At 58.4% G+C, this 57,671-nt stretch carries 55 protein-coding genes (1 of these 55 running past the window's edge); 26 read left to right on the forward strand and 29 right to left on the reverse strand.

Features of this window, described 5'->3' with window-relative positions:
• Positions 1 to 66: 66 nt before the first annotated feature.
• Both IE087_RS22590 and IE087_RS22595 read right to left on the reverse strand, forming a co-directional pair.
• A complete protein-coding gene (locus IE087_RS22590) occupies positions 67 to 1,056 on the reverse strand; it encodes a ParB/RepB/Spo0J family partition protein (RefSeq protein WP_189371849.1) in 990 nt (329 codons plus the stop codon).
• Positions 1,053 to 2,255 (reverse strand): AAA family ATPase, encoded by a 1,203-nt coding sequence (locus IE087_RS22595; protein WP_189371850.1) that lies wholly within the window; start codon positions 2,253 to 2,255, stop codon positions 1,053 to 1,055. Before IE087_RS22595 ends, IE087_RS22590 begins: the two co-directional genes overlap by 4 nt.
• A 620-nt stretch (positions 2,256 to 2,875) precedes the next feature.
• Between IE087_RS22595 and IE087_RS22600 the strand changes: the two genes are divergently transcribed.
• From IE087_RS22600 to IE087_RS22675, 16 genes are all read left to right on the forward strand, one after another.
• On the forward strand, positions 2,876 to 3,892 hold the full coding sequence (locus IE087_RS22600; RefSeq protein WP_189371851.1) for a replication initiation protein: 1,017 nt from the start codon (positions 2,876 to 2,878) through the stop codon (positions 3,890 to 3,892).
• Between the two features lie 9 nt (positions 3,893 to 3,901).
• Positions 3,902 to 5,842, forward strand: coding sequence for a sensor histidine kinase (locus tag IE087_RS22605; protein WP_189371852.1), 1,941 nt, complete (start codon positions 3,902 to 3,904; stop codon positions 5,840 to 5,842).
• Between the two features lie 367 nt (positions 5,843 to 6,209).
• Complete coding sequence (gene acs / locus IE087_RS22610; protein WP_189371853.1) at positions 6,210 to 8,183, forward strand: acetate--CoA ligase; 1,974 nt, start codon at positions 6,210 to 6,212, stop codon at positions 8,181 to 8,183.
• Positions 8,184 to 8,218: 35 nt separating this feature from the next.
• Complete coding sequence (locus tag IE087_RS22615; protein ID WP_189371909.1) at positions 8,219 to 8,806, forward strand: adenylate kinase; 588 nt, start codon at positions 8,219 to 8,221, stop codon at positions 8,804 to 8,806.
• A gap of 249 nt (positions 8,807 to 9,055) precedes the next feature.
• Complete coding sequence (locus tag IE087_RS22620) at positions 9,056 to 9,340, forward strand: DUF4212 domain-containing protein (protein ID WP_189371854.1); 285 nt, start codon at positions 9,056 to 9,058, stop codon at positions 9,338 to 9,340.
• Positions 9,341 to 9,345: 5 nt separating this feature from the next.
• Positions 9,346 to 11,130: a sodium:solute symporter family protein gene (locus IE087_RS22625; RefSeq protein WP_189371855.1), complete on the forward strand. Its 1,785-nt coding sequence runs from the start codon at positions 9,346 to 9,348 to the stop codon at positions 11,128 to 11,130.
• Between the two features lie 107 nt (positions 11,131 to 11,237).
• Positions 11,238 to 13,058 (forward strand): DUF294 nucleotidyltransferase-like domain-containing protein, encoded by a 1,821-nt coding sequence (locus IE087_RS22630; protein ID WP_189371856.1) that lies wholly within the window; start codon positions 11,238 to 11,240, stop codon positions 13,056 to 13,058.
• Positions 13,059 to 13,061: 3 nt separating this feature from the next.
• A complete protein-coding gene (locus tag IE087_RS22635) occupies positions 13,062 to 13,580 on the forward strand; it encodes a hypothetical protein (RefSeq protein ID WP_189371857.1) in 519 nt (172 codons plus the stop codon).
• A 1-nt stretch (position 13,581) separates the two neighbouring features.
• Positions 13,582 to 14,991 carry a 3'-5' exonuclease gene (locus tag IE087_RS22640; RefSeq protein ID WP_189371858.1) on the forward strand — a complete coding sequence of 470 codons (1,410 nt, stop codon included), beginning with the start codon at positions 13,582 to 13,584 and terminating at the stop codon, positions 14,989 to 14,991.
• A 63-nt stretch (positions 14,992 to 15,054) separates the two neighbouring features.
• Complete coding sequence (locus tag IE087_RS22645) at positions 15,055 to 15,324, forward strand: ribbon-helix-helix domain-containing protein (RefSeq protein ID WP_189371859.1); 270 nt, start codon at positions 15,055 to 15,057, stop codon at positions 15,322 to 15,324.
• Complete coding sequence (locus IE087_RS22650) at positions 15,308 to 15,667, forward strand: type II toxin-antitoxin system RelE/ParE family toxin (protein ID WP_189371860.1); 360 nt, start codon at positions 15,308 to 15,310, stop codon at positions 15,665 to 15,667. Before IE087_RS22645 ends, IE087_RS22650 begins: the two co-directional genes overlap by 17 nt.
• The gene (locus IE087_RS22655; RefSeq protein WP_189371861.1) at positions 15,657 to 16,367 is read left to right on the forward strand and encodes an EF-hand domain-containing protein; all 711 of its coding nucleotides are present in this window, start codon (positions 15,657 to 15,659) and stop codon (positions 16,365 to 16,367) included. The genes IE087_RS22650 and IE087_RS22655 overlap by 11 nt, the downstream gene beginning before the upstream one ends.
• A 166-nt stretch (positions 16,368 to 16,533) precedes the next feature.
• Positions 16,534 to 17,598, forward strand: a complete 1,065-nt coding sequence (locus IE087_RS22660) for a P-loop NTPase family protein (RefSeq protein ID WP_189371862.1) — start codon at positions 16,534 to 16,536, stop codon at positions 17,596 to 17,598.
• On the forward strand, positions 17,595 to 19,106 hold the full coding sequence (locus IE087_RS22665) for an ABC transporter transmembrane domain-containing protein (protein ID WP_189371863.1): 1,512 nt from the start codon (positions 17,595 to 17,597) through the stop codon (positions 19,104 to 19,106). The genes IE087_RS22660 and IE087_RS22665 overlap by 4 nt, the downstream gene beginning before the upstream one ends.
• A 12-nt stretch (positions 19,107 to 19,118) precedes the next feature.
• A complete protein-coding gene (locus tag IE087_RS22670) occupies positions 19,119 to 20,702 on the forward strand; it encodes a sensor histidine kinase (RefSeq protein WP_189371864.1) in 1,584 nt (527 codons plus the stop codon).
• A gap of 99 nt (positions 20,703 to 20,801) precedes the next feature.
• Positions 20,802 to 21,473, forward strand: a complete 672-nt coding sequence (locus tag IE087_RS22675; RefSeq protein WP_189371865.1) for a response regulator transcription factor — start codon at positions 20,802 to 20,804, stop codon at positions 21,471 to 21,473.
• Between the two features lie 57 nt (positions 21,474 to 21,530).
• Here IE087_RS22675 and IE087_RS22680 read toward each other — a convergent pair whose 3' ends face one another.
• The 6 genes from IE087_RS22680 to IE087_RS22705 form a co-directional block, all read right to left on the reverse strand.
• Positions 21,531 to 21,875, reverse strand: a complete 345-nt coding sequence (locus tag IE087_RS22680) for a RidA family protein (RefSeq protein ID WP_189371866.1) — start codon at positions 21,873 to 21,875, stop codon at positions 21,531 to 21,533.
• 164 nt (positions 21,876 to 22,039) lie between these two features.
• Entirely contained in the window at positions 22,040 to 22,783 is a 744-nt protein-coding gene (locus tag IE087_RS22685) for an SDR family NAD(P)-dependent oxidoreductase (RefSeq protein ID WP_189371867.1), read from the reverse strand.
• Positions 22,784 to 23,044: 261 nt separating this feature from the next.
• On the reverse strand, positions 23,045 to 25,243 hold the full coding sequence (locus tag IE087_RS22690) for a hybrid sensor histidine kinase/response regulator (protein ID WP_189371868.1): 2,199 nt from the start codon (positions 25,241 to 25,243) through the stop codon (positions 23,045 to 23,047).
• Positions 25,243 to 26,439: an FIST N-terminal domain-containing protein gene (locus IE087_RS22695; RefSeq protein ID WP_189371869.1), complete on the reverse strand. Its 1,197-nt coding sequence runs from the start codon at positions 26,437 to 26,439 to the stop codon at positions 25,243 to 25,245. The genes IE087_RS22690 and IE087_RS22695 overlap by 1 nt, the downstream gene beginning before the upstream one ends.
• A 33-nt stretch (positions 26,440 to 26,472) precedes the next feature.
• Positions 26,473 to 27,174 (reverse strand): response regulator, encoded by a 702-nt coding sequence (locus tag IE087_RS22700; RefSeq protein ID WP_189371870.1) that lies wholly within the window; start codon positions 27,172 to 27,174, stop codon positions 26,473 to 26,475.
• A gap of 110 nt (positions 27,175 to 27,284) precedes the next feature.
• A complete protein-coding gene (locus IE087_RS22705; RefSeq protein ID WP_189371871.1) occupies positions 27,285 to 29,051 on the reverse strand; it encodes a PQQ-dependent methanol/ethanol family dehydrogenase in 1,767 nt (588 codons plus the stop codon).
• A 217-nt stretch (positions 29,052 to 29,268) separates the two neighbouring features.
• Here IE087_RS22705 and IE087_RS22710 point away from each other — a divergent pair, with 217 nt between their 5' ends.
• From IE087_RS22710 to IE087_RS22720, 3 genes are all read left to right on the forward strand, one after another.
• Positions 29,269 to 29,790, forward strand: coding sequence for a hypothetical protein (locus IE087_RS22710; protein ID WP_189371872.1), 522 nt, complete (start codon positions 29,269 to 29,271; stop codon positions 29,788 to 29,790).
• A gap of 71 nt (positions 29,791 to 29,861) precedes the next feature.
• Positions 29,862 to 30,830 carry an ABC transporter substrate-binding protein gene (locus IE087_RS22715; protein ID WP_189371873.1) on the forward strand — a complete coding sequence of 323 codons (969 nt, stop codon included), beginning with the start codon at positions 29,862 to 29,864 and terminating at the stop codon, positions 30,828 to 30,830.
• On the forward strand, positions 30,831 to 31,496 hold the full coding sequence (locus IE087_RS22720; RefSeq protein ID WP_229801549.1) for an ABC transporter ATP-binding protein: 666 nt from the start codon (positions 30,831 to 30,833) through the stop codon (positions 31,494 to 31,496). It begins immediately after the preceding gene.
• Here the strand turns inward: IE087_RS22720 and IE087_RS22725 are convergent.
• The 6 genes from IE087_RS22725 to pedA1 are packed head-to-tail and all read right to left on the reverse strand — an operon-like array spanning position 31,436 to position 36,138.
• A complete protein-coding gene (locus tag IE087_RS22725) occupies positions 31,436 to 31,969 on the reverse strand; it encodes a tetratricopeptide repeat protein (protein ID WP_189371874.1) in 534 nt (177 codons plus the stop codon). The two genes, IE087_RS22720 and IE087_RS22725, sit on opposite strands and share 61 nt — an antisense overlap.
• A gap of 50 nt (positions 31,970 to 32,019) precedes the next feature.
• Positions 32,020 to 32,811 (reverse strand): lanthanide ABC transporter permease protein PedC, encoded by a 792-nt coding sequence (gene pedC / locus IE087_RS22730; protein ID WP_189371875.1) that lies wholly within the window; start codon positions 32,809 to 32,811, stop codon positions 32,020 to 32,022.
• Entirely contained in the window at positions 32,808 to 33,524 is a 717-nt protein-coding gene (pedB, locus tag IE087_RS22735; protein WP_189371876.1) for a lanthanide ABC transporter ATP-binding protein PedB/LutE, read from the reverse strand. The genes pedC and pedB overlap by 4 nt, the downstream gene beginning before the upstream one ends.
• On the reverse strand, positions 33,521 to 33,976 hold the full coding sequence (locus IE087_RS22740) for a hypothetical protein (protein WP_189371877.1): 456 nt from the start codon (positions 33,974 to 33,976) through the stop codon (positions 33,521 to 33,523). The genes pedB and IE087_RS22740 overlap by 4 nt, the downstream gene beginning before the upstream one ends.
• A 24-nt stretch (positions 33,977 to 34,000) precedes the next feature.
• The gene (locus IE087_RS22745; protein ID WP_189371878.1) at positions 34,001 to 34,963 is read right to left on the reverse strand and encodes a YVTN family beta-propeller repeat protein; all 963 of its coding nucleotides are present in this window, start codon (positions 34,961 to 34,963) and stop codon (positions 34,001 to 34,003) included.
• On the reverse strand, positions 34,960 to 36,138 hold the full coding sequence (gene pedA1, locus IE087_RS22750) for a lanthanide ABC transporter ABC transporter substrate-binding protein PedA1 (protein ID WP_189371879.1): 1,179 nt from the start codon (positions 36,136 to 36,138) through the stop codon (positions 34,960 to 34,962). Before pedA1 ends, IE087_RS22745 begins: the two co-directional genes overlap by 4 nt.
• 148 nt (positions 36,139 to 36,286) lie before the next feature.
• Here pedA1 and pedF point away from each other — a divergent pair, with 148 nt between their 5' ends.
• From pedF to IE087_RS22780, 6 genes are all read left to right on the forward strand, one after another.
• Positions 36,287 to 36,985, forward strand: coding sequence for a cytochrome c-550 PedF (pedF, locus tag IE087_RS22755; RefSeq protein WP_189371880.1), 699 nt, complete (start codon positions 36,287 to 36,289; stop codon positions 36,983 to 36,985).
• Between the two features lie 4 nt (positions 36,986 to 36,989).
• A complete protein-coding gene (locus tag IE087_RS22760) occupies positions 36,990 to 37,889 on the forward strand; it encodes a substrate-binding periplasmic protein (RefSeq protein ID WP_189371881.1) in 900 nt (299 codons plus the stop codon).
• Between the two features lie 87 nt (positions 37,890 to 37,976).
• Positions 37,977 to 38,492 (forward strand): SRPBCC family protein, encoded by a 516-nt coding sequence (locus IE087_RS22765; RefSeq protein WP_189371882.1) that lies wholly within the window; start codon positions 37,977 to 37,979, stop codon positions 38,490 to 38,492.
• 39 nt (positions 38,493 to 38,531) lie between these two features.
• Positions 38,532 to 39,017, forward strand: coding sequence for a (2Fe-2S)-binding protein (locus IE087_RS22770; protein ID WP_189371883.1), 486 nt, complete (start codon positions 38,532 to 38,534; stop codon positions 39,015 to 39,017).
• 15 nt (positions 39,018 to 39,032) lie between these two features.
• A complete protein-coding gene (locus tag IE087_RS22775; RefSeq protein ID WP_189371884.1) occupies positions 39,033 to 41,396 on the forward strand; it encodes a xanthine dehydrogenase family protein molybdopterin-binding subunit in 2,364 nt (787 codons plus the stop codon).
• Between the two features lie 100 nt (positions 41,397 to 41,496).
• Entirely contained in the window at positions 41,497 to 42,279 is a 783-nt protein-coding gene (locus IE087_RS22780) for an FAD binding domain-containing protein (protein WP_189371885.1), read from the forward strand.
• A gap of 59 nt (positions 42,280 to 42,338) precedes the next feature.
• Here IE087_RS22780 and IE087_RS22785 read toward each other — a convergent pair whose 3' ends face one another.
• Together IE087_RS22785 and IE087_RS22790 are read right to left on the reverse strand one after the other, a co-directional pair.
• The gene (locus IE087_RS22785; protein WP_189371886.1) at positions 42,339 to 43,208 is read right to left on the reverse strand and encodes an FAD:protein FMN transferase; all 870 of its coding nucleotides are present in this window, start codon (positions 43,206 to 43,208) and stop codon (positions 42,339 to 42,341) included.
• Positions 43,205 to 45,313 (reverse strand): 4Fe-4S binding protein, encoded by a 2,109-nt coding sequence (locus IE087_RS22790; RefSeq protein ID WP_189371887.1) that lies wholly within the window; start codon positions 45,311 to 45,313, stop codon positions 43,205 to 43,207. The genes IE087_RS22785 and IE087_RS22790 overlap by 4 nt, the downstream gene beginning before the upstream one ends.
• Before the next feature lie 103 nt (positions 45,314 to 45,416).
• On the opposite strand from IE087_RS22790, the gene IE087_RS22795 reads away from it, so the two are divergent.
• A complete protein-coding gene (locus tag IE087_RS22795; RefSeq protein WP_189371888.1) occupies positions 45,417 to 46,184 on the forward strand; it encodes an ABC transporter permease in 768 nt (255 codons plus the stop codon).
• Here IE087_RS22795 and IE087_RS22800 read toward each other — a convergent pair.
• From IE087_RS22800 to IE087_RS22855, 13 genes are all read right to left on the reverse strand, one after another.
• A complete protein-coding gene (locus IE087_RS22800) occupies positions 46,181 to 46,882 on the reverse strand; it encodes a vWA domain-containing protein (RefSeq protein WP_229801550.1) in 702 nt (233 codons plus the stop codon). The genes IE087_RS22795 and IE087_RS22800 overlap by 4 nt on opposite strands.
• Before the next feature lie 9 nt (positions 46,883 to 46,891).
• The gene (gene pqqE / locus IE087_RS22805; protein ID WP_373296548.1) at positions 46,892 to 47,971 is read right to left on the reverse strand and encodes a pyrroloquinoline quinone biosynthesis protein PqqE; all 1,080 of its coding nucleotides are present in this window, start codon (positions 47,969 to 47,971) and stop codon (positions 46,892 to 46,894) included.
• Entirely contained in the window at positions 47,961 to 48,239 is a 279-nt protein-coding gene (gene pqqD / locus IE087_RS22810) for a pyrroloquinoline quinone biosynthesis peptide chaperone PqqD (RefSeq protein ID WP_189371890.1), read from the reverse strand. Before pqqD ends, pqqE begins: the two co-directional genes overlap by 11 nt.
• Positions 48,236 to 48,982 carry a pyrroloquinoline-quinone synthase PqqC gene (pqqC, locus tag IE087_RS22815; RefSeq protein WP_189371891.1) on the reverse strand — a complete coding sequence of 249 codons (747 nt, stop codon included), beginning with the start codon at positions 48,980 to 48,982 and terminating at the stop codon, positions 48,236 to 48,238. The genes pqqD and pqqC overlap by 4 nt, the downstream gene beginning before the upstream one ends.
• Positions 48,979 to 49,866: a pyrroloquinoline quinone biosynthesis protein PqqB gene (gene pqqB / locus IE087_RS22820; RefSeq protein WP_189371892.1), complete on the reverse strand. Its 888-nt coding sequence runs from the start codon at positions 49,864 to 49,866 to the stop codon at positions 48,979 to 48,981. The genes pqqC and pqqB overlap by 4 nt, the downstream gene beginning before the upstream one ends.
• Before the next feature lie 14 nt (positions 49,867 to 49,880).
• Positions 49,881 to 49,988, reverse strand: a complete 108-nt coding sequence (pqqA, locus tag IE087_RS22825; protein ID WP_076630733.1) for a pyrroloquinoline quinone precursor peptide PqqA — start codon at positions 49,986 to 49,988, stop codon at positions 49,881 to 49,883.
• Positions 49,989 to 50,096: 108 nt separating this feature from the next.
• Positions 50,097 to 51,446 carry a sigma-54-dependent transcriptional regulator gene (locus IE087_RS22830; protein WP_189371893.1) on the reverse strand — a complete coding sequence of 450 codons (1,350 nt, stop codon included), beginning with the start codon at positions 51,444 to 51,446 and terminating at the stop codon, positions 50,097 to 50,099.
• Positions 51,447 to 51,450: 4 nt separating this feature from the next.
• Complete coding sequence (locus tag IE087_RS23695) at positions 51,451 to 51,576, reverse strand: hypothetical protein (RefSeq protein WP_268244668.1); 126 nt, start codon at positions 51,574 to 51,576, stop codon at positions 51,451 to 51,453.
• Positions 51,577 to 51,579: 3 nt separating this feature from the next.
• A complete protein-coding gene (locus IE087_RS22835) occupies positions 51,580 to 52,854 on the reverse strand; it encodes a c-type cytochrome (RefSeq protein ID WP_189371894.1) in 1,275 nt (424 codons plus the stop codon).
• Positions 52,835 to 54,034: a formate dehydrogenase subunit gamma gene (locus tag IE087_RS22840; RefSeq protein WP_189371895.1), complete on the reverse strand. Its 1,200-nt coding sequence runs from the start codon at positions 54,032 to 54,034 to the stop codon at positions 52,835 to 52,837. Before IE087_RS22840 ends, IE087_RS22835 begins: the two co-directional genes overlap by 20 nt.
• Before the next feature lie 36 nt (positions 54,035 to 54,070).
• Positions 54,071 to 54,751 carry a BamJ family beta-barrel-assembly machinery protein gene (gene bamJ, locus IE087_RS23700; RefSeq protein ID WP_189371896.1) on the reverse strand — a complete coding sequence of 227 codons (681 nt, stop codon included), beginning with the start codon at positions 54,749 to 54,751 and terminating at the stop codon, positions 54,071 to 54,073.
• A gap of 199 nt (positions 54,752 to 54,950) precedes the next feature.
• Positions 54,951 to 55,559, reverse strand: a complete 609-nt coding sequence (gene fdh3B / locus IE087_RS22850) for a formate dehydrogenase FDH3 subunit beta (RefSeq protein ID WP_039689579.1) — start codon at positions 55,557 to 55,559, stop codon at positions 54,951 to 54,953.
• A 12-nt stretch (positions 55,560 to 55,571) separates the two neighbouring features.
• Positions 55,572 to 57,671, reverse strand: partial view of a formate dehydrogenase subunit alpha gene (locus tag IE087_RS22855; RefSeq protein WP_189371897.1) — the 3' portion only. It continues 798 nt past the right edge of the window; only the last 2,100 of its 2,898 coding nucleotides appear in the window; the start codon falls outside the window, past its right edge — the gene reads right to left on this strand; the stop codon is at positions 55,572 to 55,574.

The raw sequence follows: 57,671 nt of genomic DNA on the forward strand, positions 1-57,671 counted from the left end.
AAAAAAAATTGCCCATGGGCAATTTCCGCGGGCGGGGTCAGAATTGCCCGTGGGCAATTTTCCAGATCAGGCGTCGAATTCGGCTTTGAGATACGCGGAAAATGCGCCTTCAAGCTGGGCGCGGGACATGCCTGCGTCGAACTCAATCTGTATCTTGCGCCCTTTCTGTGCCACCTCAATCCCCTTGTCATGGGCACTGCGGCGATAGATACGGCCCGTCGGTTCGGGCTTGGGTTGCGCGGGTTTGCCTGCACGGTTCAGGCGGCGCATGACCGTAGCGGAATCCACAAATGAACCGCGTCCGGCCCGGGCTTGCGCTTGTTCCCGGCCGATGGCACCAGCCTCTTCCAACACCGGGCGGGAGGTTTCGGGCTGTGCCAGAAGCGGTTTCAATTCGCGTGCATTCCGCTCACGAATTTCGCGGATGTTCGGAAACGCATCGACGATGGATTGCGGCAGCTTCGCCAATTGCAGGTAGCGCGACAGCCACGGCTGGCTGACCTCTAGCCGCTCAGCCATCGCCTTTTGCCTACCACCGTAGTAGCGCGCGACCGCATCAGCGTAGTCGAGTGCACGCTCGTAGTCTGAAATATCCTCTCGGTCGCGGTTTTCGATATCAGCAAGACGGAACGCTTCCTCGTCTGAAAGCTGCCGCGCCTCAACCAGATATTTGAACTGCGTGTAGTTGTTGGCGCGAAGCCATGAGACGGCAAAGTGACGGCGCGCGCCGCAGATCACTTCGAAGTCGTAGCCTTCATCATCTACGGGCCGCACGATGGCTGGGAATTCCTGCTGACCCTGAGAGCGAATGCCGTCGATCAGGTCGCGGCAGTTGTCCTCGGTCAGCAGCGCGTAGTCGCGGTTGTGCCGTTCCCACATCCGGCAACGGGCGGGATCGACCCAGCGCAGGGTCTTTTCCTCGACCTCTCCGGCCAGACGATCACTGATCGCAGTGGTGCGTTTCAGGAAGCGGGCACCAGCGCGGTCGGACGCATCGGGCGCCGCCTCCAAATCGCTCAGAACATCATCAAAAATGGCATCGTGCTTGCGGGTCATAGCAGTCCCTCCTTGCGCAGTTGCGCGTGATGGCTTGGCCAAGTCTTGCGGATCAGCACCTCGATCTCGCGGCAGACGGCATCCAGATAGGCGCGGCAGCGTTTGTGCGTCTCGGTCCGGGTCGCCGGTCCGGTCAGCTCATAGACGGTGGACAGGTTCGCCGCGGCATTGTCGATCTCGGCGCTGTCCTTGAGCACCGATTGCAACATGTCCATGGGGAAGACCGCGTCCATCATCCGTTTGATCGCCATATGCGCCGATTTCGAGTCATTCATCTTGGTTGCGAGAATCTTAACGAAGGCATAATCGCGCGTACCCCCGTGGCGAGCGAGTTCGTTAAGTGTTGCGCCCAGCATCTTGAGGAAATGCGCGGTCGAGCCGAAATCGATGTTGTTGGGCGGGGCAGGAATCACCAGCGCATCCGCCGCCCGCAGCACCGACAGGGACAACATCCCAAGGGCAGGGGGTGGGTCCAGCAGGATAACATCGAACCGGTCCTTGATCGTCTCTAACCCGTTGCGAAGACGGTCCAACACGAACACCTGCTCCCGCGCCATACGGGCGGCGAATTCGTATTCCGCGTCATAGAGGCCGAGGTTGGCTGGGATCAGCGCGATATTGGGCCAGTACGTGGCGCGCAGCGCATAGGACAGATCCTGCGGACCACCGTGGCGGAAAAAGGGGTAGAGCGTGTCTTCCTCCTCATCCACGTCAACATCGGGGTTGAGGCCAAAGACCGACGTCGTGCTGGCTTGGCTGTCGCAATCCACCACGCAGACGCGGTAGCCTTGCAGGGCGAGGTGTTGAGCGAAATGACAGACCATCGTTGACTTGCCGACGCCGCCCTTGAAGTTCTGAATGGCGAGGACCATCGCCGGGTCGCTATCAGCACGGTGGGGCAGGGTACCGAACACCTGCCGCATCCGATTGACGTCGGCCAGTGAATATCCCGTGCGGCGGCCCGTGTTCGGGTCTTTTTCAGGCATGGGAAGACGGCCATCCGCTTCGGCGTCGCGGATCAGTTTGTCGCTGCGGCCCACCATATCGGCGGCCCGTTTCACGTTGAATCGCAGGTCGAGCGTTTTTTGCGCGCCCGGCGCATACAACCGGTCACGCAGTCTGTCGATCACCGTGGATGCGCGGGTGGCAAGTTTGTCTAACTCATCGAGCGAGACAGGGGGTAGGGCGGACTGCTCCATTTCGGACCTCTTTCGGGGGCGTTGGTCCGAATCATGACGGGTGTCGGCGATTGCCTCAAGTGCAAACTTTTTGAGGGAAGGCTAAAAAAGCGGAACTTGATGGTTGAGACTTCAAAAGTCGGAAAACTGACAACGTCTCGCATGTTATTGGAAGTCTAGAGGATAGTAAGCGTGATAGAACCCACAATGTATGTGCTTGCTGGTTTTGCGCCCACGGTTGCCACCAGACACCCAGAAAATTCCAAACAAAAAGCACCCTTCTATTCTAATTTCATAGTGTTCTTTGTTCCGGGCAGATAAAGCTCTGAAATTACAGGGAAAAGAAGCGTCAGCCCTTACATCATGGGATTGATTGGCTTACGTCTTGGGACGCTAAAACCTACATCATGGGGTCATAAAACTTACGTATCGGGTGCGCTCCAATCCTTACGTTTTGGGTGAGCCCTGTGGCTGACTCAGCCCTTTGATTTTTGGGTGTATTTCGAATCACTTGGCGGACCCGTTGATTCGCTCCTGCTCGTTTAACCTTACAAATTGGGTGCCTTCGTTTTCGTGGACGCACCGGGTGCAGACTGTTATTCTTACGTCGCACTACCCGTCAGAGGTAAGAGAAGAGCAGCATGGCGGATCGCCCAACCCAATCCTACCGGACCATTGACGCCCGGCCAAATGCGCAAAGCCTGGTGAAGCCGGGCGAGCTGGTGGACCTGGTGGAGGTCACGCCGCTGACGCTGGCTGACAGGCGCATCTACAACCAGCTTCTGGAGAATGCGTGGGATGCGATTGAAAAGCCGGTCACACATGTAATTTCCAAGTCCGATTTGCGTGGGTCGCACAATTCCAACGACAGGGTAGGGGAGTCGGTCGAGCGATTGATGTCTGCCATCGTCAAGGTGAAGGTCACGCATGAGGGCGAAGATGCCATCGAGCGGGTGCAGCTTTTGGGTGGAAACATCGAGACGACGCGGCGCGACGGGGTGCTCGAATATGAGATCCCGCAGCGGCTGCGGAAGATCATCAAGGACTCGACCGTTTTTGCCCGGCTTCAGCGTGAAGTGATGTTTGCGCTCAGTTCCAAATACGCGCTGACACTCTACGAGATGATCCAGAAGCGGGGGAACCTTCGCTATCGGTCGTCGGAGAAATTTGCGCTGGATGACCTGCGTGGGGTGCTGGGCGTGCCCAAGGGCAAGCTGACCTCGTGGTCGAACCTGAAGCTGCGGGCGATTGAACCGGCCGTGGCCGAGGTGAATATGTTGTCGGACTACGTGGTTGAGATTGAGCCCGTGAAGACCGGGCGACGGGTCACCCATATCGAGCTCAAATGGTGGCGCAAGGATGGGGCAGGGACGGCAGAGATGGAGCGCGAGCTGTCCTTTTCCAAGATTGGGCGAAAGGCCCGGATGACCAATACGGCCGAGGATCTGAAGCCCCGGCCTGCATGGCTTGAGGCCGCAGGTCCGGCGCTACGCACCGAAACTTATGAGACAGCGCGCCTGCGCTATCCGGGTTACGACATCTACCACGTGGAAAAGGAGTGGCGGTCCTGGTCCGCAGGGAAAGAGCCGCCGCGTGACGCGGACCGTGCCTACCTCGCCTTTTTCCGGAGCTTTGCGGAAAACAACCCGCTGCGCTAGCGTGGACCCATGAACTCCGTTCGTTTCCGTCTGTTGATCCTGGCCCTTGCGCCGATGGTCGTGCTGATGCCGCTTCTGCTGTTCCTTGGCATGACGCGGTGGACGGCGGATTATGACGAGGTGCTGATCGCCAATGTGGAAAGTGATCTGCGGATTGCGGAGCAGTACCTGTCACGCTTGATGGTTCAGACAGGGGACGAGTTGCAGGCGGTCGCCGGGTCGGTGGAGTTTGCGCAGACGCCGCCATCGGGGCGTGATGCGTTCTTTGATGAAAAGCGCGCGACGCTTGAACTGGATTTCCTCTACTTCCTGCCGCGCGCGACCATCACCGAGACATGGCCGGTCATCCAGAGTGCGGCGGAAGGGCAGGGGCGGACCGAGATTGACATCTTTTCCGCAGAAGAATTGGCGGCGATTTCGCCTGATCTGGCAGAGCAGGCGCGCCTGCCGTTGATCGACACCGAAGCGGCGGTGCCCACAGACCGCACGGTTGAGGATCGGGGGATGGTTATCCACTCGGCAACGCCAGTGACCTTGCGCGGGCGCGATGGCGTGCTCGTCGGGGGTATCTTGCTGAACCGGAACCTGAGCTTCATCGATACGATCAACGCACTGGTCTATCAGGACGGTACTGCGGACGGTTTGAGGCAAGGGACCGCGACGCTGTTCCTGGAGGATGTCCGGGTCTCCACCAATGTCCGTCTGTTTGAAGATGTGCGCGCCCTCGGGACGCGCGTGTCGGCCGCCGTGCGGGGCAAGGTGCTGGGCGAGGGGCGCACATGGCTCGACCGGGCGTTCGTGGTGAACGACTGGTACATCTCGGGCTATCTGCCGCTGACCGACAGCTTTGGGCACTACGTGGGTATGTTGTATGTCGGTGTGCTTGAGGAGCCATTTACCATTGCCAAGCGCAATGCGTTCCTAGTTATTCTTGCAGCCTTTGTCGCCGTTCTGTTGTTGTCCGCGCCTGTGTTCCTGCGGCTGGCCAAGGGCATCTTTACGCCGTTGGAACGGATGACGCATACGATGTCTCTTGTGCAGCGCGGCAACATGTCCGCACGCAACGGTGCTGAAGGGGGCACAGGTGAGATTGGAGCGGTTGCCGGCCACCTCGATGACCTGTTGGACCAGGTGCAGGAGCGGGACGAAGAGTTGAACGTGCGTGTGGCCAAGCGCACGGAGGAATTGCAGCGCGCCAATGAGAAGCTGGAAGAGACGTTCCGGCAATTGGTGATGAGCGAAAAGCTTGCTTCGATTGGTGAGATCACTGCAGGTGTCGCGCATGAGATCAACAACCCGGTGGCTGTTATCCAGGGCAACATGGATGTGATCCGAGAGAGCCTTGGGGAAGACGGTGTCGCCATCCGGACCGAGCTGGGGCTGGTCGATCGCCAGATTGCCCGCATCCAGACCATCGTTGGCAAGCTACTGCAATTCGCACGGCCGGGGGAGTTTGCTGATCTGGAGCAGACAGTGCCGCTGGAGCCGGTGATCACGGATTGTCTGGTGCTGGTCAATCACGTGATCTCGCAGTCCGATATCAAGGTCGAGACACGGTTCGATGCTGTGAATGATGTGCGTATTGATCCCGGCGAATTGCAGCAGGTGCTGATCAACCTGATTATGAACGCGGTACAGGCGATGGGGTCGGAAGGGGTACTGACCTTGCAGACGATGGACGTTGAGCGCGATGGCAGATCCGGCGTTTGCATGACCGTGTCAGATACCGGGCCAGGAATAGCAACTGACAAGGTTGATGACGTTTTTGCGCCGTTCTATACGACCAAGCAGGCCGAGGGCACAGGACTAGGCCTGTCGATCTCGCAGACATTGATCCAGCGGGCCGGGGGGCTGATCAGTGCGCACAACCGCCAGGACGGTGGTGCCTGTTTCGAGATTTGGTTGCCGACAGCCGAGCAGGAAACCGACGCTTTGTCTGCCAGCGCGTAGCACCGAGTCGGGCCTCTGTGGCCTCCGTGATTCTGGGTATGCCTCTGTACGTCAGCGTTGGTTGACAATTTGTCACAGGCCCCGGTGTAAACTTGTCTTACGCTAACAGTATACAAACGGATACCGTTCTATTTTGACGGGAAAATGCTATCCCGCAGAAAAACATGGGAAAATCGGCCTTGGTTTAAAATAATTTACAAATTGCGTTCGGTGTCAGAACATTCCTTTACAAAAAAACTGTTCAAGACCAGTGCACAACGCACGATTTTACAAAACCGTGTATGGTCAACCTCAACAGGCGAGTGATGCACGCCCCGGGTGAAGAAGCCGATGCAAAGCGGATCTGATCCCAAACCGGAGGAGACCCATGAATATTCAAAACACGCCGAATTCGGCCGTTTTTCCGCCGTCCGATGAGACGAAGGCCCGCGCCCATCTGGACGCCGAAGGCTATGCCAAGATGTATGCCGCGTCCGTTGCCGACCCTGATGCGTTCTGGGGTGAGCAAGGCAAGCGGCTGGACTGGATCAAACCGTACACCAAGGTCAAGAATACTTCGTTCGCTCCGGGCAACATCGACATTCGCTGGTTCGAGGATGGCACGCTGAACGTGGCGGCCAACTGCATCGACCGGCATCTTGAGACGCGTGGCGATCAGACGGCCATCATCTGGGAACCGGATGATACGTCCAAGGTCGAACCGAAACATATCACTTATCGCGACCTGCACCGCTCTGTTTGCAAGATGGCAAACATCCTCGAAGAGCTTGGGGTTCGCAAAGGCGACCGGGTTGTCATTTACCTCCCCATGATCCCGGAAGCCGCTTATGCGATGCTGGCCTGTGCCCGCATCGGTGCCATCCATTCCATCGTGTTTGCCGGATTCTCCCCGGACGCCCTCGGGGCGCGGATCAACGGCTGTGACGCCAAGGTTGTCATCACCGCCGATTACGCGCCCCGAGGCGGACGGGAGACGCCTTTGAAGTCAAACACCGACGCGGCGCTGTTGCATTGCAAGGACAGCGTGAAGTGTCTGGTGGTGAAGCGGACGGGCGGTCAGACGACCTGGACCGACCGCGACTATGACTACAACGAGATGGCGCTTGAAGCGTCTGACTATTCCGCGCCTGCCGAGATGGGGGCCGAGGATCCGTTGTTCATTCTGTACACCTCTGGCTCGACCGGTCAGCCGAAGGGCGTTGTTCACACCACCGGTGGCTATCTGACCTATGCGGCGATGACCCATCAGTACACATTCGACTATCACGAAGGTGACGTGTTCTGGTGTACGGCCGATGTGGGCTGGGTCACGGGCCACAGCTATATTGTTTATGGACCGCTCGCCAATGGCGCGACCACCATCATGTTCGAAGGCGTGCCCACCTTCCCCGATGCGGGGCGTTTCTGGGATGTGTGCGAACGCCACAAGGTCACGCAATTCTACACGGCACCCACTGCCATTCGCGCCTTGATGGGTGCCGGGAATGAGTGGGTTGAGAAGTACGATCTGTCGTCCTTGCGCTTGCTTGGCTCGGTTGGTGAGCCGATCAACCCCGAAGCCTGGACCTGGTATCACGAGGTTATCGGCAAGGGCGCGTGCCCGATTGTCGATACGTTCTGGCAGACCGAAACCGGCGGTCACATGCTAACACCGCTGCCGGGTGCGACCGACCTGAAGCCCGGATCGGCACAGCAGCCATTCTTTGGTGTGCAGCCTGTGGTTCTCGATCCGCAAAGTGGGGTCGAGCTGGATGGCAATGGGATCGAAGGGGTCCTCTGTATCAAGGACAGCTGGCCCGGTCAGATGCGCACCGTCTGGGGTGATCATGAGCGGTTCGAGAAGACCTATTTCGGGGACTACAAGGGGTACTATTTCTCAGGTGACGGCTGTCGTCGGGACGCGGATGGCGATTATTGGATCACGGGTCGTGTCGATGACGTGATCAACGTGTCCGGTCACCGGATGGGCACGGCTGAAGTTGAGAGCGCGCTGGTAGCACATGCCAAAGTCGCTGAAAGCGCTGTCGTTGGCTATCCGCACGAGGTGAAAGGGCAGGGCATCTATGCCTATGTTACCCTGATGAACGGCGAAGAACCCAGCGACGCGCTGCGCAAGGAGCTGGAAACCTGGGTGCGGACCGAGATTGGTCCGATTGCCAAGCCCGACCTGATCCAGTGGGCGCCGGGTCTGCCTAAGACACGCTCAGGCAAGATCATGCGCCGCATCCTGCGCAAGATTGCCGAGGATGACTTTGGCTCGCTTGGCGACACCTCGACCCTGGCCGATCCGTCGGTTGTGGATGACCTGATCGAGAACCGCATGAACCGGAGCGACACATGATGGACGGTGCAACCGTAGACGCGCAGATCCGTCCCGTGAACGTGATCCTTCTTGGACCTCCGGGTGCGGGCAAGGGAACGCAGGCGCAGCGGTTGGTCGACACGCACGGCATGGTGCAGCTGTCGACCGGCGACATGCTACGTGCGGCCAAATCCTCAGGGTCCGAGATGGGCAATCGTGTCGCCGAAGTTATGGCGCGCGGAGAGCTTGTGACCGATGAGATCGTTATCGGCCTGATCGAAGAGAAGTTGACCGGCAGCGATGCCGCCGGGTTTATCTTTGATGGTTTCCCCCGGACCTTAGCACAGGCCGATGCGCTTGGTGCGCTGCTGGACAGAACTGGGCACACGCTGGATGCGGTGATCGAGTTGCAGGTTGATGACGAGATCCTTGTGGACAGGATTGTTGGTCGAGCGGAGCAAGCGCGCGCAGCCGGGCAGCCGGTTCGGGCGGATGACAATGCCGAAAGCCTGAAGCTGCGGCTGATGGAATATTACAAAAAGACCTCGCCGCTCATTGGCTATTTCCATGCCAAGGGCGTGCTGCAATCCCTCGACGCGATGGGAGAGATCGACGCGATTGCGGCGACCCTGTCGGGGATGGTGAAGGACGCCGCCACCTGACGACCGGCGTGTCCTGACAAATCTATCACGCGGCACCTGTTTGGCCGCGCCTGTTCCCCGTGTGCGTGGGGGATGGGGTGGTCCCGGCTTGTCCGGGACCGTGTTGCACCGCCTATGACCTGTATCAAAGCACGGACAGTGAACGGTGCGCAGAGTGGAGGAAACATGCGGTGCTCAGGCAGCTTGAGCACATGCACCGACCGACGGGGCCACGCGCGGTCCCGCACTGAAACCAAAGGAGGAGCCGCCATGGCGGAAGAAACCACAAACATTGCCCGAGCGTCCGAAGCGGACAAGGGCTACTGGGCGGCCAACGTCCGCATGATTTTGATCTCACTGGTCATTTGGGCACTCGTGTCCTTTGGCTTTGGCATCATCTTGCGCCCCGCGCTGAGCGGGATTTCCGTGGGTGGCACCGACCTGGGCTTTTGGTTCGCGCAGCAGGGAGCGATTCTGGTCTTTCTTGCGCTGATCTTTTTCTACGCCTGGCGGATGAACAAGCTCGATAAGCAATATGGCGTGGACGAGGAGTAAGAGAGATGGACCAGTTTACCCTTAACCTGCTGTTTGTGGGCGCGTCCTTTGCGCTCTACATCGGCATCGCTGTCTGGGCCCGCGCGGGTTCGACCAGCGAATTCTACGCTGCCGGTCGCGGCGTGCACCCTGTCACCAACGGTATGGCGACTGCGGCCGACTGGATGTCGGCGGCCTCTTTCATCTCGATGGCGGGCCTGATCGCTTTCACCGGCTATGACAACTCATCCTTCCTGATGGGCTGGACCGGTGGTTACGTGCTGTTGGCGCTGCTTCTCGCACCTTACTTGCGCAAGTTCGGAAAGTTCACGGTGTCCGAGTTCATCGGCGACCGCTTCTATTCCGGGACAGCGCGCATGGTGGCCGTGATCTGCCTGCTAGTGGCGTCGATCACCTATGTGATCGGTCAGATGCAGGGCGTGGGCATCGCCTTTGGTCGCTTCCTTGAGATTGATGCGACGTGGGGACTGCTGTTGGGATCCTGTGTTGTGTTTGCCTATGCCGTGTTTGGCGGCATGAAGGGTGTGACGTACACGCAGGTGGCACAGTACTGCGTGCTGATCACTGCCTATACCATTCCGGCGGTCTTTATCTCGCTGCAACTGACGGGCAACCCGATCCCGGCACTGGGTTTGTTTGGTTCGACCGAAAGCGGTGAGCCACTGCTGGCCAAGCTGGACCAGATCGTGACGGACCTTGGCTTTGCCGAATACACGGCGGCCCATGGATCGACCCTGAACATGGTGTTGTTCACCCTTTCGCTGATGATCGGTACTGCTGGCCTGCCCCACGTGATCATGCGCTTCTTTACGGTGCCCAAGGTATCGGATGCCCGTTGGTCTGCTGGTTGGACGCTGGTGTTCATTGCTTTGCTCTATCTGACGGCGCCTGCTGTGGGTGCCATGGCACGCCTGAACATCTCGGAACTGATGTGGCCGAATGGGATCGATAGTGCTGCGGTAAGTGTCGAGCAAATCGACAACGATCCGGAATATGCCTGGATGGAAACGTGGCAGCAGACCGGTCTTCTGGATTGGGAAGACAAGAACGGCGACGGCATGATCCAGTACTACAACGATGCCAATGCTGATCTGCAGGCCAAGGCGGCCGAGAATGGGTGGGTCGGAAACGAGTTGACCAAGTTCAACCGCGACATCCTTGTTCTCGCCAATCCCGAGATCGCGTCCCTTCCGGGCTGGGTGATCGGCCTAGTGGCGGCGGGTGGCCTTGCGGCGGCCTTGTCCACGGCGGCGGGCCTGCTTCTGGCGATCTCGTCGGCGGTGTCCCACGACTTGCTGAAAGGTCAGCTGACCCCGAACATGTCAGAGAAATCCGAGCTGCTTGCGGCCCGTATTTCGATGGCGGCAGCGATTGTGGTGGCTGTGATCCTGGGTCTGAACCCGCCGGGCTTTGCGGCCCAGACGGTGGCGCTGGCCTTTGGTCTGGCGGCGGCCTCGATCTTCCCTGCGCTGATGATGGGCATCTTCTCGACCCGCATCAACAACGTGGGCGCGGTTGCGGGCATGTTGGCCGGTCTGGTTGTGACCTTGCTGTACATCTTCCTACACAAGGGCTGGTTCTTTATCCCGGATACCAACAGCTTCACGGATGCTGATCCGCTTCTGGGGCCGATCAAGTCGACGTCATTCGGCGCGATTGGGGCCATGGTCAACTTCGCCACAGCTTACGTGGTGTCCGGCATGACCAAGGAAACCCCGCAAGAGATCAAGGACCTGGTGGAAAGCGTGCGCATCCCGCGTGGAGCGGGTGCCGCAGCGGCGGACCACTAAGGGCGGCCAGAGCGCATCGCAGTCTCTCTTCCCTGCGATGCGCCTTTTGATCCTGAACCTGCCCGCGATCCTCGTGGGCAGGTTTTTATCCTTCACAGGGTGATGTGATGCCGCTTGAGACTGAACACGCGCAATTCCTGGCTTCGGTCCATCCGTATGACGCGCTGTGCGTGGATGATCTGGAAGCACTGGTCGGTCAGTGCACAACCGAAGCATTTGGCGATGGTGCACCCGTGTTTCGTGTCGGGGACGACATCCAATACCTCTATGTCATCGTCTCGGGCGAGGTTGAGGTCACGGACGAAACGGACGTGCAGCTGTCCCTTCTGGGTCCGCGCAATTCGTTTGGAGAACGCGCGTTGCTGCGGGGTGGCCCATCACAGCGCACGGCTGTCGCGGTTGATCAGACAACGTTGATCCTTGTTCCAGCACAGGTGTTGCACGAATTGATCCGTGAGCATCCCAAGGTGGCACGCTTCTTTGATCGTCGTCACCCGGCGCTGGTGGATGCCAAGGATTTGACCGTATTGCCTGTAAACCAGCTGATGACCCGTGATCCGGTCACATGCTTGCCCAGCGATACGATCCGCACAGCAGCCGAACAGATGGCGCAGCACCATATCTCATCCATCTGTGTTACCGGGCCGGAATGTTTTCAGGGGATTGTCACGGTGCGCGACATGAATGCCAAGGTTGTTGCCGGCGGTGCGGATCCGGGTCAGTCCGTGTCAACGATCATGACGCCTGATCCCTTGGCCCTGCCGCCAAGCGCGTTGGGTATGGATGTGCTGCATATGATGATGGAGCGTCGCATTGGTCACGTGCCTATTGTCGAGGACGGACAGCTGTTGGGTATTGTGACCCAAACGGACCTGACCCGCTTTCAGGCGCTGTCATCCGCCGATCTGGTGCGCCGTGTGGCCGAGGCAGATGATGCGCTGGCCATGGCGAGAGTCACGGCAGAGATTCCGGCCCTGTTGGCGCAGTTGGTGGGGATGGGGACACGGCATGATGTCGTGACTCGTCTGATCACAGATATCGCTGATACCGCGACCCGCCGTTTGCTGTCTTTGGCTGAGGCAGAGCTGGGTGCGTCGCCTGTTCCGTATCTCTGGTTGGCCTGCGGGTCACAAGGGCGGCGGGAGCAGACCGGCGTGTCGGATCAGGACAATTGTCTGATCCTGTCGGATGACGCGACCGATGCGGATCTGCCTTACTTTGCGAAGCTGGCGCAGTTTGTCAGCGATGGCCTGAATACTTGCGGTTACATCTACTGCCCCGGTGATATGATGGCGACCAACCCGCGCTGGTGTCAGCCGCTGTCGGTTTGGCGTGCCTATTTCAACGGGTGGATTGCCAAGCCCAACCCGGAGGCGCAGATGCTGGCCTCGGTCATGTTTGATCTGCGACCGATTGGTGGCGACGAAAGCCTGTTTGCTGATCTTCAGGCCGAGACTTTGGAGAGGGCGTCGCGCAACTCGATCTTCGTCGCGCATCTGGTGGTCAATTCGCTGAAACATCACCCGCCCTTGGGGATGCTGCGCGGGCTTGCAACCATACGTTCAGGCGAACATCGCAATCAGTTGGACCTGAAGCACAATGGGGTGGTGCCAGTGGTTGATCTGGGCCGCGTCTACGCTTTGCAGGGGCAGTTGACGACAGTGAACACCCGGGCGAGGCTCGAAGCGGCGGTAGCAGCGGGTGGCTTGTCTGCCACTGGTGGCGCTGACCTGTTGGATGCCTACGATCTGATTGCAACCACGCGGTTGGAGCATCAGGCCGCGCAGGTGAAAGCGGGGCAGGGGCCGGACAACTACTTGTCGCCGGCCACTCTATCAGATTTCGAGCGTAGCCACTTAAGGGATGCTTTCGTAGTCGTGAAAACCATGCAATCGGCTGCTGGTTCAGGCAAAGGGACGTTGGGATAAGCCATGTTTGTAGAACTGATCGCAACCCTATTTGCCGGGATCGGATGCGCCGGCATTGTCATGGTGCTCAATATGGTGACAGGCAAGCGCCTGCCAAAGTGGCTTATGCCTGTCGCGGCAGGTGCTGGGATGATCGGCATGACCATTTCCAACGAATACACGTGGTTTGGGCGCACGGCAGAGCGGCTGCCCGAGGGTGTAGAGATCGCGATGACGGTGGATGAACAGAGCTGGCTGCGACCCTGGACGCAAGTTTATCCCTACACCAAGCGGTTTGTGGCGGTGGACGTGGCGAACCTGCGCCGGAACGACGCGCAGCCGGATCAGCGGTTGGTGGATTTGTACTTCTTTGGCCGCTGGTCGCCTGTGAACCAGACGCCCCTTCTCCTGGACTGCGCGGGTGCGCGGTCTGCGGTGCTGATTGACGGGGCAGAGTTTGCGGCGGACGGTTCGGTTGCCGATGCCGACTGGCATGCGATGCCTGGTGACGACCCGGTTCTGGCGATGGTGTGCGAGACCTGACGTGCTGACCCGCCTTTCCCTGCGCTTGCGGATTTTCCTGTTTTTCTGCGCTTTGGCAGCGGGTGGGGTCGGGCTCGCAGCGGGGGCGCTATATTTTGGTTGGGCACGGGCGGAGCCCGCTTTGCCAACCGGGCCATTTGTAACAGCCTTTATCGTTTTTTCATTTCTCAACACTGGAATGGCTGTCGTGGTCTGGCTGTTGTTCGATGAGAATGTTGCCAAGCCGATCAACACGCTTGCAGCCAACTTGCGGCTGCGGGCGCATTCCGGTGTGGAGTCAGAGTTGGATTTGGATGCGGCCCGCTACCTTGGGGATCTTGCCCCTGCTGCACAGGCCGTGTCGCATACGCTCAGTTCGAGCGTCATGGACACTGCATCTGCCGTGGCCAGCGAGACTGCGCGACTGCAGGCAGAGGCCGAACGTCTGACCGCTCTTTTAACCGAGATTCCCGTTGCCACGATCATGGTGAATGAGCGTATGGGCATTGTCCTGTATGACGGGCAGGCGGCGGACATCTTGTCTGGTATAGCGCCGCCGCGACTCAAGGCGCCCCTGGTCGACTACTTCTATGCGGCTGATCTGGGGCGGGCGAAGTCCACGCTGAACCAGACGGGTGCCGAGGTGGCGTTTGATCTGCGGGACAAGGATGCAACAACGACATACGAGGCGAAGCTGAAGCCGCTGGATGGGGCAGGGTACATGCTGCTGATCGATATGCCAAAGGCGCCGTTGAAGCCCGAGGCGGCGCGCCCGCTGGTTTATGACTTTGACCTGTTGAATGCCGGTGATGTTACAGACATGCAGGACACGGCGTTGTCCGAACTGTGTTTTGTTGCGTTTGATTCCGAAACAACCGGTCTTTCCACTGAAAAGGACGACGTTGTGCAGTTGGGGGCGGTCCGCGTTTTGAACGGACGGATTGTCGAAGGCGAGGTGTTGGACAGCTACGTCGATCCTGGCCGTCCTATCCCGCCTGCATCAACAGCGGTGCACCATGTTTCGGACGCGCATGTCGCGGGAGCACCTGATTTTGCAACGGCAGGCCGCGCGTTGCACGGGTTCTGTCAGGACGCCGTTCTGGTCGCTCACAACGCGCCGTTTGATCTGGCGTTTTTGCGACGTGCCCAGGCGCAGATGAGTGTGATTTGGGATCATCCTGTGCTTGATACCGTTCTTTTGTCGGCGATTGTCTTTGGCACAACCGAAGAACACAGCTTGGATGCGTTGTGTGCGCGGCTTGAAATTATCATACCGTCCGATCTGCGGCATACCGCCCTGGGTGACGCAAAGGTCACTGCAGAAGCACTGGTCAAGTTGATCCCGCTTCTGGAGGGCAAAGGGTTGCGCACGCTGTCGGATGTGATCGCGGAAAGCAAGAAACACGGGCGACTGTTGCAGGATTTGAATTGATCTACGTCTTGTGTCAGATCAATTCGCCCCTTTATACTACTGAGTAGTAGCGGGAGATGTAAGATGTCTGTCAAAGCGTCCGTGTCGATCACGGACCAACAGGATGAATTTACCCGTCAGTTGGTGGCGGATGGGCAATATGCCAGTGTCAGCGCGGTCGTGCAGCGTGGTCTTGAGCTTGTTCGGTCCGAGAAGGAACGTGAAGCAGCAGAGCTGGCTGCGCTACAGGCCTTTTTCGCCGAGCGCGCGTCAGGACCATTTGTGTCGGTGGAGGACGGGCGTCGTCGAACCGAGGACATGATCGCGGCCAAAATCCGTGCCCAAAGAGTTTAAGGTTCTACGCAGCACTGCTTGCGATGCAGACATAGAGCTTATCTTTGATCACCTGTTCCAATCATATCTGGACCTGGGTGAGGCGGTAGATGACGCGTTGAATCGGGCAGCGGGCCGAGTGCGTGGCATCGAGAAGGCTTTGGCACGTCTGGGGCATGTTCCGTTTCAGGGCACACTTGCGCCGCAGATCTTGGATGACCTGCGGCACGTAACCAAGGATAGGGCAGTGTTCTATTTCGTTTCTGATGCCAAACGGATGGAAGTGCGTGTTCTGGGTGTCTTTTTTGGCGGTCAGGACCACCGTACCCACATCCTGCGCCGGATCATCGTGGATGGCCTTTAATTTGTATTATGTAAAAAAATCAGCCTGGAGTTGCGGAATGTCGCCTGATGGAGGCCGGAACGTGAGAGAAAGAATGCCGTTCATCTGGCGTTCATTTTTGCGCGTGGCCAACGTTCATCTGCATATGCAACTTACTAGTGGTTTTGGGGAACAATCTGCACGAAACGCAGGTGGTATCGGGCATAGTATGGTGCAAAAGGTGAGCAAGCGGGCAAGTGGCAGCGATGTCATTGCCGCCGCGAAGCAGCGGATTCGCGCGCTCAGGCTGGCGATGAGCCTGCTCGTGATGATTGCTGTCAGTTTGACTTTGATTTCGGAGGCGCAGGCACAGTCCGCCAGTTTTCGATCCGTTGATACCAATTCAGATCGAATGCTCAGCTTCGATGAACTGGTAGCGGCCTTTGGGCGCGACGGCGCCAGGCAATTGATGCGAACCACTGATCACAATGGAGACAACATGATCACCATTGGAGAGATCCGGAGAGGTTCGCGGGCAGAGCCGGAGCGCGGAACAAGTCGTCGTGGATCAAGCGGCGATGATGGCGATGACGATGATGATGATGATCGTGATGAACGAGACGATGATGATGATGACAACGATGGCGATAATGACGGCGGCGACAGTGACGGAGGAGGTGGAGACGACGGTGGGGGCGACGATGGCGGCGGAGATGATGGTGGGGGTGATGATGACGATTAAATGAGGAAGCGCGATGCATTCACGGCAGATACAGTCATTCAGTACACGCAAACATTCATTTAACGTTCATCAACATTTCCAGCAGCGGTTCATTTGCTTGCCGGACGCCCATCATCCGAGTTGGAGAAACAAGGGTCATTCAAACGCTACACCACGGAGCAAACCAATGACCAAGATTTACCCACTGACCCCCGCCCTCTGCGAGATTGCCAAATGGGCCTTCACCACGCGACGCGTTGATCGCGGCGACGTCCAGGGCCTGTCCGTCAGTTTTCAGACAGCAAAGGCTGGCGATCTGATGCTGTGTGAAATCGTGGAAATCGGCCAACACAAGAAACTGCAACTGGCAGAGCGGCGCGTGTCTCTCAGCTATCCCGGGGATTTGGTTGTTGTGTGTCTGGGTGATCGCTATGCGCCGGATCAGTTTCTGGCGAGTGCCATCGTCGATGACGACCTGATCGACCTGGTTGCAGGTGGCGGTGTTGCCGGTCGCATTGATGCAGCACATGACTTTATGGACGACGCGACCCGCTTGAAGCCTTTGGGGCTTTTGACCGGCCCAAAAGGTAACGTGATGAATGTCGCGGACTATGCCTTGCCCCCTCTGCCTGCCAATGATCGGGTGACTGTGATCGGGGTGTTTGGTGCCTCGATGAACTCGGGCAAGACCACGGCTGCCTCAAGCCTTGCCCATGGGCTTATGCGGTCCGGCTATTCTGTTGCTGGCGTCAAAGCCACGGGCACGGGCGCGTTTGGCGACTTCAACAGCTTTGAAGATGGTGGCGCCCCTGCGCTCGACTTTACCGACGTGGGGATGGCAACGACCTTCCGCAGACCGCTTGACCAAATCGAGCAAGGTTTTGATACGCTGGTCAGTACGGCAGCTGCGCGCGGTGCTGAAGTGGTTGTCGTTGAAATCGCGGATGGTGTGTTCCAGCAGGAAACGCGCGACATTCTGAAGGCCTCGCGCATCCGGGATCGCCTGGATGGTATCTTGTTTGCTGCGCCGGACGCGCTGAGTGCGCTTGGCGGTGTGATGACGCTTGAACGTTTGCAGTTGTCCCCCTTTGCCATATCCGGAATGGTCAGTTGTTCTCCGCTGGCTACCGCAGAAGCAGCCGAAGTTACTGGCCTGCCCATTCTGTCGCGCGAAGACCTTTGGTCGCCTGAAGCGATTGCATTGCATGTTGCGCCATTGATGCGCCGCGACCATGAAGGTGTGGCGGCATGACCGCCCTTCCCTCAATTGCTACTCAGGGCCGCGTCGTTGATGCGGTCCTGATCACATCATGCGCTGTTGCCCAAGCGATCGCGCTTGCTTTGGGCGCCTTTGCGACGCGAGATGCATTCATGGCACTGCATGCGCAGCACTCACTGTCCATGCAGACGGTCGCGGAACTGGGGACTGCTGGGTTGGTTGCAGGACTATGTCATTTTTTCGCGCGTCAGCGCGCCGAGGCGTTGGGTCAGAGTTACGCGATTGCACTACGCCGGACACTTTATGCACAAATAGCCCGCCTTCCAAAATCGCGCCACGAACAGCGTCGCGTCGGTGCGCTGTCTCTTCGCTTTGTCGGTGACCTTGCAGCTGCGCGCTTGTGGTTCGGGCGTGGCCTTCCTGATGTATTGTCGGCCATCATTGTCTTGCCTGGCGCCATTTGGGTCTTGTTCAGCCTTGATCCGGTTCTGGCCGCAAATGGGCTGATCCCACTTGGCCTTGCCCTGGCGATCATGTGCTTCACCGCATGGCATCTGGAGCTGCGGCACCGAAAACTGAGACGGCGCAGGGCGAACATCGCCATTTCGATGATTGAACGCATCGCAATCGCTCCTGAATTGGATCTCATGGGGCGCACGAACAAAGAGCTGCGCACCCTTGATGAGAAAGGTGCAGCACTAAAAGAGGACGCGGTTGCGCGTCGTGGAAGGACCGCTGGCCTGCAGGCTTTGCTCAAGGTTGGAACGGCACTGTCCGGATTGTTCATGCTCTGGCTTGCGGGTCAGAAAGGTATTGCACCGGCAACCGCTGCAGCATGTTTGTCGGTTCTCGCCATTGTTACGTTGCCTTTGCAAAGCCTTGCAGCATCGTGGGACCGCTATTGCGCGTGGCGCGTTGCGAAGGAAAAGGCGCAAAGGTTGTTGACTGAACCCAAGCTCAAACGCCGGTGGACATCCAAACGCGCACCGATAGCCGTCACCTTGGAAGGCGAGGTAAAGGGCCAATCTGTCCGCTTCCTGGCGGCCGCCGGAGAGGTGACCCGTTTGACGGGGCCACAGTCAGCCCTTAGCGCGCGTATAATCGCAGGTTTGGATCCACATGGCGCAGCCGATGTTCGTTTCGGCAGTCAGACAAGGTCGCCAAAGATCAGTTACATCGGTGATGAGCACATCGGTCTGCAAGGCAGTTTGCGGAGGTCGGTGACCCTTGGGGCGCCAAAGCGCCCACAGGACGGCGCGATCGAACAGGTCCTCTTGGCCTTCGATCTGGGTGACGTATTGCGCGCCCCTAGTGGCCTTGATCAGCGTCTTGCCGAGAATGGGAAGAACCTGACCGCTTCGCAAACACTGCGCGTGGACCTCGCGCGCGCGGTTCTGGCGCAGGCCGACGTTGTTATCATTTCATCAATGCGCTGGACGGCTGACCCACACCAGAAAGAGCTTCTCGACACACTCAGACTCCATTGCCGGGCAACGGTCATCCTCGCCGAGCCAACGACCAGCACTGTTACTTCGTACTAAAGGGACGACCACATGCGCTCCACTACCCTCTTTGGCGTATACGCCGTTGTCATCGTCTTACTCCTGGGCGCATTTGCTGGCCTGACACTCTACAGCTTGGAAAAGTCGCGCTGGTGGGATGCGCGCACGCAACTGGCGCAGGAGTCCCGTACACTTCACCTCCGGCTGGAAGCCAACGTGTATCGTTTGTTCAAGCAACACGGTGACGCGCTATTGATTGGCAACCGTGATGGTGGGGAGCTGGAAGCGGAACTGCGCTCGAAAATTGCCGATAACCTTGTTGAGATTCGAAAGACCATCGGGCGCGAGATCCAGTTGAGTGGCGAAGAGGAAATCGAGGAGCTCGACCTTCTGAACGAAATTGAAGAGGAAATTCAGTCCATCAATGCGGCCATCGCAACATTGACGGAATCCGGTGATCCGGTTGAAACCTTCCTGCAAATCGAACGTCTGGCTGCCTTGCTGGATGACGACATCGATATTGAATTGGATCGCAAGATACAGGCCGCAGTCGATGAAGAATTGGAGGAAGTCCAAGAGGTTCTGGCCGACGCAGATGCCTTCCGCACTTGGAATGAGCGACTTGCATATGGTCTTCTTGTTGTTTTGTTTGGAATGCTGATCATCGGCGGTGTTTCGTTTAACGGCCAGATCCGGCGCCCACTCATTCGCCTGCAACAAAGCATCAATCAATTGCGCAATGGGGATTATTCCGCGTCTGTTGATCTTGGGGGCAGTCGCGAGTTTCGAGAGCTGGGTAACATCCTGAACAGTATGGGTGAGGCCGTCGCCGCGCGAGAAGCCAGCCGCGCAGAACAAAAAACGCAATTGGAGGATCAAGTCGCCACGCGTACGGCCGAGCTTCAGAAGATGATTGATAAACTGGAGTTGGGAGAAGAAAACCGGAAAAGACTGATGGCCGATATCAGCCACGAACTGCGTACACCACTGGCGATCATTCTGGGAGAAGCTGATGTTACACTACGGACATCCAGCAATCTGAACGACGACGTGTCAGACACCCTAGCCCGTATCCGGGATTCTGCAAAACATACAAACCAGATCGTGGATGACATGTTGACCGTGGCACGCCATGAGGCGGGCCAACTGCGTCTTGATCTGGTCGAAACGGATCTGAGAACAGTTGTTCATGATGCTGTGTCCATGTTCCCCGGTGCCGTTGAAATCATTGAAGGTGATCGGCCAGTCTTGGCCCCTGTCGATCCTGTCCGTTTGCGTCAATCCATCCTTGCCCTTTTGCAAAACGCCCGGCGATATGGCGGGCCGTCGATTTCTGTTTCTTTGGAAGATGATCTGGTCAACAACGTGATCACGGTCGAGGACGACGGTCCGGGACTTGATTCTATAGAAAAGGAACAGGCCTTTAATCGGTTCTTCCGCGGCTCAAATGCGTCGGGTCATGGGGTTGAAGGCAGCGGCTTGGGTCTTCCGGTCGTAAAGTCGATTGTCGAGGCGCATGGTGGCGCTGTGGAACTGGTGGACCGATCAGGCGGAGGTTTGAAAGTTGTGATCGCATTGCCCAAGGAGTCTCGGCTGAAAGAGGTGTCCGTAGGAATGTTGCGCAAATCCGCCTAGACGCAGGGCGCAGGTTTGGATTTGGCGACATCGAGTAATAGCTGATGTCATGGGATGGCTTATGTCTCTGACAAGAGCTGAATTTGGTTGAGGTCAATTATGAACATCCTTCTGGTCGAAGATGAAAACCGTGTTGCGGATTTCGTGCGACGTGGGCTGTCCGCCGAGGGTTGGTCCGTTGATCATGCCGCCAACGGGGAAGAAGCTCTCGAACATGCGGCTTTGAACACATACGATGTCATTCTGCTGGACTTGATGCTTCCGGGTATTCAGGGGCAGGATGTGTGTCGCAAATTGCGGGCACGCAAGTCGAAGACACCTATCTTGATGCTGACGGCGCTCGACAGCCCCGAGGAGAAAATCGAGGGTTTGAAAATAGGTGCGGATGACTACCTGCCCAAACCTTTTGACTTTGACGAACTTGTGGCACGTGTCGAAGCGCTGCACAGGCGTGCGACAAATTACGCGTCGGATATCAGCGACACCGTCGTCACATGCGGCTCGCTCACATTCGACCGCGAGTCGCTCAAGGTCTGCATGAATGGCGAAGAAATCGAGATGTCCAAAAAAGAGCGCGATTTGCTGCTGCTGTTTCTGACCAACACAGGGCGCGTGCTGTCACGCGAACGCATCTTGAATTCAGTCTGGGGCCTGAACGCTGATCCGCTGACCAATGTTGTTGACGTTTATGTCGGCCGTCTTCGTCGCAAGATTGGCGACGAGGGATCCCGGATCGTGACATTGCGCAATGTCGGATACCGGATGAACTGAGCAGCGATCAGGACCAAAACAACGGCATTAGAAAGTGCAAACCGGTTTCGCGGCGGATCAATCCTTGATGGCGGCGGTTACAATGATTTCGACCTTTAGAATGTCGCGTGCGAGCTTGGCCTCACCGCATGCACGTGCGGGGGCATGCCCTTGCGGCACCCATGCATCCCAGACGGCATTCATTTCGACGAAATCAGCCATGTCGGCGAGCCATATGACGCCCTGCAATATGTGTTCCCTATCCGAGCCCGCTTCGATCAGAAGCGCATCCACACGCGCAAGGCAGTCGGCTGTTTGTTCCGCTACGGTTTCGCCTGCGCCCACTTGGCCGCATAGATAGGCGACGCCATTATGTTTGACGATCTTGCTCATCCGGTCAGAGGTATGGTGCCGTTCAATCATGCCTTGTCCTGTTGTGTTTAGGGGATTGTGAAGAAGACATAGTCTTCTTTCCTCGACTTGCCCATGCGCAATGCAGTGAGTTCGAACCGTTTGACTTCTTTGATCGCGCGCCCGCACAGGGAGGGCAGTTCACCCGCCGGGCACCTGTGAGGCGCGACGCAAATTCAGCACGTATAGTTCAGTCCGAGGCGCCCGCCGTCGACATAGATGGTTTCTCCCGTGACGTAGCTGGCTTTGGACGAACAAAGGAACGCGACAACGTCACCAATTTCCTTTGCGCCGCCAGGCCGACCAAGGGGCGTTCGAGACATCGCTGTTTTGAAGGCGTCCGGGTTGGCATTCACCCCTGCCATCATTTCCGTGTCGATTGACCCTGGACCCACGGCGTTGACGCGGATGTTGTTTTTGGCCAATGCAAGTGCCGCCACCTTGGTCAGCTGCATGACACCACCCTTGGAGGCGCAATAGGCCGGAATGGCTGGGATGGCCACTTGGGCATTGATCGAGGACATGTTCACAATTGCGCCCTCTATTCCCTTCGCGACCATTGTTTGGGCTGCGCGCTGGGTCGCCACGAACACGCCCCGCAAATTGACACCAAGAACGGTATCGAAAGCATCGAGATCGTAGCTTAGAAAATCGCCCGGCATGGCGATACCGGCATTGTTGACCAAAGCACTGACAGGGCCGTGTTCACGTTCAATCATGTCGAACAAGGCCTTGATCGCGTCGACGTCGCTGAAGTCACAGATGTATCCGGCGCCGTCCAGCTGCTCGGCTTCTGCCATGACGGTTTCCTTGATGTCTGCAAGGATGACCTTGTAGCCATCGTCCGCAAGGGCATTGGCGCAGGCCAGTCCGATCCCTTGAGCAGCGCCTGAAATCAAAGCGATGGGTTTGTCTGTCATGATGATGGGTCCTGTTTTTGTTCGATGCCAAGGTCGGAGAGCGTGTTGTCGTGTGTGATCAAACCGTTTTCACCAGCCTCTTCAAGCGTTGTCTTTGTGCAACCCGAATATTGGGTCGTAGCTGCATTTATCTGGCGATCTCAATGCTGGCTGTTGACTGATTTGAGTTGCCAAACTCAGTCCTAGACAAGAGATGGGCAAACCAAAAAACCAGCTTGTTCAGGAGCGGACGGCAGTTTCGCTGCACGCAGCAACATGGGCTCAAGACGGTATCTGTTCGCTCAGAAAGTCATTGACCCGCTGCGCATTCACGGGTTTCGCCAACAGCTTGATGTTCAATCGCTTGCAATGGGAGCGTAGTTCAGTCGTGCGATCCGCTGAAATGATAGAGGTCGGGATACGACCGTACTTGCTAAGCACATGCTCATAAAGCGTGATGCCTGTCATGCCGTCACCCAGTTGATAGTCCAAGAGAAATGCATCGGGAACAAGGTCGATTTCCGAAATCGTCGCAAGGGCTTCTTCTCCGGTTTCCGCCAGGATCACTTCGCCCCCACAGTTCTCGATCAAGTGCGTGATGGCCTGTGCAACACTCCGGTTGTTTTCAACAAGCATCACCAACAGCCCCTTCAGATCGCTAAGATCGTGAGATGGTGGCGTGTTGTGAGGGCTCAGTAACCGAGTTTTGGGCGCGGACATCGGCACCATAATGGAAAAGCAGCTTCCGGCACCCGGTTGTGACCACAGTTCCAACGGATGACCAAGGCCTTTGCATGCTCGTTCTACGATCGCCAAACCCAAACCCAGGCCCGAGTCCGCTGCACTGGACCCCAACTGTTTGAACTCTTGGAAAATCGTCTGTTGGTCGGGTTCCGCAATACCGCATCCACTGTCCCACACCTCGATACGTGCAAAATCCCCGACCCGTCTGACACCCGCCAGGACGCGCCCTGTCTCAGTGTAACGGATCGCATTCGACAACAGGTTCTGAACAATTCGGCGCAGATACCCCGGATCGCTGACAACGGTCAGACCACTGTGAACCAGCGTGAAATCAAGACCTTTGGCACGTGCGTTCGGCGCAAGCTCATCCCGCAGCGGGTCAAAGATTTCAGTCAGCGAGATTGGCTGCACATCGAAAACGGCCTTGCCCGCATCCAGTTTGGAAATCGCCAACAATGCTTCGATGATCTGCTCTACGCCTTGCAGGGCGGTCTCGGTCTTGGTGACGATGCGCTGGACATCGTCATTGTCGATCTGATCGGCAATGGAAGACACAAATAGCTTCGCAGCGGATAAGGGTTGTAGCAAATCATGACTTGCGGCAGCCACAAAACGAGACTTTGACGCATTGGCGCGTTCTGCATCGGCCAAAGCATCCTCAAGCTCGGCCGTTCGTTCTTCGACCCACATTTCCAGCTTTTCATTGACGTTTGCCAACGCGCGGGTTGCAGCACGTTCGGATGTGACATCGGTCAGACTGATCACAAAACCCTTGTCCGGCATTTCCTGGGCAAAGACGCTGTAAATCTGATCCACTTTGCGGGTCACTTCGAATGCGATCGGCTTGCGAGAGCCGGTGCGGTTTGCCCAATCAATCAACCGTTGCGCTGTAAAGCTGGAATCGAACGTCAATTCCTCGCGAAACTGGATCATCAGATCGTCGAATTTCAGCTTTTCACGGGTGCGTGCAGGCGGCACATCCAACAGCGTGTCCATGCGTTTGTTCCAGCCGACCAGTGTTTTGTCATGGTCAAAGATGCAAACGCCCTGGTTCAGGTGATCGAGCGTCGCTTGCAATCTGCGCGCTTGTTGATGGCGCATCTTGTCGCGCTCGTGACGCTCCATCCGAATGATGTCGGTCACGTCGGTCTGCAGGATAACGGTTCCATTGCGAGAGGTGCGGTGTTCCGAAGCTTGCAACCAGCGATCCCAGATCAGGCTGACGTTGAACACTACATGCTCTTCGCGGTGCCGTTCGATACGCAACTGTGCCCAATCATCTGCTGTCTGCCCGTCCGGAAGGGCAAGAAAACGACTGTTCGAGATTGAAGTGACGTATTCCTGAAATGTCAGCCCCTCTTTCAGAAAAGGTTCCACATCTTGGAGGTCGCGACAGAAGCGGCTGTTGAACAAGACCAGTTGGTCTTGTTCGTCAAACAATGCAAAGCCTTCGTTGATCGTCTCAATGGCTTCGGTCAAATTCGACCGGGCGGTTTCAGTCTCTAAATTGGCTTGTTCGAGCCGTGCGTTGGAATCCTGCAAAAGGTCCAATGTGCGTTCAAGGTCGCGCGTACGTTCCCGCACCTCGGACTCCAGAAGAGCCGCACGTTCGAATTGCTGGTAGGCAAAGCCGGATTGTTCCGTCTTTTGTTCAACTCGCCGCATCAACGCCTGAGATATCTGGAGCAGCTTTTCGTTCTGCCGTTCAAGCGAGTCCCGTGGATCGATCAGAGACATTATGCGCGCCCCTTGTCTCGCGTGTCGGGATGATAGAATGCCACGCCGCTCATCGTGTGGTTCACGTGCAAAGGGCCAATCTGTTCACCATAGGTCGAAAAGCCTGTGACACGGTGTTCGCCTAAAACGTCCGAAACCTGTCGCGTCTGCTGCGATTGTTCGGCTTCAATCCGGCGCAGAATGCAGTCGCAACCAATGATGTTGGCTGGTTTTCTTGGGTGGCTTAGATCTGACAGTTTGTTTTGCAAATGCGCCGACAGGTTTTCCTGCGATGCCACTGTCAGAACCATACCTTCGTCAATGGCGGAAAAGAATACCAACTCGCCATGTTCGTTTACCTGTTGGATTGCACGAACGTGGTGGGTATCGCCAATCCTGACGACAACAGGATGCGATGCGAAGGTGAAGCGATCCAACTGGTCAGGATCCTTGCCAACGAGACGCGCATATTCTCGCGCTGCAGGCTCTGCGTTGATCTCTTTTACGATGCGACGGGCGGGGTCGGCACCTGTGACAACCATTTGCGTTTCGCCGGGTACAAGATGGTTCAGGCTGAACACACGGGTGTGAAACTTGCTGCGGGCCAAGGTGAGGACTGCGGCATTGCTCGCAACTATGCCATTCAATGCCACAAAGGTCTGGGAAAAGCTTGTTCCATCGCCTGCGGATCCACCGAAAATGGGAAAGTCGCGCAACGCCGGCGCAATCGTCGCTGCCAACGTATCCTCGCTGAGCGACAACCCATCTACGACAAGAAAGGCAAAACTGTCGTCGAGGTTGGGTGTCTTGTCCCTGAGAGCGATCCGTTCAAGTGTGATTTCGTCAATGGTTGCTTGCGTATCGAGAGCATTGATATCCTCGATCATGATCGACTTTGTCACAAAGCCGTCTGACGGAAATCCCACGGCAACGACAAGACCTTCCTCATATCCGGTTGCACCAATCTCGCCCGCTGTAGTGCAAGCCAAGACGTCGGTGTCCGGAAACAGTGCGGCCGCCTCTGCTACGACGCCGTGAAAATCGACAGCCGGTGTCACGAACAATGCAACAAGCGCAAACGGTCCCTCACCCAACTTGCGTTGAAGGTGTTTGACAGGTGATGTTGTCGAAGCACGCACTTCACCGGTACGAAGGATATCGTACTGGTCTGCCACGGCACGTCCCTCAAGCCTGTCGGCCTTGGACTGCAATGTCATTTGATTATCTCCCTGACGCGCAGGATAGGTGCGTCAGTCTGATGTTGGCAAGACTTTTGAATATTTTGCTTCCTGCGCAACAAGAACAGCCTGGGTTCGGCTTTGCACGCCGAGCTTGCGCATGATCGCCGTGACGTGCGCCTTGACCGTTGTTTCGGCAATCGACAGGTCAAATGCGATTTGCTTGTTCAACTTGCCTTCGCAGATCAGGTCGAGGATGCGCGCCTGTTGGTTTGTCAAAGACGAAAGGCGGCTCAAATGGTCGTCCGTGTTGTCTGCCCCATTTCCTTCGACGAAGCCCGCCGGTTTGTAGACGTCACCGGCCGCAATGGTTTGGATGGCTTCCAGAAAAACTGAACGATGCGAGTGTTTCGGCACAAAACCCTGAGCGCCTGCCACAATTGAATTCGAAATGATCGAGTTGTCGGTCATTGACGATACGATGATAACGGGTGTGCTTTCGGCAGTGCGTTTCAACCGCATTAGCCCATCCAAGCCATCAACGTCCGGCAGGTTCAGATCCAGCAGAATGAGTGACGGAGGTGCATCATTGGCCAATCGGCCAATCGCATTCTCAAGGCTGTCAGCCGTCACAACCTTGTCGAAATTGGCGACTGATCGCAGCGTCAATTCAAGTGCGTCGCAAAACAGCGGATGATCATCAATGACCAACGCCCAGCCTTGCGGCATCTTTGCTTCGGGTGGGTTGGACAGGGTCGTGGTTTGCAGTGACATGGTTTCAGCTTAGACCACCCGACACAGGCCGGTCACTTGTCAAAAGGTACTACATCAAAAAGACAAGCGCCCCCGCAGTTGCAGGAGCGCTTGAATGTGATGTTCAGGGATCAGTTGGCCGAGGCCAGCTGTTCCGGCAGGCGGAAGGTCCAGAGCATACCACCCTGGTTCAGGTAGTTGACCTTCTTGGCGACTTCACCGCCCCAGAGCGGAACCGCACCACCCCAACCGGAAATGACGGTGACGTATTGTTCGCCATCCTGTTCCCAGGTGACGGGCTGGCCGACGATGCCCGACCCGGTCTGGAACGACCACAGTTCTTCGCCGGTCTCATCGTCCAAAGCGATGAATTTGCCTTCGGGTGTGCCGTAGAAGACCAGACCACCCGCGGTGGTCATGACACCGGACCAAAGGGGCGCGTCGTTCTTGGCCTCCCACTTGACGTCGCCTGTATCGGGGTCAATGGCTTTCAGGCTGCCGATATGGTCCTCGTAGTTCGGCTTGATGGTAAAGCCCGAGCCCAGATATGCGGCGCCCTTTTTGTACGTGATCGGCTCGTTCCAAATGTCCATGCCCCACTCGTTAGAGGGCACATAGAAGTTGCCGGTGCGCTGGCTGAAGGCCATCGGCATCCAGTTCTTGCCACCAAGGAACGAGGGCGACGCGAAAACAACTTCGCCTTTCTTGCCATCTGCCGCTTCGGCGGGATCGCCGGGGCGGTTGGCTTCGTTGTAGATCGGGCGGCCATTCTCATCGAGGCCTTCTGCCCACGAGATGTCTTTGACGAAGGGCACGCCGCGCACGAATGCGCCGTCTTCGCGGTTCAGGACGTAAAAGAAGCCGTTGCGGTCCGCCGTAGCAAAGCGCTTGTCCCCCGCCCGGTTTTCATAAGCTACAACTTCGTTCACGCCGTCATAGTCCCAGCCTTCGCGTGGCGTGGTCTGGAAGTGCCACTTGATTTCGCCCGTTTTGGGGTCGATGCCCAAACGCGACGCGGCATAAAGGTTGTCGCCCGTGCCGTCGTTGTTCTGGCCCGCATCGCGTAGCCAAGAGTTCCACGGCGCCGGGTTGCCTGTTCCAAAGACCAGCGTGTCCGTGTCGGCATCATATGAACCACCAAGCCAAGTGGCGCCGCCGCCGGTCTTCCACATGTCGCCGGGCCATGTTGCATTCAGCGTGCCGGTCATGGTGCTTTCTTCGCCGTTGAGCATACCCATGTGACCTTCGATCACCGGGCGATACCAAACTAGCTCACCGGTTTCGGCGTCGCGTGCTTCGACGGCGCCAACAATGCCAAACTCACCGCCGGAGTTGCCGGTGATGACCAGACCATCAACGATCAGCGGTGCGGCGGTATAGCTGTAACCAGCCTTGTAGTCCGCGATTTTCTTGTTCCAGACGGTGTCGCCCGTCTTGGCGTTCAGCGCTACGATGCGTGCATCCAGCGTACCGAAGTAGATGTTGTCGCCATAGATGGCGGCACCCCGGTTCACCACGTCACAGCAGGGCAGGATTCCTTCGGGCAGGCGGGCATCGTATTGCCAGATTTCTTCGCCCGTCTTCACATCGATCGCGTACATCCGTGAATATGACCCGGTGATGTACATCACACCATCATGCACGATGGGCTGCGTCTCTTGTCCGCGCTGTTTTTCACCCCCCAGCGAAAAGGCCCATGCTGGGACAAGGTTGTCCACGTTTTCCTTGTTCAGGATGTCGAGCGGAGAGTAACGCTGAAGATGGCGGCCCATGCCATTGGTTAGCACGTCGTTCGTCGAGGCCGTGTCGTTTGCCAACATCTCCTCGGTCACGCCCTCTGCAAATGCTGGTGAGGTCGCAAGTACCCCCACAACCGCAGCTGCAATAAATCTGTTCATTTGTTTTCCTCCCAAAACCCGTTGGTGGGCAGTTCTTACAAAGGTGGCATGCGGAGACAGGCCGACCTTTGCCCTGCGCCAATTATTTGCGCAAACGGGGCGCGCAGGTATTGCACAATGGTCGTAAGACCCCAAAGAACTTGACAGATGGGGTGCGACTTTGGTCGCGCAGCGACTCAATCAGACAGCTCATATCCTGCTTGCGGGGGGATTTGTCATGATACTCAGAGCGGTGCTTGCGCTTGTCACTTTGGCTTCAACCGCAATAGCGGAAAGTCGAAACGTTTACCTCGAATCGCAAGACGGAGCGCAAATCAAGATCGCGACAATCGCGTTCGCAAGTGACGGCGGCTACGCCGTTGAGATGGATGATGGTCCGTTCTCTGATCATTTCCTGTCCATGCGTCCATTCCGTTGTCTTGAGGGTCCTAAAAAGCACTGGTGCCATGTCCCCTACCCCTACGACATCAACCGAAACACCAACGCGGACCTTGTCGATCTCGAATACGACTTTCTGTTCATCTGGAAGGGTGCAACCGAGTACGGGATCAATATGTGGAATGGCGTCTACTATAAGCTGGCTGAAGAAGACGGTCGCTTGGTCGGCACCTTGCACGAAATGGACATGGACCTGCTGTCAGCACCGCCAGAGGCCGGCAATCTGCGACCGTTGAAAGCGACTGATTTGCATGAAAGTGACCCGGGCAGTCACTGGCTGCCGCGGATGGTCATCGAATGAAGCTGCGGCTTTGGTCGTATTCCAGCCTCTCACGATATCGGTAGGCTAAGGCGATACGGGAGGATCACACGATGTTTTTCAAAGCACTGGCAGCAGCGGTGTTCGCGACCGTCATCGCTACCTCTGCATGCGCAGACAATCCGGTTTTACGCGCTTCGGTTCTGAAGTTCGGGACCGTGAACTGGGAACTGAATACGATCAAACACCACGGATTTGATGCGGCACACGGCTTCAATTTGCAGGTGCAGGGCGTTGCCGGAGGATCTGCAGCCAAAGTTGCATTCCAAGGCGGGGAAACCGATGTGATCGTGTCCGACTGGCTGTGGGTCGCGCGACAGCGTGCGGCCGGAAAGGACTATGTTTTCATTCCGTATTCCAAGGCTGTTGGTGGCGTCATGGTGCCGAACGACAGTCCGGCCCAGACCTTGGCCGATCTTGTCGGCACCAAGATCGGCATTGCCGGTGGCCCATTGGACAAAAGCTGGCTGATCCTGCGCGCATACGCGGAAAAGACATACGGCATCGACCTCAAGGCCGACACCGAGCAGGTGTTTGCTGCCCCGCCCCTGATCTTCAAATCCGCGCTATCGGGTGAGCTGGATGGGGCCATCAACTTCTGGCACTTCCTCGCAAAGATGGAGGCATCGGGCATGCGAAAGCTCGTGGACGTTGCCGATGCGGCGACTGATCTTGGGCTTGATCCCGACACACCTTTGCTGGGCTACGTGGTGAAGGGCGAGATGCTGCGCGATATGCCCGACGTGGTGAAAGGCCTTGCCGCAGCGTCGCGCGATGCCAAGGGTTTGTTGGCGACCGATGATGCGGAATGGGACCGTTTGCGCGACAAGATGAGCGCCAAGATCGATGCACAATTCGAAGCGCTCAAGGCTGGGTTTCGCGCGGGTATTCCTGCTCCTGGTCCTGTGGATGAAGATGCAGCTGCACGCATGCTTGAGTTAATGGTCGAGCTGGGTGGCAAGGAGTTGATGGGCGAGGCGCAAGAGTTGCCAGAAGGCACATTCCTGCAACCGGGTAGCTAGTTGGCTTCCCTTTTGCTTGATCTTGTCGTGCGGAGTTTGTGCCATGACGACACCCCGATCCTGCAAGACGTGTCCCTAAAATTGGCGCGGGGTGAAACACTTGCCCTCGTGGGGCCGTCGGGGATTGGCAAGTCGTCCTTGTTGCGCGTCATTGCCAGCCTGCACACCGCGTTTGACGGGACCTGCGTGTTGACAGGCACTTGCGCCATGGTTTTCCAAGAACCAACCTTGCTGCCTTGGCGCACGGTTTGGGACAACATTGGCGTCACCACAGGTGCGGATGCGGAACAGATTGATGCGGCGCTCAGCGAGGTTGGCCTTGCTGGGCGTAGAGATGATTATCCGGGGCAGTTGTCGCTTGGCCAACAGCGCCGTCTGGCTCTTGCCCGCGCCTTTGCAGTGAAACCGGACTTGTTGCTGCTGGACGAACCGTTTGTGTCGCTGGACGCTGAGTTGGTCGACGAGATGATGACGCTGTTTGCCCGGCTACGGGCGACGCACAACGTGACAACAATCCTAGTCACCCACGTGGCGCAGGAAGCGGAAAAGCTGGCGAGCCGTATCGTGACACTTGGCGGCAGCCCCGCGACTATCGTCAGCGATGTTCAGAATGATGGCGCATACTTCCAGTTGTCGGCGTCAGGCGTGACCTCGTCCAGGTCGTAGTCAGCGCGCTGCAATCTCTGCGCGATCACCAGCCCCTCGCCCGCTGCCTCATCAACAAACTGCCGTCCCAGGTTTTCATCCTGCGCAACGCCGTGTCCCCGCATCAGCGCAATGCCATAGTTGAACTTGCCCACAGGGTCGCCAAGTTCGGCCGCCCGGCGGTCCCATTCTGCGGCGGCATCTGGATTGTAGTCACCACCCAACCCGTTGTTGTCCAACTGACTCATCCAGGTCATGGCACCGGTATACCCGTCGTTTGCACAGTTCTGGAACAACGTACGGGCCGTCTTGTGGTCCCCCGACTTTGTCAGGGCATAGCCCATGGAACAGATGACCATGCCCGTCTCACCCCGCTCAGCTTCCTCAAGGAAATGCTGCCACGTCATCTCGTCCGGGTTGAGTGTGCCAAACTCGTCGGCAACGGCGGGCGTGACACATGACAGGACGATGGCGGCGGTAAGTAGGCGTTTCATGACATATCCATAGCACAGATTCCGCCAATTTTCGACTGAGGCTTTGGTCGCTATCCCCTGCGCCCGATCCGTGCGCGCGCAGGGTCATACCCAATCAGCGCAGCGGTGGCGAAAACGGCAGCGGCCATCAAAGTCCAGCCAAGCGCACCGGGGTTCAGTTCGGCATAAAGTGCAAAGCGGATCAGTTCGACTGCATGGGTAAACGGGTTCACCGCGCATATGTCATGCAGCAGTTCCGAGCTTTCGGCCATTTTCCACAGCGGATAGAGCGCGGAGGACAGGAAGAACATCGGGAAGATCACGAAGTTCATCACGCCAGCGAAGTTCTCAAGCTGCTTGATAAAGCTCGACAGTAGCAATCCCAAAGCACCCAGCATCAGCCCTGCAACAAGCAGGGCAGGCAATGCTGTGACATATCCCCAGCCGGGCATCTTGATGTCAAACGCGGCGGCGATGGCAAGGAAGGCGTAGACCTGCAAGATCGAAATCGTCGTCGATCCAAGCAGCTTGCAAAAGAGGAGCCAGCCGCGCGGCAGGGGCGAGGTCAGCAACAGCTTCATCGACCCCATTTCCCGGTCATAGACCAGTGACAGCGACGATTGCATCCCGTTGAACAACAGGATCATGCCGCATAACCCCGGCACAATGTAGGTCTCGTAGGTAATGTAGGTCTGATAGGGTGGGATGATGCTCAGCCCGAGGGCCGCGCGAAACCCGGCGGCAAACACAAGCAGCCAGACCAGAGGGCGGACAAGGGCCGCGACAAAGCGTTCCCGTTGATGGATGAAACGCAAGGCTTCACGCAGGACAATAGCGTGCAGAGCCGTGAGATAGGCCGTCATGCGCCCGTACCTGTCAACGCAAGGAACCGTTCTTGCAGGCTGGTGTCTCCGGCAATGTCGCGGGCTTTACCTGTCGCCAGAACCTGCGCCTGGTGCAAAATCACCAGATCATCATCGGGCTGAACCTCGTCCGTGAGATGCGTGGCCCACAGGATCGTCTTGCCCTCGTCCGCAAGCCCATGGGCATAGTCCGTGATTGACGCGCGGGTCGCGGCATCAAGACCGACGGTGGGTTCGTCCAGCAGCAGGACACTTGGATCATGCAGCAATGCACGGGCAATCTCGGTCCGGCGTCTGTGTCCCCCGTTCAGGGTGCGGGCCTTCTCCCCTGCCCTTTCGCGCATATCCAGTTGATCCAGCGCACTCTCGATCCGGCTTCGGGCGGCACGCCCCGAAAGCCCGTGCAGCGCGGCAAAGTAAGACAGGTTCTGTTGAACCGTCAGGTTCATATCAAGCGTTGTTTGCTGAAACACGATACCCAGCTGCGCCAATGCGGCGCGGGGTGACTGCCTCAGGTCATGACCCGCAATTGTGATTTGCCCGTCAGGTGCAACAAAGAGACGGGTCAGCAGGTTGAAAAGCGTCGACTTGCCTGCCCCGTTTGGGCCAAGCAGCGCGCAGAACGTGCCGGAGGAAACGCTGAACGAAACATCGTCCAGCGCCCGTTTGGTCCCGTAGGAATAGCTGAGGCCCCGCGCCTCAAGTCCTGTCATTTAATAGTGATATCCAAGCGCTGAGTTTCGCCCGAGGTGCCCGGGATCTTGATATAATATGCGCCGGGTTTGATCGCGACGAAACCAATTTCCATCTCTCCGGCTTCGTCAAACTCGATACTGTCGAGGCCAAGGGGCCTGATTTCCAACCCTTCCACGACGATCTCGTCAATCCAGATGGCGCGGAAGAACTCGGGGCCGACCAGCGCCAGTTCCTGACTGCCATCGCCTTGGATTTCGAACTCGTAATAGGTGCCGGACTTCAGCTCCCACGCGCCTTCCGGTGCGATGGGTTCGCCTGCCGACAGGATGATTGGTGGTAAGTCTTCCTTGTTGCTGCCGCCCAGCAGACCAGCAGCGCCAAAGCTGGGGCCGTCATCATCGTCATTGTCCGCCAGTGCAAAAGTCGGCGCGGCAAGCGCCAGCGCAGCGATCAAAGCCAGAGTTTTCATTGGGTTCCTCCCGAAATGTGATGATTAAGACCCGGTTGGCCGATACGCGGCCCCCCAGGGAAAGCGGCCCACCTTGATGGACTTGATCGCCTTGCGCGATGCGACATCAATCACGGTCACATCGCCCGACACGCCATTCGTGGTGAAAAGCAGCGAACGATCTGCGTTGAAATCCATGTGCCAGACACGGCGGCCAACCAGAATGTACTCCTCGACCTCGTAAGTTTCGGCATTGACCACCGCGACATGGTTCGATGGTCCAAGGGCGACAAAGGCGTGGGTGTCACCTGCAGTGAACTCAAAACCCACCGGCTGCACACGGTCGGGATGCACACCCTGCACCTCAAAGCTCATCTTGGCCTTTTCGGTTTGGGTTGCTGTGTCAAACACGGTCAGCGTGCCGCCAATCTCGGAGCTCACCCACATCTCTGCCCCATCCTTGATGAACTCGGCATGGCGCGGGCGGCTGTCGACAAGGGTATTGGCGAACAACTCTTGGGTTTCGGTGTCGATCCAATGGGCCATGTTCGTCGTTTCGGACGTGGTGATGGCGATCTTGCCATCTGGCGATACGGCCATGCCTTCGGGCTCAACCCCCACGTCGATCTGGGCAACCACTTTCCGAGTGTCGACGTCGACCACGGTGGTGATCGCATCGTCCTCGTTCGCGATGTAAAGATGCCGGTCATCAGGGTGCAGCACGAATTGCTCCGGGTCATCGCCCGAGGGCAGCTCGTGCAGTATCTCGCCCGAGTTCGGGTCCATCACTTGAACCGCGTTGCTGTCGGAGGCACAGATGTAGACGCGGCTGTAGTCACTGTTGAACAAGATACCGCGCGGGCGTTCACCCGTGTCATAAGTCTTAATGACCTCTAGCGTTTCGGTCGAGATGACCGAGATCGTGTCATCCTTTTCATTTGTCACCCAAATCTCGCCCGCCACCGCGGTCGAGGCCAGAAGGGAAAACATCGCAGTCAATCTGATCATTGGAACGCCTCGCATTTGCTTTCGGGGCGATCGAGCCCCAGGCTATCAAGTTCGTTGGTCTGATGTAGAAACCCCTCAAGCGGGGCCTGTGCCACAAGGGCGCGGGGGTGCACGATAGCAATGGGTTGGCGCAACTGTCCGTTCCAGTCGCGGTAGGTCAGCGGGCGCCCCTTAAAGCCCGCCAGCTCGAACTGGTCGGACATGATATAGCTACGCAACGTCTCTGGATCATTTGCACTGGTACGAGTCATGGCTTCACCAAGGGTGCGCACAGCCGCCCAGGCGGCATAGTCTTGCGCGGTCATGTGGCGCGCGTGTTCTTCTTCGAACCGGGATTGCAATTGCGCCGCACCCCACTGTTCGATCACAGGGGACCAGCCGACAGCCGCTAGCCCTTCGGACCCTACAACCGGGCGGGCTTGCCACGTATTATAGAGTACATACCGGCCGAAATCGTGCACCTCGTCCGCAATGATCAGCGCGTCATAGTCCCCGAAATCCTGAGTAAACAGCGGCACCTCTTGCGATGCGTTGCGACGCATGTCGGCATCGAAGGCCCATTCCTTTTCGCCTTCGAGATCAAGACCGAACTTCGCCAGCGACCGGCGCACTGCATCAGCATAGCTGAGGTCTGAAGCATGCGTTCCAGTAATCATCACCAGATCATCCCAGCGCTTCTTGACCAACACCTGCGCCAAAGCATCCGTGCGCATCGCATCAGACGCCAATGTGTGCAGCAGGTTGCCCCGACATTCGGTGTCGCGAAGGGCCAGATCACCGGCAGATGTGTTGAACAATACTGCACCTTCCGCCTCGGCCAGATCGGCAATGGCGACGATGTCTTCGAATGCCGCATCAATCACGAGGTAGGGAGAGGCTGATAGCAGGTCACGCGCGGCGGCTAGTGGGTCTTCGCCCTCAAATACCTCAGTCACAGTCAGCTCGTATTTCTGACCCAGAAATTTCCCCGTCGTCAGGTTGTCGGCCAGACCCGTTTGCGCGCCTGCAAGCCCGTTGTTCTCTGGAATCGGGTCAAGGTTCGACAGAGTCGGCGGCGCTGGTTGTTCGACGCGCAGATACCCGATGTTCAGTGTTATCTCAGCCGAAGCAGGCGCGCTGAGGAGACCCCCAACGAGCGCACCTATCACAAGGTGTTTCACGACAATTCCTCCCATGGTTGCTAAGCTACCGTGGCGGGCAAAGCGACTGGTATAGGACCATGGTCTTACTCCTTTCGACGCACAACCAAAGTCCAATACCGCGCATCGTTTTCGTGGCGTAGGACAAGGGCAAAGAGGAACACTCATGTCAGGGAGGCATGTGATGAAAAGCACAACCCAAAAACAGTTTCTTTTGGCTGGAGTACTCACAGCTATCGCGACCCTTGCCGTGGCCCACGGCGACGTTGCACCGCAGGCCGTGGATACTACAGGCCTGCCTGCGATCGAGGGCGATTGGCTGACCGAAAACCCGTACCGCGCTGACAAGGTGGGCGAAGAAACCTGGTTGCGCGCCGTCGAGATCGGCGCCTCTGGCTACAATCAGAACTGCGCCCGTTGCCACGGTCTAGAAGTTGTTTCGGGTGGTTTGGCCCCCGACCTGCGATTCCTCGAAGCCGAAGAATACGGCGACGAATGGTATGTCGAACGCTTCGTCGAAGGCTATACACAGAACGGCATCACCAAGATGCCCGCCTTCGGTGAGCTCCTGGGGCAAGAGGCGGCCTGGGCCATCCGCACCTATATCGAAGCACGCCCCGATGACGTCGCCATGGAAGAGGTCGCAGATGAACTTAAATCACTCCGTGACGAACTGGCTGGCTACATCAGTGATGCCAGTGGCGCAGATGCTGACGCACTCAAGGCACGCTTGGGCGAAATCGCGGGTGAAATTCCCACGCTGTCCGGGGCACCTGTAGCCGACAGTGTCGCTTTCCGGGCTGCGAACCTGATCGACGGAACGCCGGGTGCATACAAGTCAGCCTCCGAAGCCTTGACCATCGGACTGTCTGCCGCAAACTGACGGCATGACATTTCGAAACACGCTCTTCTCCCTGGTGGTTTTGGGTCTGTCCGTCGGGCAGGCCCATGCTGCTGATCCCTGTGCCGACCATGTGCCACAGCCCAAGCCCCAGAACGTGGGGCGCGACATCGTCGGCAAAGAACTGGACCAGATCCAGGATCAGGGCCACATGCTCTTTGCTGTCTACGAAGACTACCCTCCCTATTCTTGGGAAGAAGGGGGTGAGCCCAAGGGCGTGGACATCGAGATTGCCCGCATCATTGCCGAAGACCTTGGAGTCGAGGCACGGTTCAACTTCGTCGCGGCTGACGAAAACCTCGACGCCGACCTGCGCAACAACATCTGGCGGGGTGCCCTGATCGGAGGCCGCATCGCCAACGTGATGATGCGTATTCCCTATGACAGCGCATTCAAATGCAGGGTGGAACAGGTCGTGTTCACCGGCCAATACGCGGGCGAAAGCATTGCCATCGCTTACGACAAGGCAACCTACCCTGACGAAAAACCTGTCCCTGCCTATTTCCGCTTCGACACAGTCGGGGTCGAAAATGACTCGATCTCGGATTTCTACCTGTCAGGCTTTGTCGGCGGGCAGTTGCAAAACAACATCCGTCGGTTTCCCACCACAGGCGCTGCAATGGCGGCGTTGAATGCGGGTGAAGTGAAGGCAGTCATGGGCCCCTTGGGCGAGCTTGAACATGGGCTGACAGACAGCACCGATGTGCACCAACCACCCCTCGCAGGGTTCGCGGTCAGCCAATGGACCCTCGGCGTGGCAGTGAATTTCCGCTACCGTCCCCTGTCCTATTCGGTCGATGACGCCATCAACTATGCCCTTCAGGATGGCCGCATTCCTGCGATCTATCAAAAGTATGGGCTGACCCATCAAACCCCCGAGCGATAAGGGCGACTTTGGTCGTACACACTTGGTCGAATGGTGCCCCTTCCCACAGCCCAATAGGCTTTGCGGGAAGTAGAAGGGGAACCCATCATGAATCTCAGCGATTCACGTGTCATTGATGCCGAACGCGACCAGGTCTGGGCAGCCATTCTTGATCCTGATGTCCTGAAACTGTGCGTCCCGGGCTGCCAGGAAATGGCCGGCACCCCAGAGGACGGGTTCACCGCGACGGTCGTGCAAAAGGTCGGCCCGGTCAAAGCGACATTCAAAGGGGCCGTGACCCTATCTGATATGCAGGCCCCCGAAAGCCTCACCATCTCGGGCGAGGGCAAAGGCGGGGCCGCAGGATTTGCCAAGGGCGGTGCCAATGTACGGCTGGAAGCGCAGGGCGCGCAAACGGTCCTGCACTACGAGGTCGAGGCGAAGGTTGGCGGCAAATTGGCCCAACTCGGCAGCCGTATCATCGACGGGTTCGCCAAGAAGATGGCGGACCAGTTTTTCAACAATTTCCAAGAACATGTGGGCGCGCCTGTGCCTGCCGAAGACACAGAGCCGGAGTCCGAAGACGCACCCAAGAAGGGTTGGCTCAAGCGCCTCGTCAGCTAGGCGCACACCAACATATCAGACATTCCAAGGGAGGAACGAATGACCAAGGTAACCATGACGGTGAACGGCAAGTCCGTTTCCGGTGACGTGGAAGGGCGCACATTGCTGGCGTCTTTTCTACGCGAAGATCAGGGCCTGACGGGCACGCATATCGGCTGCGACACGTCTCAGTGCGGGGCCTGCGTGGTGCATGTGGACGGCGTGGCCGTGAAATCCTGCACAATGCTGGCCGCCGAAGCTGATGGCGCATCGGTCGATACGATTGAAGGGCAAGCCAATGCAGACGGCTCGCTCAATGTGATCCAGCAGGCGTTTCAGGACCACCACGGCCTGCAATGCGGGTTTTGTACTCCGGGGATGGTGATGTCGGCAGCAGCGCTACTCAAGGACAACCCCAAGCCGACCGAGCAAGAGGTGCGCGAATACCTCGAAGGCAACATCTGCCGCTGCACCGGCTACCACAACATCGTCAAAGCGATCATGGCGGCGTCCGGTCAAGACGTCACCGCCATCGCCGCCGAATAAAGGGGAGGAGACACGATGCCCAAAGACACAGGGATTGGTGCCGCCACCGTGCGCCGCGAAGACGTCCGTTTCCTGACAGGAACCGGCGAATACACCGATGACATCCAACTGGCCAAGCAGACTTATGCGGTCTTTGCCCGTTCAACTGTCGCCCACGGCACGATTAAATCCATTGACACCTCTGCTGCCGAGGCCATGCCCGGCGTGCTGGCCGTGTTCACGGGCGAGGATTTTGTCGAGGTCGGTGGCAACCCCGCAGGCTGGCTGATCAATTCACGCGATGGCGAGCCGATGAAGGAACCCAAACGTCCAGTGCTCGCCCATGGCAAGGTGCGCCATGTCGGTGACGCCTATGCCGCCGTCATCGCCGAAACAGCACAACAAGCCCGTGATGCGGTCGAAGCCATCGAGGCGGACATCGAAGAACTCGACGCCATCGTTGACATGAACGCGGCCTTGTCCGGCTCAAACTTCGTCCACGATGAAATCGGAACGAACCAGTGTTTTGATTGGGGCTGGATCGAGGACAATCGCGAAGCGACGGACAATGCGATCAAGAACGCACACCACGTCACGACGCTGGAACTGGTGAACAACCGCCTGGTGCCGAACGCGATGGAGCCCCGCGCGTCCATCGGCAGCTACAAGGCCAGCACGGGTGAATACACCCTGCACACGACCTCGCAGAACCCGCACCTGACGCGGCTGCTGATCTCCGCCTTTGTTCTGGGGATTCCCGAAAATATGCTGACCGTCATCGCACCCGATGTGGGCGGCGGTTTCGGGTCGAAAATCTACCACTACGGCGAAGAGGCACTCGTGCTGGCCGCAGCCAAGAAGATCGGGCGCCCGGTCAAATGGACGGCGGACCGGACAGAGAGCTTCCTGACCGACGCCCATGGCCGCGACCACGTGACCAAGATCGAACTGGCGCTGGACAAGGACGGCAAATTCCTCGCCTTCCGCACCGACACCAAGGCCAACGTGGGCGCGTATCTGTCGAACTTCTCGACCGCGACGCCCACCTTCCTGCACGGCACGCTGATGGCCGGGAACTACACGGTTCCGCTGGTCTATGTGAACGTGAAGGCCGTGTTCACCAACACTGCTCCGGTGGACGCCTACCGCGGTGCCGGACGGCCCGAGGCGACCTATTCCATCGAACGGGTGATCGACAAGGCCGCGCGCGAGTTGGGCATGGACCCCATTGAGTTGCGCCGCAAAAACTTCGTGAAGCCGGATCAGTACCCCTTCGCCTCCGCCGCGGGGCTTGAATATGACGCGGGCAACTACGACGCGCTCATGGACAAGATGGAGGAAGTCGCAGATGTGGCCGGTTTCGAGGCCCGTCGCAAAGAAAGCGAGGCCAAGGGTCTGCTGCGCGGCTTCGGCGTGAACGCTTATATCGAGGCGTGCGGCATCGCCCCGTCGAACCTCGTCGGCGTACTCGGTTCTCGCGTGGGTCTTTACGACGCTGCGACGGTACGTGTGAACGCGACAGGTAACCTGAGCGTCATGGTCGGCGCGCACAGCCACGGGCAAGGGCATGAAACGGCATTCCCGCAAGTGGTGGCCGAGATGCTGGGCATTGACCCCGGCGTGATCGACATCGTGCATGGCGACACCTCCAAGATTCCTTTCGGCATGGGCACCTACGGGTCCCGTTCGCTCGCCGTCTGCGGCTCTGCCGTGGTGCGCGCGACGGAAAAGATCATCAACAAGGCCAAGAAGATCGCGGGCCACATGCTTGAAGCGTCCGAACATGACATCACGCTGGCTGACGGTGTGTTCTCGGTCTCTGGTACGGACAAATCCGTGACCTTTGGTGAGGTCGCTTTAAAAGCCTACATCCCTCACGAATACCCACTCGAAGATATCGAACCGGGTCTGGAGGAAACGGCGTTCTACGATCCGGCGAACTTCACCTACCCGTCAGGCGCCTATGCCTGCGAGGTCGAGGTGGACCCGGAGACAGGGAAAGTAACCGTCGACAGGATGACGGCCGTCGACGACTTTGGCAACGTCATCAATCCGATGATCGTGACCGGTCAGGTGCACGGCGGGTTGGCCCAGGGCATTGGGCAGGCGCTGGTTGAAAACACCACCTACGATGAGAACGGCCAACTGCTCAGCGCGTCCTACATGGACTACACCATGCCCCGCGCCGACGACATGCCAATGTTCGCCGTCGACCACAGCCAGGGCACGCCCTGTACCCACAACCCCCTTGGGGTGAAAGGTTGCGGTGAAGCCGGTGCCATTGGTTCACCCCCCACGGTGGTGAACGCGGTGATCGACGCGCTGCAATCGGGTGGCAAGGATGTGAAGCATATCGACATGCCCGTTTCGCCCGCCCGCGTATGGGAAGCGATGCAATGAAGTGAAAGGGCAGGACCGGGGGCCAGCCCCCGGACCCCCGGGATTTTTTGAAACAGGGAAGAGGTACCACTCGCTCTGTTTCGGATGAAAGGACCAAGAGATGTACAACTTCGATGTTGAGAAGCCGGGCACGATCGCCGAAGCCGCAACGGCCATGAGAGTAGAAGATGCGCAGGCGCTGGGTGGGGGGCAGACATTGATCCCAACGCTGAAACAGCGCTTGGCCGGCCCATCCAAGCTGGTATCGCTGAAAGGCGTCGCCGAGATGCAGGGGATCAGCAAGGACGGGAACACGCTGCGGATTGGCGGGGCCACGATCCACGCAGCCGTCGCCGCAGAGGGCAGCTATTCAGCCCTGGCAGCCTTGGCGGCGCATATCGGCGATCCGGCGGTGCGCAATCGCGGCACCATAGGAGGATCGTTGGCCAATAACGACCCGGCGGCCTGTTACCCGGCGGCGGCTCTGGCCTCCGGCGCCACAATCGTCACCAACACACGCGAGATCGCAGCGGATGACTATTTCCAAGGTATGTTCGACACGGCTCTGGACGAAGGTGAGATCATCACCGCCGTCAGCTTCCCGATCCCGCAGGCAGCGAACTACCAGAAGTTCGTGCAACCCGCATCGCGCTTCGCGCTGGTGGGTGTGTTCGTCGCCAAATACACCGACGGCGTAAGGGTCGCGGTCACGGGTGCGTCGAACGAGGGCGTCTTCCGCTGGACCGAAGCTGAAACGGCCTTGAGCGCAAACTTCTCTGCCACTGCGCTCGATGGATTGAGCGTGTCGCCTGACAACATGATCACCGATCTGCACGGCTCGGCCACCTATCGGGCGCATTTGGTCAAAGTGATGACAGGGCGTGCGGTAACCGCCGCGAGCTGATCCACGGATACTCAAAAGACGAAGGGCGGGGATCATCCCCGCCCTTTTCATTTCAGCTGTCAAAGTGTGATCAGGTCTCCACCCGGATCAATCAGGGTGATCCGATGAACGCCCTTCGCGTCACGCACGCGCTCCGCCAGTACCAGATCACCAAGCGCCAACCCAGTCGATAGCGCGTCGGCCATGGTTGCCGTCTCGGCCTCCACCGACACGGTTGACCAACGCGGGGTCTGCGCCGCGTGCACGATATGACCGTGCGGCCCCACCGCCGTCGCCAAGGGGCTGGATGTGGCAACGGCCATGTTCTCGATTGTCCGCACTGCAAGTTGTCCATGAACAGGATCAGCGAGTCCCAACTTCCATGGGCCGCCGGCGCCACGATGTTCCCCGATATTGACCAACGTTCGGTCAAAGCCCCGCTCGCGCAGCATGTCCGATACCAAATCTGTCGCGAACCCCTGTGCAATGCCATTGAAGGTCAGCGCCTGCCCGAACCCAAGCTGCACTCTGTTGCCTTGCATCGTTACACGATCCCAACTGACAAGGCGCCGCGCGGCTGCAACGTCCCCGCCTTCTGCCAGAGCCTGCCAAAACGGCTGAACGGTAGGATCGAACAGACCGTCGGTCAGACGATGTGCTTCGTCTGCTGTCCACATCAACATCTCGAAACGCGGTGGCACTGTCCGCACGCCCTGCGCGTTCAATAAAGCCAAGTCTGATCCGGGATCATAGAGCGAGAACAGCCCCTCAACCTCGGCGATCAACGCCTGTGCCTGCTGCAAGGCCGGGCCGGCCACATCGTTTGGCCCGCGCAGTTCAATCGACACGTCAGCGCCAAAGGCGTGTCCGGTCCAACTGGTGCTTTGCGCAATAGCTGGCGTGGCAGCAAAGCTGCCAGCAATGGCAAGGAAACGACGACGGTTCATCATTCTGCAGCCACCTGCAATTTGCGTCCCTTGGCCGCGAGGATCAACGGCACACATTGGCTCTCATCGTCATGGATCGTCACACAGTCGAGACACTGGAAGCATTCTGAGTACTGGATTTCGCCGGTCTTCTTGATGGCACCATAGCTGCACTTGACCTTGCACAGCTGGCAAGGCGACCCACACTCGGCCCGCCGCGCAATCCAGTCGCGCCCGCGTACCAACCCGCCAATGGCCATCACAGCGCCCAGCGGACACAGGTAGCGACAGAACCCTTTGAACAGCACCATGGACAGCACCAGCAATCCAACGGCATAGGCAACGTAGTACCATTCGCGGACAAAAAACGTGGTGATGGCCGTCTTGAACGGCTCCACTTCGATGGCCTTGTCCAAAGCCGCAGGCGCGGTGACCATAAGAGCGACGAGTACAGCCAGAACGACATATTTCAGGTTCTTGAGCTGCGCGTCCCAGAACGCGTTGGGTTCAATCTGTGGCAGGCGCAACAACCGTCCCAGATGATTGGCAAACTCTTGCAGCGCTCCAAAGGGGCAAAGCCAGCCACAGAACAGCCCCCTGCCCCACAGAACAAACCCAACAATGGTCACGCCCCAGATCACCAGAGAAAACGGGTCATACAGAAGGAAAGCGTAGCTGCCCCCCTCCAGCGCAGTGCGCCCCACAGCCAAAGGCGTTGCAATGGACAGCTGCCCCTGCCCCCACCAACCGATGAAAGCGGTGACAAAGGCAAGGATGGCAAGGCGCATTGGCGTAAACCATCGGTACGCTGCCAGCCGGTTCGTCCCAAAAAGAAGCAGAGCAACGAGGCCGACCAGGAAAACCCCAAGAACAATCAGATCAACCGCCCGGTTGCGCAGCGCATCGACCCAGGGCGGCGCGGGCTTCACGATCTCGGGGCGGGCATAGAACCGCTCGGGCGTCACGTGCGGTACGTCAAGCGTGACGGAGCCAATCTCGGGCTGAAACGAGCCGTGCTCGCGCAGCGCCTTGATCTTCAAGGTCCAGTCGCTCGTGGGATCAAATCCCAGACGCCGGTCCGTGCGCAGGATCAAAGCCGCTCCGTCGTATACGGCGTTGTGCAGTTCGTTCGGCAGTGCATCATTCAGTTCCACGTAGATATCACTGTCCCGAAACGCGATGGGAAAGCCACCCTGTTCAGCACTGATCAGGTTGGGCGCGGTGTTGCGCACAAACTCGTCCGTCACCAACCCATGCCGCGCCGCCTCGATCACCAGAACGGGCTCATCCGTATCGGCAATCTCCATAAAGCCCTGCAGTTCTTCGAAGCTGCTCTTGCTCAGGACGGCTTGTGCAATGGACGGCGCACCAATGTCGACAACCCACAGGTCCAGATAAGTGCCATCGGGATCGTCCTTGGCATCGGGATCGTCATCCTCCCAAAGCGTACCTTCGAATGCGACATCCATCTCGGCATTTGTGACGACCTTGCGTGTCACGATGCCTTCGGCAATCAGATCATCCCACGTCAGATCTTCGCTGTATTCCGGGTTGGGATACGCGGGCGGGCCGCTCGAAATGCCGCCCATCTTCTCGCGCGCAACTTGAAGGGCAGCGGCCAGAATACTCTCATGCGCAATGCGCACCGATGCAGTCCCCTTGGTCACACCATCGAGGTAAACCAACGCAGACCCCTCGCTGCCCGCGCCATAGGGCGACCCGACGACCAAAGAGTCCGAAATCGAATGACCGCGATATTGCTTGAAGAAGTCATAAAACAGCTTCTCAGGCAGACCAGAAACAAAGATCGGTTCGTTATGCGAGATCAACTGCACATCCAGAAACCGGCCGTCCAGATCAAGCACGACAAGCAGGTTGATCGCAGCCCCTGAGAAGCCGGGTAAAGGTGCCATTGGCTCCGTTTCGAACACATAGCCCGCCTCGGCCCCGCCGGAATTCAGAAGCTGCCAAACGCCGTTGTCATTGATCTGCTCGCCCAAGGACATGGGCGGCACGATATAAGGGGCGATCACATCGCGGGTCAGGGGCTCGGCGACAGTCAGAACCGCAGCCATACACCACAGAATGGCGGACAGCAGCACAGCGGTTATGGACTTGATCACTGACATCCCGCGCAGCCTATGACGGCTGATGCTGCGTCCCTATGCGACTAAGGTATGACCGCAGCCCAAATAACTTTGGGCGCGATCACATTTGTGCCAGGCTCGGCCCATGACCGACACCCGCTTCGACGTCAAAACGCTCGTTCTGTCGCTGCTGGCCATGCTGGCCTTGTGGTGGACAGCGGCATGGGTTGGAAATGACCCAAGCGTCCTGCCTGCACCCAATCAGGTATGGGACATCTTCGCGCATGAATTGGCCCGAGGCGAGCTGCAACTGCACTTCACCGCAACGCTTCTGCGCGTTGCCGCAGCCTTCTCGCTCGCCATGGGATTCGGTTGCCTAATCGGTTTTGTCATGGGCGTGAATACCACCATCAACCGTTGGTTCTCACCATGGCTGGTTGTGCTCCTCAATGTCCCTGCCCTGGTGGTGATCGTACTATGCTATCTCTGGATCGGCTTGAATGAGGTGGCCGCCATCACCGCCGTCGCCTTGAACAAGACAGCCATGGTGGCCGTATCGATCCGCGAAGGGGTGCAAGCGCTTGATCCCAAGCTGCGCGACATGGCGCGCGTCTTCCGCATGAGCCGCGGTGCTCAATTGCGGCACGTAATCCTTCCTCAGTTGTGGCCCTACATCGCCAGTTCCATCCGCAACGGGCTCGCCATCATCTGGAAGATTGTGCTGGTGGTCGAGTTCCTGGGCCGCAGCAACGGGATCGGATTTCAGATCCACCTCTATTTCCAACTGTTTGAAACCGGATATGTGCTCGCCTATGCGCTGAGCTTCGTAGCCTTCATGCTGCTGTTGGAATTCACCCTGCTGCGCATGATGGAGACGCGCGCGACACGGTGGCGACAATCAGCGACCACCTAAAACAACAGCTTGCAGCCAAGGGTGCGGTTCATGGCTGCAACCAGTTCATCCACAGTCTCCGTATTCACATATTCCCCGCCCGTCTGGGTTGCGAGGCACTTGGCCCCACTGACCGAAGTTTGGTAGTCAGTCTGCCCCTGACTCTCCCAACCAAAATGCTCGCCCCGCACTTTGAACCCGATCACATGGACGGTCAGGCCTGTTCCCATGAGTTGGTTGGCCAGCGCACAGGTCTGCCCACCACAGGTTTCCCGACCATCCGTAACCAGAACCACAGTACCCGGCTCGGTCGGCGACCCAAGCGTTTCTGCGGCGAGGCTGACGGCTTCGGTCAGTGCCGTCCGCCCTTCCGGTTCCAGACTGTCCACCGCAGCGATTACGGCTTCCGCCGCATCCATGCGCGGACCAAAACGCAGATCGACGCCAGAGCATTCACCGGCACCACCCGCCCCACCGGGACCGTAGATGATCAAGCCAATCCGCCGGAACGGCGCCACTTGCGGCATGGCCGTGCGCACCGCGCGGCGGGCTTCAAAAATGCGCGGCTCGTCAATCTGGTTAAACCCCATCTCGGCCATGGAGCCAGAGCCATCAAACACGATCATCGCGTCTTCGGTACAGTCAGCACGAACAGAACTGGACATCAAAACCGAAGCAATCCCGGCGGCTGCCACAACTCTCCGACCTTTCCATCCCATGATCCCCTCCTACCGACGAAACACGAACTCCGGTGCGTCAACCGCTTGCACCTCTTCGTTCAACAGAGCGTCCAACGCCGCACGTCCGGGCGACTTTCGGCACACCGGATCAGGCGCAGACGCATCACCCAGAACCGCCATCGCCTGACAACGACATCCTCCAAAGTCGATGTCGCGCCGATCGCATCCCTGGCATAGCTCCGGCAACCAATCTGTTCCGCGATAGGCATTGAATGCGGCACCATCATACCAGATGTCCGACAGCTCGCGTTTGGCCACATTTTCAAACTGCAAATGCGGGATCGTTTCTGCCGCGTGACAGGGCAGTACGGTTCCGTTTGGCGTGATGTTCAGACCGGTCGATCCCCAGCCATTCATGCACGCCTTGGGAAAATCCGAATAATAGTCGGGCGGCACGAAATCGATGACCAAGCGACCCTTCAACGTTTCGATGGCCCGCGCAACTGTTTTCTTGGCCGCGTCCACCTGTTCCCTACTTGGCTGCAAGACAGCACGATTGACCAAGGCCCAGCCTTGGAACTGCACACAGGCAATCTCGATTCGCCGCGCGCCAAGTCTCAGCGCCATGTCTATCGTGGCAGGCAGATCATCCAGGTTCTCGCGATGCATCACGGCATTCAGGGTCAGGGGAAAGCCGATGTCCGCGATGATTTCAGCCACGTGCATCTTGCGGTCAAAGCCACCCTTGTACCCGCCAATCCGGTCAGCCATCGCCGCCGTTACGCCCTGCAAAGAAAGCTGCACATGGTCCAACCCGGCCTCGTCCAGCGCCCGCAAACGACGCTCGTTCAGACCGATGCCCGAGGTTATGAGGTTGGTGTACAGCCCCGCCTCACGCGCGGCGGCCACCAGCTCAACCAGATCTCGACGCGACGCGGGCTCACCCCCCGACAGGTGCAGTTGCAAGACACCCAGCTTTGCCGCCTGCTGAAAGATATCTGCCCAAGCGTCGGTGCTCAGCTCCGTTTCCTTGGCCAGCAACTCGGTCGGGTTGGAACAATAGGGACAGGCCAGCGGGCAACGGTGCGTCAGCTCGGCCAGCATCGCCATCGGGGGATCAATGCGGATGGACATGCACCATCCCCTTGTCCCGCAAATCCTCGACAAACGCGATCACATCGGGCGCGATCACATCCACAGGCGCGTTATACACAGCCGACAAATCGGCCGAGATTTGATCAAGGCTCGCCACCCCATCAAGACGACCCAGCACCGCCGTACCCACCTGATCCAACACCAGAACCCGCTCGGGCCCCAAGAGCACATCAACCTTGCGCACTGCATCAAAGTGCGTGCGCACACCGCGCGGAAGAAAGGGCACGTCAGCCCCCGTCATTGCGCCAGCCCTTCACCCGGCTGCCACCCACCGGGAGGGATGCGGCCCGGTTCGACATAAGCCGACCAAAGCGCATCCAGTTGCGCCCAAAGCACTTCGGTCTTGAAGGTCAGTGCACGAACGGCCGCATCCTGATCCGCCTTCGTGACCGCATGATCCATCACCCACTGCAAACCAAACGCCACGTCTTTCGGCGCTTCGGTCAGCCGGTTCTGGAAGTAGGACAGCGTCTCACTGTTGGCGAAATCATAATGCTCCAAAAGTCCCGCAATCCGGTTCTTGTGGATGGCCGGAGCGAACAATTCGGTAAGCGAAGAGGCCACGGCAGGCAGCAGTGGCTCATCCCGCACAAAGCGCACATAAGCATCCACGGCAAAGCGGGTGGTGGGCAATATCCCCACCTCGGACGCGACATAACCGGGGTCCAACCCAACGCCCTCGGCCAGCTTTAGCCAGCGTGCAATGCCGCCTTCCCCCGGCGCGGACCCATCATGGTCCTCGATTCGCGACCGCCACGCGCGACGCAGGTTGGGATCGGATACACGGGACATGAATGCCGCATCCTTCATCGGGATGCGTGTTTGGTAGTAGTAGCGATTAATCACCCACGCGCGCACCTGATCAGGGGTGCAGCCACCAGAATGCAACAAGTGATGGAACGGGTGCTTGTCATGATATTGCGCGTCGCCAACGGCACGGAGGCGCGCCCCGAACACCTCCAGACTGTCGGGCTGGGCGGTCATAGCGTGATCTCCATCCCGTCAAAGGCAATGTCCCATCCCTTGGCCAAGGCCTCGGCCCGCTCGGGGCTTTCAGGTTGCAAGATCGGATTGGTGTTGTTGATGTGAATGAAAACTTTGCGCCCGTCCACTTCGGACAAGCGGGCAAGACTGCCCAGCTCACCGTTCAACGGCACATGCCCCATCCGTGCACCCGTCTTCTCTCCGGTTCCAGTGCGTTGCATATCGTCATTGTTCCATACGGTTCCGTCAAACAGCAGCAGGTCCACCCCGCCCAGACGGTCAATCAGCCAATCCGGAATCGCCGCACATCCGGGAATGTAAGCCGCCCGCGCCGGCCCGCTGTCCAACAACAGGCCAACAGTCTGCTCCCCAACTTCCTCGAGATTGAGCGTGTCCCCTTCGAGGAACAACGCCACCTTCCCCGGAACGGCAAAAGGCGTCACCGTCAATCCCGGTACCGGTTCAAAGGGCGTCTCAAGCGACACCCGATGCTGCGCCACAAGGTCTGGGTCCAACACGCCAAAGATCGAATTGCTCCGCAGGATGTCCAGCCCGGCCGACGTTGCGTAGACATCAAACGCCGTCTTCTCGCGCAGGGTCAAAAGCCCCGCAATGTGATCAATGTCGCCATTGGTCAGGATCACCGATTCAATCGGCGACCCACGCAGTGCGGGCGGGTGCATCTGAGGGCAGGCATCCACCTGTGCACGGATATCCGGCGACGCATTCAGAACGACCCAAGCCTGCCCATCCAGCGAAACAGCGACAGAAGACTGGGTCATGCGCGGGATCACCCCCGCGCGCGCATCCGTGCAATTGCGACAGCCACAATTCCATTGGGGCAGCCCCCCTCCGGCGGCTGCCCCAAGAACAATCAGTCTCATGTAATAAGGTTGGCTTAGATTACGTCGCGCTCAGCGCCACGATCATCGTCTTCACCCGGGCCATACATGTTGATTTCCATGCCGCACTTCACTTCGCGGGCCTTGGGTTTTGTCCATGCCATTGCACATTCCTCCTCTATTGCTTGGTTACGATAGCGCCCTGTCACCTACCTATATATGCGACTTTAGCCCTACGTCGCGGTACGCGCGGTTCACAATTGCGCAAGCAATCACTCCGACCACGCCGCCATCTTCCGGTCGATTGTCTTGCGCGACACACCCAGACGGCGCGCGGCCTCGGCCCGGTTACCGCCGCACAGGTCAAGCATCCGCAGGATGTGGCGCTGTACGACCAGATCCAGATTCTCGATCGCCTGGGCACCTGTCACACTGCCTCCGCCGGAAAACTCCTCGGGCAACGCACCAAGGATGACCGACCGTTCGATCAGATTCCGCAACTCTCGCACATTGCCGGGCCAGCTATAGCGGCGCAGCTTCAGCAGCGTTTCTTCATCCAGGTCAAGCGACGGCATGGCAAGTGACGCCGAAAACTGCTCCATGAAATGGGCGGCAAGCTCGACGATATCCTCCATCCGATCCTTGAGCGGCGGCATGTGAATCTTGACGACGTGGATGCGGTGATAGAGGTCCGCCCGGAACCGACCAGCCTCCACAGCCGCCTCGATGTCGTCATTGGTAGCAAACAGGAACCGCACGTTCAGCCGGATCTCGCGTTCCGCCCCGACCGGGCGCACCTTCTTGTCCTCTAGCACACGCAGCAGCGCAGCCTGCACGGTTTCAGGCATTTGCGCGATCTCATCCAGCAGCAGCGTCCCCCCATCGGCCAACAGCAGCAGACCGGGTTTCAAACGGTCCTCTGCCTCAACCACCCCGAACAGTTCCTCGGCAAAGCGGTCAGGCTGGATCGTTGCGCAGTTCACGGGGACAAAAGGTGCTTCGGCCCGATCCGACAGGTCGTGCAAATGACGCGCTGCCATTTCCTTGCCCGTGCCGCTGGCACCGGTGAACAGAACCGGTGTAGGCAGTGGGGCAAGCCGCGCCAGCATCGCGCGTACGTCTTCCATCGGTTCGGAATTGCCCAGCAGCTTACCATGCCCATTGCCGCTGGACAGCTCGCGGCGCAGCAACGTGTTGTCCCGCTGCAGGTACTTGCGATCAAGCGTGCGGGCCACTGCGCTCAGGATCTGGTTGGCGCGGAAGGGTTTCAGAACGAAATCGCTGACACCGGCCCGCAAGGCCGCGATGGCGGTCTCAAGATCGGCGTAGGCGGTGATCAGGATCGCGTCAGCAAACAGGCCCTTGCGTTTTTGCTCTGTCATCCAGTCCAAACCCGTACCGCCCGGCATCAGGTTGTCGATGATCACAAGATCATATTGCGCCTCGTCCAGCGCCTTGGTCGCCTGTGCGGGAGACCCGACAGCGTCGACGCGCTTGACCCGCGTTTCCAGCGTTTTTGTCAGGAAATGACGCATCCCCGGCTCATCATCGATCACCAAGACCGAGGCACCCGCCAGCGAGGTGCCATAGATGTCCGGCGTGGATTTGTGGGGCGCGTTCATAGGATCAGTCCAACCTCACCGCATCCCCAGAACCCCGGTCTTCAGATGAAAAGCCCAACTCTTGGAGCGCAAAATACGAACCCACGGAAATCACGATCAATGCGGCAAAGCCCAGCATCATGGCTTTCATAATTCACTCCTTTTGTGTGGCCGTCCGCAGAAAGGCGATTAGGTCGGCCCGGTCCTGCGCCCCGGCGATCACCTGCATCGGCATCTTGGACCCGGGGATATAGTGATCGGGACCCTCGTCAAAGAGGGCATCGATGGTGGTGTCGTCCCAGATAATCGCAGACCCGTCGAGCGTTGGCGAGTACCGATACCCGGGCACGACCCCTGCCCTGCGCCCGAACACGCCATGCAGGGTCGGACCCGCCTTGCGCGACGGCCCGTTCTCAAGGCTATGGCAGATCGAGCATTTACGCATGAACTGCCGCTCTCCGTTGCTCATCGTGTCGGCGTCGCGCAGGAAGCTGCGCGTATCACCGCCCGCCGGATCATAGGTATCCAGCAGCGCCACCGGCCAAGCATAAATCACATCGTCAATGCCCCCGGCATGAATGATTGTACCGTCCTGCGAAAAGGCCAGCGCCCAGACCGGCCCTTGCCGCATGGCGCGAAAGTCCCGGGAGATGCGCCACTCGTCGGTGTCCACCATCATGATATGACCCTCGCCATCCCCTATGGCCAGCTGTCCGGTCTGCACGTGATACTCCATCGACAGAATCGGACGGCGATCGAGGGTGAAGTCATGCAGCGCCTCGCCTGTGTCAGCATCAATGACGCGCGTGCCGCCATCGACCGCGCCATAGGCGAGCCAGCCGTCCCCCACAACAAGGCGGTTCACGCCAAACCCATGGCGCACCAGCGGGCGCGGCGTGTCTCGGGTCGCCATATCATAGCGCAGAACATCACCCTTTGAGGTGGCTGCATAAAGGAAGGCACCATCGGCGGAATAAGCCACCGCATTCACCCCGGCACCCGGATAAGGCAGCGTCTCCGCCTCTCCTGCCCCCAAGGGCCACAACACGATATCACCATCCCACGAACCGGCAGCGATCACCGACCCATCGGGGGACGCCGCAAGCGATGTCACCTTGCCCTTGTGCTGCCCGATTTTGCTCGGGCTATCCCCCCAGTGCCAGACGGCAAAGTCATCGCCACCCGTCACCAGCACCCCGTTCGTATCTTCGGCAATCGCCGTTACGGCCGCATCATGCCCTTCCAACCACTCAGGCGCTTGGCCGTCCCAGACACCGACGGAGTTGTCAAAACTGGCAGAGGCAAGCGTGCCATCTTCGGTCACAACCAGACCCATGACCGGCCCGCCATGCCCTTTGTAGGTGGTGAAGTCCTGTGCCCATGCGGGCAGCGCAAGGCACAGGAACAGGCTACTCAGCAGGCGTCGCATCTTTGGGTGCGGCCTTGTCTTTTGCCTGCAACTCCTCAAGCCACAGCGAATGGTGCTGCCGGGCCCAGGCTTCGTCCACTTCGCCCGATCCCATGGCGTCATAGGCGCCCTCCATGCCAACCGAGCCAATATAGATGTGGGCAATGATGATCGCCATTAGGACAAAGGCAACGATGGCGTGCCATGCTTGGGCATATTGCATCTCTTCATGCGGGGCCATTGCCGTGGGCAATGGACCGTAGATCGGCAAGCTCTCGATCCCGACGCTGCGCATCAGGTCGAATGTCTTCATGAACATCGGGAAGTCGAACGGAAACAGCAGCGACACACCCGACAGCGAAATCGACCCGCCCAGCAGGATGACGGACCAGAAGATGATCTTCTGCCCGCCATTGAACTTCTTGGCGGGTGGGTGCTTGGATCCCACGATACCGCCAGCTTGTGCGAACCACGTGATGTCAGTCCGGTTCGGAATGTTGTGCCAGCCCCACATCACGAACACGGCGACCAGCGCCACGATAAAGGCCCATGCGACGTTGTTATGGATGTACTTGGACGCCATCAGCAGGGTCGCATTGAACTCTTTCGAGATATACGGCGCGATGAACATGCGACCGAACAGTGTCAGCAGCCCGGTAATGCCCAGTAGGATGAAAGACCCGGCAAGAAGCCAGTGGGCTGCCCGTTCAAAGGATTTGAAACGGGTGACGGTGCGACCCGTCTTTTCATAATCCAGTTTGACCCGGCCCCGCAGGACAAAGAACACAAGAAGCAGCGCCAGTGTCCCCAGCAGAAGGTAGCCGCCATATTTGGCCAACGGCCCCTGCCGGAACTCCAACCATGCCATACCGCCGTCCTGCATCAGGACGGACGCAACCTCGCCACCGGATGATACGGTGATGTCTGCCGACCCGTAGCGCAAGGCGCGCCACAAGTCCGGGTCAGACGCACCGCCCAAGGTGCCAAGCTGGCCTGACAAGTCACGTGCATTGCTTGCGGCATCACCGGTCTTGGGCGCAACTTCTTCACCGCGCTGACGCGCCATGATGTCTTCGAGCGTTTGCGCCCCACCTGTGGCCGAACGGTCTATGGTTTCCTGTGTCTCCTGTGCTGCGGCCTCGGGCGCAGAAAAAGGCGCAAGCGCGAGGCAAAGCACCAAAATCAGAAATGCACGTAGCATGTCATGTCTCTCCATGTGCCGCGGGAGGGCGCGGCGTTAACTGTCGATGCTGATCAATTCGATGCTGAAATTCAGCACTTCGTCAGGACCAATGGACCGACCAGCCCCCTGAGGGCCATAGGCCAGCTCGGAAGGAATCCAGACCTCCCACTTGGCACCGGGCTTCATAAGCTGCAGCGCTTCCTGCCAACCGCGAATGACTCCATTCACCGGAAAACTGGCCGGTTCTCCGCGCTGTATGGAACTGTCAAAGACTGTCTCATCCAGCAAACGACCCTCGTAATGTACGGTAACGGTGTCGGTTTCGGCTGGGCTGTCTCCCGACCCCTCTTCGACCACTTGGTACTGCAGGCCGCTTTCGGTTGTGGTGATACCCTCGACCGTTGCGTTCCGCTCAAGAAAGGCGGCATTCTCAGCCAGCTTTTCGACGCGCCTTTGCTCAGCCGCAAGTAGTCCGATCTCTTCGTACACCGCCTTAGCATCGGCCTCGCTGATACGGTTGGGCTCACCGTTTTTGACGTCATCGATGGCCTGAAGCAGCGCTTCGATATCAAGCTCGACCAAGGCATCCTTGGCAAAGCCGGTAGCCAGGTTGTGACCAACGAGGTAGCTTAACCGCGCATCAAGAGTGTCCAGCGCAGCAATATCCTGCGCGACCGCAGGCACCGTGGGAAACAGAAAAACGCTTGTTGCAAGCGCGGGCAAAAGACGATGCATGGTGAACCTTTCGGGATTTGAAAACATCATGTGTTCGTTGCTAGCGCCTGTAGGATCAGAACCCAAATAACCAAAAGCAGAGCGTGCGGATGCCCGCTGCGCACCGAAAGTAAAACGGGCGCGCATCCGCGCCCGCAATGATGCTCTTGATAACCCGGACAACGTTATGCTTGTCCGGGTTGGACGGGAATACCGTCGCTTAGCCGTCTTGACGACCGTAGGCAGAGCCCCAGCCCCAAGCACCCGAGCCGAAGCCACGGGCCACCACGCGCTCGCGGTAGATGGCCGACACAACGTCGCCATCACCGGCCAGCAGCGCCTTGGTCGAACACATCTCGGCGCAGATGGGCAGCTTGCCCTCGGCGATCCGGTTGCGCCCATACTTGGCAAACTCGGCGGTCGAGTGGGTTTCTTCGGGGCCACCGGCGCAGAAGGTACACTTGTCCATCTTGCCGCGGCTGCCAAAGTTGCCGGCCTGCGGGAATTGCGGCGCGCCGAAGGGGCACGCGTAGAAGCAATAACCACACCCGATGCAGAGGTCCTTGGAGTGCAGAACCACCCCTTCCTCGTTCTGGTAAAAGCAGTCTACCGGGCAGACCGCCATACAAGGTGCATCGGAACAGTGCATGCAGGCCACGGAAATCGACCGTTCACCGGGATCACCATCATTGATGGTGACCACGCGGCGACGGTTGATGCCCCAGGGCACTTCATGCTCGTTCTTACAAGCCGTGACGCAGGCGTTGCATTCAATGCAGCGCTCGGCGTCGCATAGGAACTTGGCTCTCGCCTGTCCTCCTAATGCCATGTCGTTTCCTCCTTACGCTGTCCAGATTTTGCAGAGAGTCGCTTTGGTCTCCTGCATCTGGGTTACTGAATCATAGCCATAGGTCTGGGCGGTGTTGGTGCTTTCACCCAACACGTAAGGATCGGCACCCTCGGGATATTTCGAGCGTTGATCCTCACCCTGGAAATGACCGCCAAAGTGGAAGGGCATAAAGGCCACGCCTTCACCCACCCGGTTGGTGACCATCGCCATAACCTTGACCTTGCCGCCTTCGGGCCCTTCGACCCAGACCTGGCTGCCGTCCCGCACACCAAGGTTGTTGGCGTCACGCGGGTTGATCTCGACAAACATGTCCTGCTGCAACTCGGCCAGCCACGGGTTCGAACGGGTCTCATCCCCGCCGCCCTCATACTCGACCAGACGGCCGGAGGTGAGGATGATCGGGTAGTCCTTCGAAAAGTCCTGTTTCTGGATCGACGCATACAAGGTCGGCAGCCGGTAGGCATGACGGTCCTCGTATGTCGGATAATCCGCAACAAGATCCCTGCGGTTGGTGTACAGCGGTTCGCGGTGCACCGGGATCGGATCGGGGAAGGTCCACACGACCGCGCGGGCCTTGGCGTTCCCGAAGGGCGCACAGCCATGCTTGATCGCAACCCGCTGGATGCCGCCCGAAAGGTCGGTCTTCCAGTTGGTCTCTGGTCCCGCAACCGCATCAATCGCGGCGCGCTCCTCGTCCGTGAGATCACCGTCCCAGCCAAGGTCCATGAGCATTTGCATCGTGAACTCAGGATAACCGTCCTGAATTTCCGACCCGACGCTATAGACCCCTTCGGCCAGCAGGTTGTCACCGTCCCGTTCGACACCAAAGCGTGCACGGAAGGTCAAACCACCTTCAGCCACTGGCTTGGACATGTCGTACAGGTTCGGCGTGCCCGGGTGGTTCATCTCGGGCGTGCCCCAGCTGGGCCATGGCAGACCGTAATAGTCGCCATCAGCGGGTCCACCAATGGCTTGCAGCGTCGTCCGGTCGAACGTGTGCTGGTTCGCCATGTGCTTCTTGAGCCGTTCCGGATTCTGACCTGTGTAACCAATGGTCCACATGCCACGGTTGATCTCGCGCAACGTGTCTTCGGGTTCGGGTGTCAGGCCGTCCTCTTCCAACTTGATGTTGCGGAAGATGCGGTCGTGGAAACCGAACTTCTTGGCAAAGAGCGCAATGATCTCGTGATCGGGTTTGCTCTCGAACAGCGGGTCAATGATCTTTTCCCGCCACTGCAGCGACCGGTTCGACGCCGTGACAGATCCACGGGTTTCGAACTGCGTCGTTGCCGGCAGCAGATACACACCATCGGTCCGGTCGTGCAGCACGGCAGAGACCGTCGGGAAGGGGTCGATGACAACCAGCATGTCCAGCTGTTCCATCGCCTTCTTCATCTCGACCATCCGGGTCTGCGAGTTGGGCGCGTGGCCCCACAGCACCATGGCACGCACCTTGTTCGGGTTGTCCATGTTGTCCGGATCTTCGAGGATACCGTCGATCCAGCGCGACACAGGAATACCGCTCAGGTTCTGCAGCGCCTTTTCCTTGCCGTCGACACCGGTGGTCGTGGCAAACTGGCCAGCCAGCCATTCAGGGTCTTCACCCCAAACGCGGGCCCAGTGACCCCATGCACCCGCCGACAGACCGTAGTAGCCGGGCAGCGTGTGGGACAGAACACCAAGGTCTGTCGCACCCTGCACGTTGTCGTGGCCGCGGAAGATGTTGGTGCCACCGCCGCTGGTGCCCATGTTGCCAAGGGCAAGCTGAAGCACACAATAGGCACGGGTGTTGTTGTTGCCGTTGGTGTGCTGTGTGCCACCCATACACCAGATCACGGTGCCGGGGCGGTTGTTGGCCATGGTCCGGGCAACACGCTTGAGCTGCGAACCGGGGGCACCGGTGACACGCTCGACTTCCTCGGGCGTCCACTTGGCCACTTCTTCCTTGATCTGGTCCATGCCCCAGACGCGGGTGCGGATGAATTCCTGATCCTCCCACCCATTGTCGAAGATGTGCCAGAGAATACCCCAGACCAGCGCCACGTCGGTGCCGGGACGAAAGCGCACATACTCGTCCGCATGTGCGGCGGT

The sequence above is a fragment of the Tateyamaria omphalii genome, from assembly GCF_014651375.1.
Classification (GTDB): domain Bacteria; phylum Pseudomonadota; class Alphaproteobacteria; order Rhodobacterales; family Rhodobacteraceae; genus Tateyamaria; species Tateyamaria omphalii.

Coding starts and splice junctions, on each gene's coding strand:
- IE087_RS22590 (WP_189371849.1), bottom strand. CDS start 1,056: ATGACCCGCAAGCACGATGCCATTTTTGATGATGTTCTGAGCGATTTG.
- IE087_RS22595 (WP_189371850.1), bottom strand. CDS start 2,255: ATGGAGCAGTCCGCCCTACCCCCTGTCTCGCTCGATGAGTTAGACAAA.
- IE087_RS22600 (WP_189371851.1), top strand. CDS start 2,876: ATGGCGGATCGCCCAACCCAATCCTACCGGACCATTGACGCCCGGCCA.
- IE087_RS22605 (WP_189371852.1), top strand. CDS start 3,902: ATGAACTCCGTTCGTTTCCGTCTGTTGATCCTGGCCCTTGCGCCGATG.
- acs (WP_189371853.1), top strand. CDS start 6,210: ATGAATATTCAAAACACGCCGAATTCGGCCGTTTTTCCGCCGTCCGAT.
- IE087_RS22620 (WP_189371854.1), top strand. CDS start 9,056: ATGGCGGAAGAAACCACAAACATTGCCCGAGCGTCCGAAGCGGACAAG.
- IE087_RS22625 (WP_189371855.1), top strand. CDS start 9,346: ATGGACCAGTTTACCCTTAACCTGCTGTTTGTGGGCGCGTCCTTTGCG.
- IE087_RS22630 (WP_189371856.1), top strand. CDS start 11,238: ATGCCGCTTGAGACTGAACACGCGCAATTCCTGGCTTCGGTCCATCCG.
- IE087_RS22635 (WP_189371857.1), top strand. CDS start 13,062: ATGTTTGTAGAACTGATCGCAACCCTATTTGCCGGGATCGGATGCGCC.
- IE087_RS22645 (WP_189371859.1), top strand. CDS start 15,055: ATGTCTGTCAAAGCGTCCGTGTCGATCACGGACCAACAGGATGAATTT.
- IE087_RS22655 (WP_189371861.1), top strand. CDS start 15,657: ATGGCCTTTAATTTGTATTATGTAAAAAAATCAGCCTGGAGTTGCGGA.
- IE087_RS22660 (WP_189371862.1), top strand. CDS start 16,534: ATGACCAAGATTTACCCACTGACCCCCGCCCTCTGCGAGATTGCCAAA.
- IE087_RS22665 (WP_189371863.1), top strand. CDS start 17,595: ATGACCGCCCTTCCCTCAATTGCTACTCAGGGCCGCGTCGTTGATGCG.
- IE087_RS22670 (WP_189371864.1), top strand. CDS start 19,119: ATGCGCTCCACTACCCTCTTTGGCGTATACGCCGTTGTCATCGTCTTA.
- IE087_RS22675 (WP_189371865.1), top strand. CDS start 20,802: ATGAACATCCTTCTGGTCGAAGATGAAAACCGTGTTGCGGATTTCGTG.
- IE087_RS22680 (WP_189371866.1), bottom strand. CDS start 21,875: ATGATTGAACGGCACCATACCTCTGACCGGATGAGCAAGATCGTCAAA.
- IE087_RS22685 (WP_189371867.1), bottom strand. CDS start 22,783: ATGACAGACAAACCCATCGCTTTGATTTCAGGCGCTGCTCAAGGGATC.
- IE087_RS22690 (WP_189371868.1), bottom strand. CDS start 25,243: ATGTCTCTGATCGATCCACGGGACTCGCTTGAACGGCAGAACGAAAAG.
- IE087_RS22695 (WP_189371869.1), bottom strand. CDS start 26,439: ATGACATTGCAGTCCAAGGCCGACAGGCTTGAGGGACGTGCCGTGGCA.
- IE087_RS22700 (WP_189371870.1), bottom strand. CDS start 27,174: ATGTCACTGCAAACCACGACCCTGTCCAACCCACCCGAAGCAAAGATG.
- IE087_RS22705 (WP_189371871.1), bottom strand. CDS start 29,051: ATGAACAGATTTATTGCAGCTGCGGTTGTGGGGGTACTTGCGACCTCA.
- IE087_RS22710 (WP_189371872.1), top strand. CDS start 29,269: ATGATACTCAGAGCGGTGCTTGCGCTTGTCACTTTGGCTTCAACCGCA.
- IE087_RS22715 (WP_189371873.1), top strand. CDS start 29,862: ATGTTTTTCAAAGCACTGGCAGCAGCGGTGTTCGCGACCGTCATCGCT.
- IE087_RS22725 (WP_189371874.1), bottom strand. CDS start 31,969: ATGAAACGCCTACTTACCGCCGCCATCGTCCTGTCATGTGTCACGCCC.
- pedC (WP_189371875.1), bottom strand. CDS start 32,811: ATGACGGCCTATCTCACGGCTCTGCACGCTATTGTCCTGCGTGAAGCC.
- pedB (WP_189371876.1), bottom strand. CDS start 33,524: ATGACAGGACTTGAGGCGCGGGGCCTCAGCTATTCCTACGGGACCAAA.
- IE087_RS22740 (WP_189371877.1), bottom strand. CDS start 33,976: ATGAAAACTCTGGCTTTGATCGCTGCGCTGGCGCTTGCCGCGCCGACT.
- IE087_RS22745 (WP_189371878.1), bottom strand. CDS start 34,963: ATGATCAGATTGACTGCGATGTTTTCCCTTCTGGCCTCGACCGCGGTG.
- pedA1 (WP_189371879.1), bottom strand. CDS start 36,138: ATGGGAGGAATTGTCGTGAAACACCTTGTGATAGGTGCGCTCGTTGGG.
- pedF (WP_189371880.1), top strand. CDS start 36,287: ATGAAAAGCACAACCCAAAAACAGTTTCTTTTGGCTGGAGTACTCACA.
- IE087_RS22760 (WP_189371881.1), top strand. CDS start 36,990: ATGACATTTCGAAACACGCTCTTCTCCCTGGTGGTTTTGGGTCTGTCC.
- IE087_RS22765 (WP_189371882.1), top strand. CDS start 37,977: ATGAATCTCAGCGATTCACGTGTCATTGATGCCGAACGCGACCAGGTC.
- IE087_RS22770 (WP_189371883.1), top strand. CDS start 38,532: ATGACCAAGGTAACCATGACGGTGAACGGCAAGTCCGTTTCCGGTGAC.
- IE087_RS22775 (WP_189371884.1), top strand. CDS start 39,033: ATGCCCAAAGACACAGGGATTGGTGCCGCCACCGTGCGCCGCGAAGAC.
- IE087_RS22780 (WP_189371885.1), top strand. CDS start 41,497: ATGTACAACTTCGATGTTGAGAAGCCGGGCACGATCGCCGAAGCCGCA.
- IE087_RS22785 (WP_189371886.1), bottom strand. CDS start 43,208: ATGATGAACCGTCGTCGTTTCCTTGCCATTGCTGGCAGCTTTGCTGCC.
- IE087_RS22790 (WP_189371887.1), bottom strand. CDS start 45,313: ATGTCAGTGATCAAGTCCATAACCGCTGTGCTGCTGTCCGCCATTCTG.
- IE087_RS22795 (WP_189371888.1), top strand. CDS start 45,417: ATGACCGACACCCGCTTCGACGTCAAAACGCTCGTTCTGTCGCTGCTG.
- IE087_RS22800 (WP_229801550.1), bottom strand. CDS start 46,882: ATGGGATGGAAAGGTCGGAGAGTTGTGGCAGCCGCCGGGATTGCTTCG.
- pqqD (WP_189371890.1), bottom strand. CDS start 48,239: ATGACGGGGGCTGACGTGCCCTTTCTTCCGCGCGGTGTGCGCACGCAC.
- pqqC (WP_189371891.1), bottom strand. CDS start 48,982: ATGACCGCCCAGCCCGACAGTCTGGAGGTGTTCGGGGCGCGCCTCCGT.
- pqqB (WP_189371892.1), bottom strand. CDS start 49,866: ATGAGACTGATTGTTCTTGGGGCAGCCGCCGGAGGGGGGCTGCCCCAA.
- pqqA (WP_076630733.1), bottom strand. CDS start 49,988: ATGGCATGGACAAAACCCAAGGCCCGCGAAGTGAAGTGCGGCATGGAA.
- IE087_RS22830 (WP_189371893.1), bottom strand. CDS start 51,446: ATGAACGCGCCCCACAAATCCACGCCGGACATCTATGGCACCTCGCTG.
- IE087_RS23695 (WP_268244668.1), bottom strand. CDS start 51,576: ATGAAAGCCATGATGCTGGGCTTTGCCGCATTGATCGTGATTTCCGTG.
- IE087_RS22835 (WP_189371894.1), bottom strand. CDS start 52,854: ATGCGACGCCTGCTGAGTAGCCTGTTCCTGTGCCTTGCGCTGCCCGCA.
- IE087_RS22840 (WP_189371895.1), bottom strand. CDS start 54,034: ATGCTACGTGCATTTCTGATTTTGGTGCTTTGCCTCGCGCTTGCGCCT.
- bamJ (WP_189371896.1), bottom strand. CDS start 54,751: ATGCATCGTCTTTTGCCCGCGCTTGCAACAAGCGTTTTTCTGTTTCCC.
- fdh3B (WP_039689579.1), bottom strand. CDS start 55,559: ATGGCATTAGGAGGACAGGCGAGAGCCAAGTTCCTATGCGACGCCGAG.